The organism is Pseudarthrobacter sp. AG30 (genome assembly GCF_003116525.1).
In the GTDB taxonomy this organism is placed as follows: domain Bacteria; phylum Actinomycetota; class Actinomycetes; order Actinomycetales; family Micrococcaceae; genus Arthrobacter.
This window is the reverse complement of sequence record NZ_QEHL01000022.1, coordinates 6,196-63,866: the sequence shown is the minus strand read 5'-3', so window position 1 is coordinate 63,866 and position 57,671 is coordinate 6,196. Positions and strand designations below refer to the sequence as shown.

General features: G+C 62.9%; 35 protein-coding genes, 1 tRNA gene, 1 pseudogene and 1 riboswitch (1 of these 38 running past the window's edge). Of the genes and pseudogenes, 26 read left to right on the top strand and 11 right to left on the bottom strand.

Going from position 1 to position 57,671, the window contains the following annotated elements:
• The 6 genes from DC347_RS17985 to DC347_RS17960 form a co-directional block, all read left to right on the top strand.
• A protein-coding gene (locus DC347_RS17985) for a tyrosine-type recombinase/integrase (protein ID WP_109863917.1) crosses the window boundary here: on the top strand, nt 1-715 show its 3' portion. 527 nt of this gene lie to the left of the window's left edge; only the last 715 of its 1,242 coding nucleotides appear in the window; the start codon falls outside the window, past its left edge; it ends in the stop codon at nt 713-715.
• Between the two features lie 209 nt (nt 716-924).
• Complete coding sequence (locus DC347_RS17980) at nt 925-6,105, top strand: DEAD/DEAH box helicase (protein WP_109863916.1); 5,181 nt, start codon at nt 925-927, stop codon at nt 6,103-6,105.
• Nucleotides 6,102-8,963 carry a helicase-related protein gene (locus DC347_RS17975; RefSeq protein ID WP_109863915.1) on the top strand — a complete coding sequence of 954 codons (2,862 nt, stop codon included), beginning with the start codon at nt 6,102-6,104 and terminating at the stop codon, nt 8,961-8,963. The genes DC347_RS17980 and DC347_RS17975 overlap by 4 nt, the downstream gene beginning before the upstream one ends.
• The gene (locus tag DC347_RS17970) at nt 8,960-13,012 is read left to right on the top strand and encodes a DNA methyltransferase (RefSeq protein ID WP_109863914.1); all 4,053 of its coding nucleotides are present in this window, start codon (nt 8,960-8,962) and stop codon (nt 13,010-13,012) included. The genes DC347_RS17975 and DC347_RS17970 overlap by 4 nt, the downstream gene beginning before the upstream one ends.
• The gene (locus DC347_RS17965; RefSeq protein WP_109863913.1) at nt 13,009-16,026 is read left to right on the top strand and encodes an AAA family ATPase; all 3,018 of its coding nucleotides are present in this window, start codon (nt 13,009-13,011) and stop codon (nt 16,024-16,026) included. Before DC347_RS17970 ends, DC347_RS17965 begins: the two co-directional genes overlap by 4 nt.
• Nucleotides 16,026-17,285, top strand: coding sequence for an McrC family protein (locus tag DC347_RS17960; protein WP_109863912.1), 1,260 nt, complete (start codon nt 16,026-16,028; stop codon nt 17,283-17,285). The genes DC347_RS17965 and DC347_RS17960 overlap by 1 nt, the downstream gene beginning before the upstream one ends.
• Nucleotides 17,286-17,336: 51 nt before the next feature.
• Here DC347_RS17960 and DC347_RS17955 read toward each other — a convergent pair whose 3' ends face one another.
• Nucleotides 17,337-18,737 (bottom strand): hypothetical protein, encoded by a 1,401-nt coding sequence (locus tag DC347_RS17955; RefSeq protein WP_240617845.1) that lies wholly within the window; start codon nt 18,735-18,737, stop codon nt 17,337-17,339.
• 1,605 nt (nt 18,738-20,342) lie between these two features.
• Here DC347_RS17955 and DC347_RS17950 point away from each other — a divergent pair.
• The 3 genes from DC347_RS17950 (at nt 20,343) to DC347_RS17940 (ending at nt 24,846) form a co-directional block, all read left to right on the top strand.
• Entirely contained in the window at nt 20,343-23,342 is a 3,000-nt protein-coding gene (locus DC347_RS17950; protein ID WP_240617844.1) for a DUF3854 domain-containing protein, read from the top strand.
• Nucleotides 23,343-23,666: 324 nt separating this feature from the next.
• Nucleotides 23,667-24,122, top strand: coding sequence for a hypothetical protein (locus DC347_RS17945; protein WP_109863910.1), 456 nt, complete (start codon nt 23,667-23,669; stop codon nt 24,120-24,122).
• A gap of 148 nt (nt 24,123-24,270) precedes the next feature.
• Nucleotides 24,271-24,846, top strand: a complete 576-nt coding sequence (locus DC347_RS17940; protein ID WP_206073961.1) for a recombinase family protein — start codon at nt 24,271-24,273, stop codon at nt 24,844-24,846.
• 79 nt (nt 24,847-24,925) lie between these two features.
• Here the strand turns inward: DC347_RS17940 and DC347_RS17935 are convergent, their stop codons facing one another.
• Nucleotides 24,926-25,972: a DNA methyltransferase gene (locus DC347_RS17935; protein ID WP_240617847.1), complete on the bottom strand. Its 1,047-nt coding sequence runs from the start codon at nt 25,970-25,972 to the stop codon at nt 24,926-24,928.
• A gap of 341 nt (nt 25,973-26,313) precedes the next feature.
• Here DC347_RS17935 and DC347_RS17930 point away from each other — a divergent pair, with 341 nt between their 5' ends.
• From DC347_RS17930 to DC347_RS17915, 4 genes are all read left to right on the top strand, one after another.
• A complete protein-coding gene (locus DC347_RS17930) occupies nt 26,314-26,601 on the top strand; it encodes a hypothetical protein (RefSeq protein ID WP_109863908.1) in 288 nt (95 codons plus the stop codon).
• Nucleotides 26,598-26,858, top strand: coding sequence for a hypothetical protein (locus DC347_RS17925; protein WP_109863907.1), 261 nt, complete (start codon nt 26,598-26,600; stop codon nt 26,856-26,858). Before DC347_RS17930 ends, DC347_RS17925 begins: the two co-directional genes overlap by 4 nt.
• 612 nt (nt 26,859-27,470) lie before the next feature.
• The gene (locus tag DC347_RS17920; RefSeq protein ID WP_109863906.1) at nt 27,471-28,541 is read left to right on the top strand and encodes a hypothetical protein; all 1,071 of its coding nucleotides are present in this window, start codon (nt 27,471-27,473) and stop codon (nt 28,539-28,541) included.
• Nucleotides 28,542-29,134: 593 nt separating this feature from the next.
• The gene (locus tag DC347_RS17915) at nt 29,135-29,458 is read left to right on the top strand and encodes a hypothetical protein (protein ID WP_109863905.1); all 324 of its coding nucleotides are present in this window, start codon (nt 29,135-29,137) and stop codon (nt 29,456-29,458) included.
• Nucleotides 29,459-29,793: 335 nt separating this feature from the next.
• On the opposite strand, the gene DC347_RS17910 is transcribed toward DC347_RS17915, so the two are convergent.
• From DC347_RS17910 to DC347_RS17895, 4 genes are all read right to left on the bottom strand, one after another.
• Entirely contained in the window at nt 29,794-30,459 is a 666-nt protein-coding gene (locus DC347_RS17910; protein WP_109863904.1) for a hypothetical protein, read from the bottom strand.
• Between the two features lie 160 nt (nt 30,460-30,619).
• Nucleotides 30,620-34,177, bottom strand: coding sequence for an SIR2 family protein (locus tag DC347_RS17905; protein ID WP_133247106.1), 3,558 nt, complete (start codon nt 34,175-34,177; stop codon nt 30,620-30,622).
• Nucleotides 34,178-34,819: 642 nt separating this feature from the next.
• Nucleotides 34,820-35,287: a hypothetical protein gene (locus tag DC347_RS17900; protein WP_109863902.1), complete on the bottom strand. Its 468-nt coding sequence runs from the start codon at nt 35,285-35,287 to the stop codon at nt 34,820-34,822.
• A 685-nt stretch (nt 35,288-35,972) separates the two neighbouring features.
• Nucleotides 35,973-37,055, bottom strand: a complete 1,083-nt coding sequence (locus DC347_RS17895) for a hypothetical protein (RefSeq protein ID WP_133247105.1) — start codon at nt 37,053-37,055, stop codon at nt 35,973-35,975.
• A gap of 616 nt (nt 37,056-37,671) precedes the next feature.
• On the opposite strand from DC347_RS17895, the gene DC347_RS21725 reads away from it, so the two are divergent.
• The 4 genes from DC347_RS21725 to DC347_RS17875 all read left to right on the top strand — a co-directional run bounded on the left by DC347_RS21725 (nt 37,672) and on the right by DC347_RS17875 (nt 41,850).
• Nucleotides 37,672-37,754 (top strand) — tRNA-Ser (locus tag DC347_RS21725).
• A 118-nt stretch (nt 37,755-37,872) separates the two neighbouring features.
• Nucleotides 37,873-38,298, top strand: coding sequence for a ChaB family protein (locus DC347_RS17885; protein WP_109863924.1), 426 nt, complete (start codon nt 37,873-37,875; stop codon nt 38,296-38,298).
• 84 nt (nt 38,299-38,382) lie between these two features.
• Nucleotides 38,383-40,554, top strand: a complete 2,172-nt coding sequence (locus DC347_RS17880; protein WP_109863899.1) for an elongation factor G-like protein EF-G2 — start codon at nt 38,383-38,385, stop codon at nt 40,552-40,554.
• A gap of 42 nt (nt 40,555-40,596) precedes the next feature.
• Entirely contained in the window at nt 40,597-41,850 is a 1,254-nt protein-coding gene (locus DC347_RS17875) for an MFS transporter (RefSeq protein ID WP_109863898.1), read from the top strand.
• A gap of 114 nt (nt 41,851-41,964) precedes the next feature.
• Here DC347_RS17875 and mmsB read toward each other — a convergent pair whose 3' ends face one another.
• The 3 genes from mmsB to chvE all read right to left on the bottom strand — a co-directional run bounded on the left by mmsB (nt 41,965) and on the right by chvE (nt 46,006).
• Nucleotides 41,965-43,245 (bottom strand): multiple monosaccharide ABC transporter permease, encoded by a 1,281-nt coding sequence (gene mmsB / locus DC347_RS17870; protein ID WP_109863897.1) that lies wholly within the window; start codon nt 43,243-43,245, stop codon nt 41,965-41,967.
• A gap of 4 nt (nt 43,246-43,249) precedes the next feature.
• On the bottom strand, nt 43,250-44,779 hold the full coding sequence (gene mmsA / locus DC347_RS17865; protein ID WP_018762111.1) for a multiple monosaccharide ABC transporter ATP-binding protein: 1,530 nt from the start codon (nt 44,777-44,779) through the stop codon (nt 43,250-43,252).
• Nucleotides 44,780-44,878: 99 nt separating this feature from the next.
• Complete coding sequence (chvE, locus tag DC347_RS17860) at nt 44,879-46,006, bottom strand: multiple monosaccharide ABC transporter substrate-binding protein (protein WP_206073960.1); 1,128 nt, start codon at nt 46,004-46,006, stop codon at nt 44,879-44,881.
• A gap of 269 nt (nt 46,007-46,275) precedes the next feature.
• Here chvE and araB point away from each other — a divergent pair, with 269 nt between their 5' ends.
• The 6 genes from araB to DC347_RS17830 all read left to right on the top strand — a co-directional run bounded on the left by araB (nt 46,276) and on the right by DC347_RS17830 (nt 51,999).
• A complete protein-coding gene (gene araB / locus DC347_RS17855) occupies nt 46,276-48,024 on the top strand; it encodes a ribulokinase (protein WP_109863895.1) in 1,749 nt (582 codons plus the stop codon).
• Nucleotides 48,021-48,749, top strand: coding sequence for an L-ribulose-5-phosphate 4-epimerase (locus DC347_RS17850; RefSeq protein ID WP_109863894.1), 729 nt, complete (start codon nt 48,021-48,023; stop codon nt 48,747-48,749). The genes araB and DC347_RS17850 overlap by 4 nt, the downstream gene beginning before the upstream one ends.
• Before the next feature lie 26 nt (nt 48,750-48,775).
• Nucleotides 48,776-50,296, top strand: a complete 1,521-nt coding sequence (gene araA, locus DC347_RS17845) for an L-arabinose isomerase (protein ID WP_109863893.1) — start codon at nt 48,776-48,778, stop codon at nt 50,294-50,296.
• A 4-nt stretch (nt 50,297-50,300) separates the two neighbouring features.
• On the top strand, nt 50,301-51,320 hold the full coding sequence (locus DC347_RS17840; protein WP_240617843.1) for a LacI family DNA-binding transcriptional regulator: 1,020 nt from the start codon (nt 50,301-50,303) through the stop codon (nt 51,318-51,320).
• A 79-nt stretch (nt 51,321-51,399) separates the two neighbouring features.
• Nucleotides 51,400-51,591 carry a hypothetical protein gene (locus DC347_RS17835; RefSeq protein ID WP_109863891.1) on the top strand — a complete coding sequence of 64 codons (192 nt, stop codon included), beginning with the start codon at nt 51,400-51,402 and terminating at the stop codon, nt 51,589-51,591.
• 105 nt (nt 51,592-51,696) lie between these two features.
• Entirely contained in the window at nt 51,697-51,999 is a 303-nt protein-coding gene (locus tag DC347_RS17830) for a DUF4193 domain-containing protein (RefSeq protein ID WP_018762118.1), read from the top strand.
• 154 nt (nt 52,000-52,153) lie between these two features.
• Here the strand turns inward: DC347_RS17830 and DC347_RS17825 are convergent, their stop codons facing one another.
• A complete protein-coding gene (locus DC347_RS17825) occupies nt 52,154-53,710 on the bottom strand; it encodes an APC family permease (protein WP_018762119.1) in 1,557 nt (518 codons plus the stop codon).
• A gap of 221 nt (nt 53,711-53,931) precedes the next feature.
• On the opposite strand from DC347_RS17825, the gene DC347_RS17820 reads away from it, so the two are divergent.
• Complete coding sequence (locus DC347_RS17820) at nt 53,932-54,411, top strand: Dps family protein (protein WP_018762120.1); 480 nt, start codon at nt 53,932-53,934, stop codon at nt 54,409-54,411.
• A 75-nt stretch (nt 54,412-54,486) separates the two neighbouring features.
• On the opposite strand, the gene DC347_RS17815 is transcribed toward DC347_RS17820, so the two are convergent.
• A complete protein-coding gene (locus DC347_RS17815; protein WP_109863890.1) occupies nt 54,487-56,046 on the bottom strand; it encodes an MFS transporter in 1,560 nt (519 codons plus the stop codon).
• Nucleotides 56,047-56,129: 83 nt separating this feature from the next.
• On the opposite strand from DC347_RS17815, the gene DC347_RS17810 reads away from it, so the two are divergent.
• Nucleotides 56,130-56,666 carry a TetR/AcrR family transcriptional regulator gene (locus tag DC347_RS17810; RefSeq protein ID WP_109863889.1) on the top strand — a complete coding sequence of 179 codons (537 nt, stop codon included), beginning with the start codon at nt 56,130-56,132 and terminating at the stop codon, nt 56,664-56,666.
• Between the two features lie 109 nt (nt 56,667-56,775).
• A riboswitch (glycine riboswitch) is annotated at nt 56,776-56,872 on the top strand.
• Nucleotides 56,873-57,061: 189 nt separating this feature from the next.
• Nucleotides 57,062-57,671 (top strand): annotated as a pseudogene (locus DC347_RS21985) (glycine dehydrogenase (aminomethyl-transferring)); the annotation flags it as partial.

Here is a 57,671-nt window from a genome sequence, read left to right as displayed (position 1 = left end):
CTTGTACGTGGGTGGCAATCCGGTGCGTGAGGTCGATCGGCTGAACAGGCTCCGGAAGAAGCCCGTTAGCTTGAGCGCGGCTACCCTGCACGATGTTCGCGAAGCTGTCCGGATTTGGCGGACAGAACCCGGCCAATTCGGTCCCCGCCCCAGCAACGTACTGGCAGATGTCGTTGATGTTCTGATCGGCACCGGGGCGCGCATCGGGGAGGTCCTGGCAATCCGTTTGGAAGACATCGACCTCTCAGGCGACGTAGGAAAGATCGCACTCACCGGAACGCTGGTGGAGCCTCGTCACGGCCCCCAGTACCGCCAGAGCTTCCTCAAGAGCCGCAGCAGCGAGCGGGTCATCCCAGTGCCTCGGTTTGTCGTCGACGTACTCATCCGCCGAAGCCTCGAATCCCCGGAAAACAACAAAGCGGGGGCCCTCTTCTGGTCCAGGACCGGCACCTACGTTCAGGCGTCAAGCGTACGGAGGCAGCTGCGTTCCGCGCTGACCGCCTCCAAGATGGAGAACACGGCCGTCATCACTCCGCACGCCTTTAGGCGAACGGTTGCGTCCCTTCTCGCCAGGGAGCTGACCGACGGGGCCGCTGCCGCCATGCTGGGTCACGCCGACGTCTCCATGACCCACGCCGCCTACATCGAGAGGCTAAGGGATGTGGCGGACTACACCACAGTCCTGAACCGTCTGGCGCCGAAGCCCGGGTCATAGGCAGATCGGTGTTGCTTGTCCGCCTCATGTGAATTGAGAGACCGGCGCGGACGAGACCTGCTGTGCGCTGGAATGAGTCGCCAACCGGTTTGGCACTCATTCCGGCGTTTGCGGGCAGCTGGTTGGACCGTGGCTTCGCGAAGCGGGTGGCCGCACCCGGCTAAACTTCGCTCTAGTTATCGAAGGTCTTGTCAACAGGGGGAACACGCGTGGATGCGTTCGGAATTCGTGAAAAGCTGATCGCCGGCTACCGGTCTTTCACCGAAGGCTTCGTTGACATCCAGGACCCGCGGATCAAGGATGCCGTGGTCGAGCTCGGAGACAAGGGACGGCAGTGGCCCGACCCTTGGCTGTCCCTGAATCCCTCGTTCAGCTCCGGCGGCCGCGTAGACGAGCTCGTCCGGCGTGGGCTCCTTCACCCCGACTGCGATGCCATTTTCAGGCCCAAGAAGGACGGCGGCGATCGGGGCTCGGCGCCTATCACGCTGCACAAGCATCAGCGCGATGCCATTGAAATCGCCGCAAAGAAGGCTTCATACGTCCTAACAACGGGCACGGGCTCCGGCAAATCACTTGCGTACATAGTTCCAATTGTGGACCGCGTGCTCCGCGAAGGGACGGGTAAGGGCGTCAAGGCCATCATCGTTTACCCGATGAACGCCTTGGCCAACAGCCAGATGGAGGAGCTATCCAAGTTCCTCGACAACGGATTTGACGGCAAACCGCCGGTCACTTTCGCGCGCTATACCGGCCAAGAACGCGGAGAAACCCGCGAGAACATCCTTAAGAACCCCCCGGACATCTTGCTGACTAACTACGTCATGCTTGAGTACGTCCTGACCCGGCCGGAGGAGCGGCAGTCCCTCATCCGAGCGGCCTCCGGTCTCCAGTTCCTCGTTCTGGATGAATTGCATACGTATCGCGGCCGGCAGGGCGCCGATGTTGCCATGCTCGTACGCCGCTTGCGGGACGCTTGTAACGCTCAGAGCACCCTGCAGTGCATTGGCACGTCCGCCACGATGTCGAGCGGTGGAACAGTCGCCCAGCAGCAGAGGGACGTCGCCGAGGTCGCTTCCCGGATTTTTGGAACCGTTGTTTCGCCGGAGCACGTAGTGACCGAGACCTTGGTCCAAGCGACCACCAACCAGCACCGATCGGACCAGGATCTGAAGGCTGCTGTGAGAGAACGCGGTGACGCCGAGTACAGCAGCCCCACGCTGGACGGCGGATACACGCTGATGACCTCAGATCCGCTGGCATCTTGGATTGAGGACACGTTCGGCCTGACAACGGAGCAGGAATCCGGCAAGATCATCCGCAGACAACCACAGACCGTCACCCATGCCGCAGAGGAACTGGCTAAGCAGACCGGGGAAACAGCAAGCAGCTGCGCCACCGCTATCCGCGCGACTCTCCTTGCGGGGTCGAGGGCAAAGCACACTGAGACCAACCGTCCGCTGTTCGCCTTCCGCCTTCACCAGTTCATTTCAAAGGCCGGCTCCCTCTATGCCACGGCGGAGTCCGAGGACACGAGGCTCATCGAGACCGACTTCCAGCTGACCGTCGGGGAGGCCGAGAAGCGGCTCTACCCCCTCGCTTTTTGTCGCGAGTGCGGTCAGGAATACCTCATGGCACGGTTGACGGACACTGGCGGCGAATCACGCTTTATCGCCCGGCACGAACTGAAAATGCAGGATACCGGCGGCCCGGACAATGGCCAGGACGGGTATCTGTACATCTCCACTGAGCAGGAATGGCCGGAACAGGCCATTGAGGCGGGCCGTATCCCCGCCTCCTGGCTCAACGAGGCGGTGTCTGGGAATCGAGTCATCGAGTCCAAGCGCAAGCGGATTCCGTCGCGCTACCGCGTCCAGCCTGACGGCGCAGCGGCCCGGGATAACGAGTACACCCAGGACGATGGCCAGCTCGCCGCGTGGGTCCCGGGAAGCCTTGGTTTCTGCCTGAACTGCCAGGTCACCTATGAATCCGCCCGGAGCGGTGAATTCTCCAAGGTGGTGACTCTCGACCAAGAGGGCCGCAGCAGCGCGATGACCGTGCTCGCAACGAAGCTCGTGCAGTTATTGAAGTCAGAGGTCGGCAGCGATTTGAGTCTGCGCGCTAAGAAACTGCTGACGTTCGTGGACAACAGACAGGACGCGTCCCTCCAAGCCGGCCACTTGAACGACTTCGTCCAAGTGGCCCAGCTTCGCTCTGCCCTCTACCGCGCAGTCGCGTCGGCCGGTGATGACGGAGTCGACGCGATGGAGCTGGGTGATGCGATCATCAAGACGCTCAGCCTGGCTTGGTCCGACTACGCGCGGACCGAAGATCCGCTGGACCCTAAACCGACCAAGCGGGCCCTGAACGAGGTGGTGACCTACCGTGCGCTGCGGGATTTGCAGCGCGGGTGGCGGATCACCCTGCCCAACCTTGAACAGACAGGTCTCCTGGTAGTGGACTACCCTCTCGCCAAGAACCTGGCGGAACAAGAGCGCCGCTGGGAAAGAGCTCACTACGTGCTCCGGGACGCGGATCCCGGCAAGCGCGAGGAGATCATCCGGGTTCTGCTGGATGAGTTCCGCCGCGTTCTTGCCATCGACGCCGAGGAACTGACGGCGGACTGGCTGGACCGCGTCAAGAACCGCAGCCGGGAATTCCTGACGGGTATTTGGGCTTTGCCAGAGCAGGAATCTGCTGCCAGCGTCGGGCTCGTGACCACGGAGCCCAAGAAGATGGCTTACCGGACGACTCTCCCTGTGACCTCCTACGGAACATTTGGCCGATGGCTAGCCAAGACGGCCTCGCCCGGCAATAAGCTCAAACGCGCCGAGGTGGACGAGGTCATCGCGTCGCTCTTCCAAATTCTGCTCGAGACCGGCTTCATTGCCGAGGTCATCGAAGGCAAGGTCTCCGGCTACCGGCTCAAACTGTCCAGCATGGTTTTGAGGAAGGGCGACGGCGAGTACGGCGCCCCCGATTTGCTCCGCCGCACCTATCATGCCGACCAGAAGCCCCGCGTCATCCAGTTCTTCAAGGACCTGTACCTGGAGCAAGGACAGGAGCTGGCCGGCCTCAAGGCGGCGGAGCACACTGCCCAGGTACGTGCAGAAGACCGGGAAGCCAGGGAACAGGCGTTCCGCGAAGCAGAACTTCCTCTGCTGTTCTGTTCTCCAACTATGGAGCTGGGCGTCGACATCGCCGACCTCAATGCGGTGGCGATGCGCAACGTTCCGCCGACGCCGGCAAACTACGCGCAGCGCAGCGGGCGTGCGGGGCGCTCGGGCCAGCCGGCCCTGGTCCTGACCTACTGTGCCACAGGCAGCCCTCACGACTCCTACTACTTCGAACGCTCGAACCTCATGGTTTCCGGTCAGGTCCAGCCGCCGCGGTTGGACTTCGCCAACGAAGACCTGATCAGATCCCACGTCCACGCCATTTGGCTGGCTGAAACCCTCGCCGCAACCAGCTCGGGTCTGGGTAAGTCCATGAGCGGGCTGCTCAAGCTTGAAGACAAGAGCTACCCTCTTCAGCCCGAGATCAGATATGTTCTAGCTGATGAACAGGCCGCGAAACGCGCCAAGGCATCGGCAGAGGTCCTCCTGCGGAGCATCGAAGGGGAACTGAAGGACACGTCGTGGTGGACTGAATCATGGTCCGATGCGGTCATTGACAAGGCTCTGGCCAACTTCGATCAGGCCTGCGAGAGATGGCGACAGCTCTACCGGAGTGCCATCACCGAGCAGGACGCTGCACACCGAGCCAGCCAGGATCACTCGACCGATTCCAAGCAACGCGAGGCCGCGGCCAACCGGCACCGCGAGGCCGGGCAGCGCCTGGAAATCCTCCTCAACGACAGCGATTCCAAGGGCCAATCGGACTTCTACACCCTGCGTTACTTGGCGTCCGAAGGCTTCCTCCCGGGATACTCTTTCCCGCGGCTGCCATTGGCTGCCTTCATCCCGGGCATCCGAAGAGGCAAGGACAACAACAGCACCTGGTTGCAACGCTCGCGTTTCCTGGCGATAAGCGAGTTCGGACCGGACTCCCTGATCTACCATGAAGGCGCCCGGTACCAGGTGAAGCGTGTCAGCCTGCCACGGGACTCTGACGGCGGGGGCGTGGGAGACGTTGTCCTCGGTGAGGCCCGTGTCTGCGTTGCCTGTGGTTACTTGCATCAGCGCGAGGCCGGACTCGACATCTGCGAATCGTGCAACGAACCGCTGGCCGGCAGCTGGTCAAACCTGATGCAGTTGCAGTCCGTCATCACGCGCCGCCGCGAACGGATCAGCGCGGACGAGGAGGAACGCAACCGCCAAGGATTCCAGCTCGTCACGAACTACCGATTTGCCCCGCACGGTAAGAAGCCAGGCCGCTCCGATGCGCAGATGCTGAATGGGGAGGCAGCCATCGGTGCAGTGCACTACGGCGACGGAGCGACTGTCCGGGTGACCAACCTGGGTCGACGGAACCGGGCCAACCAGGATCGGCATGGCTTTTGGCTCGATCTCATCACGGGCGAATGGCTGTCGGAAAAGAAAGCCACCGCGGATACCGGAGACGCGGGTGAGGCCACCGACGCGGATGACATGACCGTGGAACAGTCCAAAAAGAAGCAGATGGTGACGCCTTACGTTGAGGACCGCCGCAACATCGCCGTCGTCCGCTGGGCGGAGAACGTGACGCCCGCAGAAGCAACCACCATGCAGTTCGCCATGGAACGCGGCATCGAGGCCGTGTTCCAGTTGGAGGACTCCGAGCTCTCCAGCGAGCTTTTGGCTGACAGTGAGGATCGGGGACGTCTGCTGTTCATTGAGGCCGCGGAGGGCGGCGCCGGAGTGTTGCGCCGGCTGCAAAGCGAGCCGGACGCCATGGCCAGGGTCGCCGCCAAGGCGCTGGAAATTCTGCATGTCGATGCCGCTACGGGCAACGACATGGAAAACAGCTGCGTCCGTGGTTGCTACCGGTGCCTGTTGTCCTACGGCAATCAGCGTGACCACGAAATCATCGACCGGAGGCTCGTCATAGACCGGCTGATGCAGTTGGCCGGCGCTGTCACGGTGGCCGCAGCAGCGACGCCGAAACCCAAGCACGCTATGCCTCCCGGAACTGTGGTTAGCCCGCGGGCCCAAAGCCTCTTGGACTATCTGCTGCAGAACGGGCGAAATCTGCCCGATGAAATCGGCCCCAGCATCGAGGGGAATGTGGTGGATTTCGTCTACACCGCTAAGTTGTCGGTGGGCATTGCTGTGATTGTGGAGGACGTGTCCAGACCTCCCGTCGATGACCTGGCACTGACGTACGGCAACTGGAACGTCATCAGGTGCCGTCAGGACGAAGACATTGAAGCATTTGTTAGTGGATACACGAACGTATTTGGAGTGGTGGAGTGACTAGTACGACGGAGGAGCACAGGTTTGCGGTTGGCTCGCTGGTAGCGGCCCGCGGCCGGGAATGGGTAGTTCTGCCCGAGAGCACCCTCGACTTCCTTGTCCTCCAGCCCCTGGGCGGCACCACCCACGACATCGCCGGAGTCATCCCCTCCATCGAGGAAGTGAACCCGGCGTCCTTCGGTCTGCCGCTGGCAACCGATCTGGGCGATGACCGCAGCGCCCGGCTGCTCCGCGACGCGCTCCGTATCGGGTTCCGCTCCAGCGGTGGCCCGTTCCGTTCCTTGGCAGGGTTGAATGTGAGCCCGCGCCCGTATCAGCTCGTCCCACTGCTGCTGGCGCTCCGCCAGGACGTCGTGCGCCTCCTGGTCGCCGATGATGTGGGAATTGGCAAGACCATCGAGGCTGGACTGATCGCCTCCGAACTCCTGGCTCAGGGCGACGCCAGCGGACTCGCTGTCCTATGCCCGCCGAGCCTGGCCCAGCAGTGGAAGCAGGAACTTTCTGAGAAGTTTGGTATTGACGCCGAGCTGGTCCTGCCAGGGACAGTGAAGCGGCTGCAGAGGGAGGCCGGCTACGACAAGTCCATCTTTGAGTATTTCAAACACACGATCGTTTCCACTGACTTCATCAAGTCCGAGTCCAAGCGCCACGACTTCATGCGGACCGCACCAGACCTGGTGATTGTGGACGAGGCCCACGGCGTCACTGCCGATGATTCCGGCAAGGGCGGCGTCGGCCGCACGCAGCGGTACGAACTGGTGCGGGGACTGGCCGATGACCCGGACCGTCACCTCGTGCTGGTGACGGCAACGCCGCACAGCGGCAACGACGGTGCCTTCCGCAACCTGATCGGCCTGCTGGATAAAAGCCTCAAGACCGTGGACCTCTCTACCGAGACGGGCCGCCGCAAACTCGCGGACCATATGGTCCAGCGCCGCCGCGTGGACATCCGCAGCTACCTGAAGTCGGACACCAAGTTCCCCAGCGACCGGCAGACAGTCGAGGTCGCCTATAAGCTCTCGCCGGAGCACCGGGCGTTCTTCGACGCCGTCCTGAACTACGTCCGCGGCCAGGTGCAGGACACCTCCGGCAGCAAACGCGACCAACGCATCCGCTGGTGGTCCGCGCTGTCCTTGCTGCGTGCCATGGCTTCCTCGCCTGCATCCGCGGCCGCTACCCTGAGCACCCGTGCTGTCGCTGAAGATGCTGAATCGGACGCCGCCGCCGAGAAGCGCGGCATGGCAGTGGTGATGGACCAGGTGGAGGACGACGGCGGCGAAGGCATCGACGTCGTGCCCGGCTCCCGGCCGGATGCCTTGGATGAAACTTCGTGGGAAAAACGTCAGCTCAATGCGTTCCTCAAGACAGCGGGGGATCTTCAGGCCAACCCCGGGCAGGACGCCAAGCTTCAGCTCTTGGTCAAGCGCATCCGAGCGCTCATTGCCGAGGGCTTCCAGCCCATCGTTTTTTGCCGCTTCATCCCAACCGCACACTACGTCTCGGAGTACCTGCGGGAAGTTGGGAAGAGGAAGTTCGACGTCGAGGTAGTCACCGGCGAACTGCCCTCGGAGGAACGCGCCGCTCGCATCGCCGCGCAGGCGGAACGCGCCGGCGACACTCCGAAGGTGCTGGTGGCCACAGACTGCCTGTCCGAGGGTGTGAACCTGCAGGACGGCTTCCAAGCCGTAATCCACTATGACCTCGCCTGGAATCCCACCCGCCACGAACAGCGCGAGGGGCGGGTGGACCGTTTCGGACAGTTGTCGGATACCGTCCGCGCCCTCACCATCTACGGTGATGACAACGGTATCGACGGCATCGTGCTTGATGTCCTGCTGCGCAAGCATGAGAGCATTCGCCGGGACTTGGGCATCAGCGTACCCGTCCCGCCCCGCAGTGATCAGATCCTTGCCGCGCTCCTCGAAGGCATCATGATGCGCGGCAAGAACGGCGATCAGCTGGAGCTGTTCAGCCTCACCCCGGAAGCCGAGGAACTGGACGCTGAATGGCGAAGCAGCGCGGAACAGGAGAAGCTCAGCCGCTCCCGCTTCGCGCAGAATGCCATACGCCCGGAAGAAGTTCAGAAAGTGGTGGACGCAGCCCGGCACAGCCTGGGCGACCCCGACGACGTCGCGGCCTTTGTGAAAGCAGCTCTCGAAGAAACGGGCGCGCACGTCGATACCACTCCCGATGGGCTTGTGGCCGAGCTGACAGCGGCTGTGCCGGGCATCCGCAACGCCCTGGGCTCGGATTCCAAGATCCGCTTCGTCAACGACTTCCCGGCCCCGCACCACACCTCAGTGCTGGTACGTACGGACCCCGTCGTCGCTGCAGCGGCAAACTACGTCCTGAACTCCGCCCTGGACGCGCAACTCAGGGGCAATGAACGCCCGGCCCGCCGCTGCGGATTCATCAAAACCAACGCGGTGGACAAACTTACCGTGGCCCTCCTGATGCGCTTCCGGACCAAGCTGGTGCTTCCCGCGCGGCTCGGCGACAAGACAGACATGGCAGAGGAGGCCCGCGTCCTGGCCTTCACAGGCATGCCGCACAACCCCGTCTGGCTCCCGGAAGATGCCGTCGAAGCGCTGCTCCAGGCGAAACCGGACGCGAATGCCGGCGATGTCACCAACATGATGGCCGCCATCCTCGGATCTCTGGACCAGCTGAAGGATCAGCTGGACCAGAAAGCCCGCGAGGTGGCCGACCAGATCCGTGATGCCCACCGCGAGGTCAGGATCGCCGCCCGTGGCGACCGTGCCGGCCAGCTAGGCATCCGAGGCCTCACGGTCGCACCGAATCTTCCCGCAGACATCCTGGGCGTCTACGTCTACAGCCCGGCCGGAGGCACCAAATGAGCACGGCATTCCAAGCCATCACCGTCGTGGGAGGCGTCGTTCCCCCCTCATTGCTGGGACGCATCCAGGCCGGGGAAGTCAACGACGCCAGGAGCATGTCTCCCGCCAGTTTCCACCTTGCCGGCACGGAAACGGTCCGCGACGCGGCCTCACGGACATGGATGTACCTTCAGGGTGCCTGGAGCGCCTGGCGCGAATCCGACTCTGCCAAACGCCCGGACGGGCAAGGCGCCGGCACCGGCGATGCCCGGCAGAAGTGGCTTCTGGTGCTCCTTCGCGAGCTCGGCTATGGGCAGGTTCCGGTGACACCCGGAGGCCTGACGATCGGCGGCGAGGCGTACCCCGTCTCGCACCGTTGGGAGTCCGTGCCCATACACTTGCTCGGCCCTGGCGTGGACCTGGACAAGCGCGCCCCCAAGGTTGAAGGTGCTGCCAGGCGCGCGCCCCAGGCGATGATGCAGGAATTCCTGAACCGTGAGGACACTTACCTCTGGGCCATTCTCAGCAACGGCCTCAGGCTCCGTCTCCTGCGGGACTCCACCGCGCTGGCAGGCTCCGCATACATCGAATTCGATCTCGAGACCATCTTCGAGTCGGATCTCTATTCCGAGTTCCAGCTATTCTGGCAACTCTGCCACCAGTCCCGGCTGGACAAGCGCGGTGGCTCCGAGGCGCCCCCATCTGACTGCTGGCTGGAACTCTGGCGCGGTGAATCCGTCGAGGCCGGAGCCCGGGCCCTCGACAAGCTCGGCGCCGGCGTCGAGAAGGCTCTGGGCTTCCTGGGCACGGGCTTTCTGCGCCACCCGGACAACCGCTGGCTCGTGGATGCCCTGCATTCCGGGGATCTAAGCCATCGCGACTTCCACAAGGCCCTACTTCGCGCTGCATACCGCTTGCTGTTCCTATTCGTGGTGGAAGATCGCGGCGCTCTCCTTGATCCGGCGGCAACCACCGAGGCCCGCCACCGCTATGCGATGTACTTCTCCACCCAGAGGCTGCGGAAGATGTCCCGCAGCCGCGACGGAGGCCCGCACCCGGACCTGTGGCGTACCCAGAAACTCGTGTTGGGCGCTCTGGGCGGCGATGGCCTCGGCGTGGTCGGCCTGCCGGCACTGGGCGGACTATTTGATCCCGATCCCCGCGCCGCACGTCTGGCTGGGCAACCGCATGGGGACCTCTTGCTGGGTGCAGAGTTGGCAAACCAGGACTTCCTCAAGGCCATCCGAGGCCTGGGCTGGGTGGCTGGAAAGACCGGCCGTCTGCAGCCCGTAGACTACCGACATCTCGGGGCCGAGGAACTAGGCTCCGTTTACGAATCTTTGCTGGAATTGGTGCCCCGCGTCGATACCGAGACGCGGTCCTTTGAACTTGCGCATCTGGCCGGGAACGAGCGCAAGACCACCGGCTCCTACTACACCCCGCCAAGTCTGGTGTCCGCGCTGTTGGACACCGCCCTGGACCCGCTACTGGACCAGGCCGTAAATGGTGCGACAGGACCGGATGACGCCGAGGCCCGGCTTCTTGCGTTGACCGTGTGTGACCCTGCCTCCGGCTCCGGCGGCTTTCTGGTGGCCGCCGCCCGCCGGATTGCCCGTCGCCTGGCCGAAGTGCGCGCCGGCGATAACGAGCCCACACCCGGCGAGGTGCAGAGCTCACTGCATGACGTGGTGGAAGGCTGCATCTACGGCGTCGACATGAATGACCTCGCCGCCGAACTTGCCAAGGTGTCCCTGTGGTTGGAAGCCATGCAACCCGGGAAACCGCTGGGCTTCCTGGACGCACGGATCAAGATCGGCAACAGCCTGCTGGGTACAACTCCAGCGCTGCTTGCCGGCGGCGTGCCGGAGGGGGCCTTCTCGGTCTTAGAGGGCGATGACAAGAAGTTCGCGGCGGAGGCAAAGAAGCGGAACAAAGCCGAGAACACCCGGAAGGCGGACAAGCTCTTTGGCTCACTCGGGCAGGACGCCTTCAGCTTCGGCGGCAGGCAGTCGGCTGTGGCGCAGCTGATCAGCCAGCGCCGCGAACTGGTCAAACCCGTGGCGAGCGCCGAGGAGGCCCGGTCCCGAGCCAAGGCTTACGACGCCTTCGACCATTCCACGGAGATGGAGCAGAAGAGGCTCCACGCGGATGCCTGGTGCGCAGCCTTCGTCTGGCCCCTGAAAGCTGGCGAACCCGAACCCCCCACCTCATCCATCGTCCGGCAGCTGGGCGACTCCGGCTCTTCCGCCGGGTACGCCGGGACAGTGGCAAGGATCGGGCAGCTGGCTGAGCAATACCGTTTCTTCCACTGGCACCTAGAGTTCCCGGAAGTCTTTGGCGACCCTGAGTCGGGCGAGGACGTCGGCGCCGAGGGATGGCCCGGCGGTTTCTCCTGCATGCTGGGTAACCCGCCATGGGAACGGGTGAAGCTACAGGAACAGGAGTTCTTCGCGGCGCGGAACGAGTCAATTGCCAAGGCCCCGAACGCTGCCGCACGTACGCGGCTTATCAAGCGGCTCGTAGAGGATGACCCGATCCTGCACGGCGAGTTCCTGGCCGCCAAGCGCAACGCGGAAGGTCAGAGCGCCAGCATGCGCACATCTGGGCGTTACCCGTTCAACGGCCGCGGTGACGTTAACACTTATGCCGTCTTTGCCGAGCTTTTCCGCAGTTTGACCGGCCCACACGGCCGCTCCGGCGTGATCGTCCCGACGGGCATTGCCACGGACGCCACCACTCAGTACTTCTTTAAGGACATGGTGGATAGCAGTACCATCGCGGCGCTATACGACTTCGAAAATGCTTTGCCCTTGTTTCAAGGTGTGCACAGAAGCTTCAAGTTCTGCCTGCTGACGATGGCAGGACGGCTGGCGAAGGAAGAAGTCGCGTCCTTCGCCTTCTTCCTGCACGATCCGGCTGACATCGCGGTGTCCCAATTTGAGCTTAGCCCGGACGAAATCAAGCTCATCAACCCCAATACCGGGACACTGCCAATATTCCGCACTCGTCGCGACGCAGAAATTACTCTAGGCATTTACCGCCGCGTCCCCGTGCTCATTAACGAGAACGACCCCATCAACGGCAACCCCTGGGGCGTCTCATTCAGGACAATGTTTCACATGTCTAACGACTCTCACCTTTTCCATACCCGGGAGCAGCTGGAAGGCGAGGGCTGGAGCCTCAACGGCAACATCTTCGAGCGGACGGTACATGGTCAGCACGAGAAAATGCAGCCACTGTACGAAGCCAAGATGCTCACGCATTTTGACCATCGAGCCGCTGATGTCATCCGCAGCGCAACGGCCGTGCAGCGACAAAGTCAGCCTCGATACCTCACAGATACGGATAAAGCTGACCCAAACAGATTCGCCATACCTATGTATTGGGTTGCGGCGACGGAAATGGCGGCAGTCTCTGATACGTGGTTGAGCGGGTTTGCCGACATAACGAGTGCGACAAACGAGCGGACCTTGATGTCCACTGCTTTGCCGGTCACCGCCGTAGGGAACAAGTTCCCCTTGTACTTTGTCAAGACCGGCCAGCGCGAGCTTCTGATGGCGGCGATGAATTCCTTCGTTCTGGATTACGTGGCGCGGCAAAAGCTGCCCTCCGTGACGATGAATTATTTTTACTTGAAGCAGTTCGCAGTTCTAAGCCCGTCAATATTCGAGAATCCGACAGCTTGGGGAAATGGAGAGCTCGGAGCTTGGCTTTCAGTGCGAATAAGAGAACTGGTATATACCGCATGGGATATGGAGGGCTTCCCTTGCGAGGGGGCACCGTTCGTTTGGGACTCATCGCGCCGGATGAAGCTCAGAAGTGAAATCGATGCTGCATTCTTCCACCTCTATGGACTGTCCCAATGCGACGCGGAGTACATCTTAGAAACATTTCCAATCGTCAAACGAAAAGAAGAAGCGAAGTTCGGTGAGTACCGTACCAAACGCCTCATTCTTGAGGCCTACGACGCCATGCAGGACGCCATCAAGACCGGTGTCGCCTTTGAATCGACGCTTACCCCGCCGCCCGGCCAAGGCCCCCGCCACCCCGCTAAGGAGATGTCCGCATGACACAGAACTTGAACTGGACTCAGTTCATCGAGTTTGCCGACAAGTTCATCGAAACCGTCAATCTCGCGGCGGAAGAGAACGACTACAAGCGAGTACTGGCGTCAAGGCTCGCGGTAGTTCGGGACGAACTGCTGGCAGGGGATCCTGCGTGGCACCCACACTTCATTCGGGCCCTGCGGACAACGAACCTAGTCAACTACAGAACCATCGGGGCAATGGACAAGCTGGACGATGCTTCGGCGCAGAAGCTGGAAAGTCTATTGACGCGGTTTTGGTCGGGCGAGCCCACAACAGAGAAGCTGAATGCATTGGTCACCGGGTTCAAGGAGCTGAACTCCCGGGAGCTTTCAGACGGTATCGCCACCGGCGTGGGTTCTGTCCTGCTCATGGCTGTGAATCCGACCGAGTTCCCGCCATACCGTCCCGAAGCGGTCCGACTGTTCTGGAACATAATCGGTTTTGACTACAAAGACGCCGTACGGACTCCGCAAGGACGCTATGACGCGTTCCTGGACGTCCTGGATCAGCTCCGGTCGGAGCTGGCTCTTGCGGGACTCGGTGACTTTGACCGCTTGGAAGCCCAGGGCATCATGTGGACGGTCATCAACGCCGATCCGACGGACGAATGGGCCTCCCAGGACGTTGTGAACTTCCGGAAATGGCGCGGAGACAAGGCCGCGGCTGCCGAGGTCGATCTCAGCACTCCTGCTGCCACGATAGCTCCCCAGCTCGAAGCCGCAGGACGACTGATCCTCGAGAGCGGATTTCGCAGCGCGCCTTCCGTCATCGACGGCGCAACGCCAACGTGGACAGTTGAGAACGCTCGCGAGCTGGTAAGAAGAAGCGAGCTCGACGTCGGCCCCGGAACCTTCATGGCGAAGTTCGAGCGTCAGCTGCAAGGTGCCAGCCGCGGCGTGGTCCTCTTGGCGGCGGAACTGGCTTACCTGCAGGTATTGCCCCTCTCAAACGTAGGCGCCCAAACAAAGGTCGCCAGGATCGAGAAGATTCTTTCCTGGATCGAACAGGACGAAGTGCCGCTACCTCCGGCGCTTCAGGAGGGTCTGGGCGCCGAAGGTGCGTTCCACGGTGGTGTCGGATTCAACATCCAAGTCGCAGAGCACATGAAATGGCTCTCTCGGCTCGTTGAGCATGTAGCGACACAACCAATGAGCCTGATTGAAGCCGCGCTTTCGGATCCTTGGGCGTTTCGCGACATCACCCAGTCAGTCCCCGATGACCGCCCCATGATCCGTTACAGCGTGGACTACATCGCGTGGCCGGGATACTTGCCCCCCGTTGTAAAGCGGGACCACCGGACAGAGATTTGGCACGCATTTGCAGGCGTCATTGGCGGTGCAACAGGTCGAAACGACAACGACGAGGCCGCCATTGCCAAAGACCTCCACGCCATTCGACTCGTCCAACAGGGCAACTCGAATGAATTCGTGGAATGGTACAGCGAGCCCTATTTGAGCCAGTGGCGGGCAGGCGCGGAAGACTCCGGACAACGGGCGTGGCTGGTCAGGCAGAGCCAGGCAGGGACGACCATGCTGCACCCGTGGCTTGGGGACGGGTTCGTGTCCACCCCCGCGCAACACCTTGGGTCACCCACGCCAGGATCGAACCTGAGCCAAATACAGGCGGCCGTCAATAAGGGCTACCAGCACATCGAATATTCGGAGCGCAAACTCCGTGCCATGGAATACCATCGCTTCCTCAGCATCATGAAAGTGGACGACTTCGTCCTCACGGCCTTCGAAGATGGCCTCTATTTAGGGGTCGTGACCGGGGAGGCTCACTACGTCGAGGACGCGACGTCCCGCTTGCGACGCGCTGTCGCGTGGCAGAAGACGCCGATCAGCAATGAAGACATGCCAGCACCCCTGCCGCGGCTGCTGGCCGAGCAAGGGTCAGTCGTGGACCTTACCGAAGCACTTTCCATCATCACAGCCTGGTTCGGTGTGGAAGCTGACCCCGACAACGAGACAGAAGTTGTGGCGCCCGTGGCGCAAATCGCCGTCGTACCCCACCTGAAGAAAGCCACGCCAGAGCTGGCAGGAAAGCTGCACGTGGACCTGGAGCACCTGCAGGAGGTGATCCGGCTCCTCCAGACCCGGCAGCAGATCGTCTTCTACGGCCCTCCTGGAACGGGAAAGACCTTTCTGGGAACGGCAATCGCCAAGTTCTTGGCGGGGGAGGAGCACTCCGACCACGTCAAGACGGTCCAGTTCCACCCTTCGTACGCCTACGAAGACTTTTTCGAGGGCTACCGGCCGGCGAAAAGCCAGGACGGGAACGTGGCATTCAGCCTCGAAGCGGGGCCGCTGCGGCGTATCGCCGACGAAGCGGCATCTGAAGGCAACCGCGACAAGCCGTATTTTCTGATCATCGATGAGATGAACCGCGGCAACCTCGCCAAGATCTTTGGCGAGCTGTACTACCTGCTGGAGTACCGCAACGAGGGAATCAACCTCCAGTACAACCCGGACAAGGTCTTCGCGCTGCCGCCCAACCTGTTCATCATCGGCACGATGAACACCTCCGATAGGTCCATCGCGATGGTGGACGCCGCCATCAGGCGCCGCTTCGCATTCGTCGAGCTTCACCCCCAGGACGGCATGATTTCGGGGCTGCTCGAACGCTTCCTCAGAGCGAACGGCAAACCCTCACTGCGGGCCGATCTCCTCAACGCTTTAAACAACGAGATTGAGGATACGAACCGCGACCTGATGATTGGGCCGTCGTACTTCATGAAGCCCCATGCTGAGACCGATGAGGGGCTCGAGGAAATCTGGAAGTACGAGCTGCTGCCGCTGCTGGAGGAACAGTACTTTGGGCGGCTGAAACGGGACCAAGTCCGGGAGAAGTTCGGGCTGGCGGCGATGAGGCGAAAGGCGGCGCGCGCGGTTGGGCCGGTGGATCTTACTTTGCTGTCTGTCGAGCAGGTGCTGGATGGTGAGGGCGCTGAGGAGCTCGAGCAGTTGTTGACGGATTCGGAAGACACGTCCTCCTGATGCTCAGGTCCATTGTCCTCGACGAGTTGCAAAGTTCGGCGGATGCAGTTGAGCTGGATCCGGAAGTCGCCGCGACGCTCCGGGACACCGGGCTGGTGACGGTACTTCCTGCTCACGGCGGATTGTGGACGGTGCTCCCCGCGGGAACTGTGGGGGCTGTCCAGGTGGGGAACCTTCTAGTCGAGGTCACGCCAAAACAGAAGGTCGGTCTCAGCCGGCTGCTGTTCCTGCTCGGCTACGCCACGAACCCGGGCTTCCGTCCGGAAGACGTTGCGGGCATCGAAGACACCGACCTGTTCGCCGCCCTTGGCGAATCTCTGGCCCGCCAGGGGTTGCGGGCGCTGGAACGCGGTGCGCTTAGTGGGTACGTCCACGTTGAGGATGCCCTCCGGACAGTCCGAGGGCGGATCCGTGTGGGCGACCAGATGACCCGCCGCCCCGGGATGCTCCTGCCGTTGGAGGTCGCCTACGACGACTTCACCGTTGACATCGCCGAGAATCGCATCCTGCGGGCCGCCATACGCTTGATGATGCAGGTCCCCAGGCTTTCCCATGACGTGGGTTGGAAGCTCGCCCACTTGGATTCGAAGCTGGACGGAGTCTCGGAGCTACCGTTCGGAGCCACGCTACCTCCCTGGACAGAATCGCGTCTCAACGAGCACTATGTTCCGGCCCTCCGCTTGGCGGAGATCATACTTCGGAATATGTCGGCCGAGGCCGGCCTAGGACGCCATTCCGTCGCTTCTTTCGTTGTGAACATGGCCAAGGTGTTCGAGGACTTCGTTACGACTTCGCTTCGCGAGGCGCTTGACGGCTATCCCGGCGATACCAGCGGGCAATACGAGACATTCCTGGATGAGGCTGAAGTTGGCCAGATGGGGAATCGTGTCCGCATGGCAGTGGACATCGTTCATTCGGTACGCGGCGCACCCGCGATGGTGTTCGATGCGAAGTACAAAGCAGCGTCTGCGGCCGACGGGTATCCCAATGCTGACTACTATCAAATGCTCGCGTATTGCACGGCGTTGACCGTGCCGACGGCATGGCTGATTTACGCGGGGCCCGGCCAGGCTCGGACGCGGCGGGTCACTAACAGTTCGGTGTCCATTGTCGAGTTCCCGCTTGATATTTCCCAGGCACCCGCCGCCCTGTTGGCGCGGGTGAAGACGCTCGCTGAAGCGGCCTATCAGGAATGGGTGGACCGTGGCAGCACGGAGCGAGCCTACGAGTCCTCAGCTGCCGGGAGTAACGCCAGCTAGATCCTTGGTCCGGCGTCGCGGCCGGTTTCCCCAGAGCAACATGCCTGCTCGTCATCCGATGATCCGGAGCCTGCGAGGGAGTTGCGTATCCTTCGCAGAGCCTACTCCGGCCCCGAGTTGCCGTCCTTTCGCCGTTTTTGGATTGGCGGGTGTCGGATGAGGTACTGGCTCACCGGAGCGATCCATGGGGCTGCCGATAAGCTTTGTGTAATCCTTCCCGGATTCGCGGAGCCAGTACGGCGTCGCACCAAGTAGCGGCGCGTTCTCGATGACGGCCGTCGCGTCGAAGGTCTTCCACGGCTCGAACTTTTGTTCGTCGAGGAGCCCGCGCGGTGCCCACTTCGCGGCGCCTTTTCCGTCACCGATGGCGAAATCCGCTTCGAGCCGGAAGAAGAGCTCGCTCAATTCGTGGCGGGCAGGGAACCAGTCGGCCCAGGACGCGACGCCGATGCGTGCGGCGGGGGAGTCTGTTCCCGTCCCGGGGAAGTCACGAAGGACGTCGCTAACGGCATTGCGGATGGCTGTGAGAGGGTTCTTTCCGTCTTTTCTGTCGGGGTGCGGGGCTGCGATGAAAACTATAACCAGCCCCGACGTTTCGAGCGGGTGTGCCGCCAGAGCTTGTGCCCACCGACGGACCTTGTTCTCTAGGCCTCGTGACGCGGTTGCCGTGATCTCGTATGCAATCCGCAGACCGTCCAAGCGGACGATCACGCCGTCGGCGCGGCGGTTGTCCGGTTTTTTAACCGTCTTGCCGAGTCCGCTGCCCAAGAGCAGGTCCACTGAGGCGAACGATTCGCCCATGACTGTCCCCATGGGCAACACCTCGGCAGCTCTGAGGGCCAGTTCGGCTCCTAGGACGTTGTGCCTGTCGTATTGTCCGCCGGAGGACCAGGGCTGGCCGCCGGTTACGGTCAGTAGTTCGGGGTCGGTCAGGGTCGGTGCAATCAGGCGTTTGAAGACGTCCGTGGCTGCTGGCCGGTACAAGATGTTCCTGCCGGGGTGGATGCCGGCCAATCGTCGCGGAACCGGGAACCAGCCGAAATCGGTAAGGTCGCTGGCGAAGGAAGCGGCCAGGGGTGCGCTCCGGTAATCAAGAAACGTCCGGCACCCGGTGAACGCGGCGAGTTGTTCTGCTGTGACAGTGCGGTAGGCGTGCATGACGGACCAAGCGTTCTGGCGGTTTACCCGGCCTCGGTTAGTGGTCAGCAGGGGCAGGTATTCGTCATGTTCCATGAGGAGGCGCGGCGGGACGCCCGGTGCGGCTCCATGGTCACGGCGATAGCGTTCGGCGTACGCGGTAGTCCAGTTGGCGTGCGACCCCGGAACCCAAAGTTCGTCCCAATATGGGTCGACGCGCTGGGCGGTGCTGACGGCATCCAGGGAGCACGCAGACGGCAGCATCGAGGCGTGGATGCTTTCGGGCGTCTTTCGCCGGGGGTGCTGCGCGCTCACTCGGAACACCTGCCGGTCGTGCTGCCGAAGGCCGCGGACGGAGAGTCGTGCTGGACACCCCTTCTCGAGCTCTCGGCACGGGGTCCGGTAGAGGGAGATGCGGGAATGTCCTGGACGTGCGATCCTCGGCACCTTCGGGAGGATCTCTTCGATGATGACGGCGTCTGCCGCAATAGGTTGCTCATACAAAGGAACATGCGTAGACGCCGGGACAAAGGCTGCCCGCCGAGAAACATCACCGATTTGCAGCTCTTAGCCTGCCAGAAGCGCGGATGCAAATTGCCGCAAATTGCCCAACTCGGACCTGGAACGGGGCTGCCGTTTCCCTTACTTCCGGTTGCTGTAGTGCAGGACGGCCGCAGTAGAGCGGTTGTTTCGCTACTAACCGATGACGCGGAATGAGATCGCTGGGGTAAGAGGGGGCGGCTTGCGGTGGTCGGCGCGCCGGGCGACAGCGTTGTGAGGCGCCTGAACGGACAGCCGCCCGGTGACGGAGGTCTCGAAGCGGGCGAGCCAGCGAGAATCCGCTGGTACTTCTGGGACGGCAGCGGCAGCGCTGTCCGGCACGGCGCTGGTTAGTAGGAATGTCAGGAGACTGGGATCCGGGGGAGGGGGCAGTTGGGTTGGTTGTCGATCTGGAAGCGGACAGAGATCACAGGCGAGACTCGTCAGAGTCGAGCCTCTTTCTATATCGCACGCACTTGACAGCCGTCCTGAGTCTGCGCTTGTCGGCTATCGCCGCCCGCAGGGGCCGACGATTATCGGCTACCGCTGTGCGATGTGCTGATGGTAGTGGGATCCTGACGACGCCAATGCCGCCGCCATGTCGACGCACGACCGTCCGGCTGGTCGTGGCCGAGGGGTCGACGCGGTTGATCCCGCCGCCGTGCGGGCTGACAAGCCGCGGGTTGAACATCACGCGTGTGTTTCCCATGTTCTCAGCGTGAAGAAGGCAGCGGAGGCTCCCGCACCAGTTTCGACTTGGGGCGGCTTTGCTGTCGGTGCCTTGGACCTCTCAGTCGAAACCGACATCGCAGTGCAGGCGCGGTCCAGAGCCCCGTTCGGGGCGGGATCGCTTCTGTTTTAGACCGTTAGACCGTTTTCTTGGAGAGCAGTAGGGCTGGAGGTTGTTCTTTCTCGGTTTTGGGCCGGATGTGAGAAAGCGTCAGCGGCCTATTCTCTACTTCTTTAACTGGTCTAAAGGTCTAAAGAGGTAGAGGGGAGGCTCTTTTTCCCTCTGCATCTGCGGGTTCCAGTCTTAGACACGTTGGTCCAACCCGGGTCGGAAAGGTTAAAGGGGCGGTGTAGGAAGGCGGCTGTCCGGCCAGACGAGCCAGTGCTGATAGTTGCGGCGTAAGTGAGGACCGGATTGCTGGACGCCGCGGCCGGCAGCTCCCCGTCGTTGGCCCGGTCGGCGGTTTGTGACCCGTCATAGGACGGCTTTGTTGGCCGTCAGCGAAGTTGACGCATAGGGAAGCCGTGGAGCAAATAAAAATACTCATTGACCAGGGTCCCTTCGGTACGGAGCAGGCGGTAGCGGCCATGCCTGAATCCGTCGCCGTGGAGGATCGCAGAAGAACGAGCAGAACGGAAGACACCACTCAGATGGAGGCAGGCCTCCCGCAGTGGAGGCCGGCTGACTACGCCGCCAGCATTACCGGCTCCGGCGCCCACAAGCTGGCCGACTCCGGCGTCGCGCCGCTGATCGCTGCCGCACGCGGCTACGCCCGGATCGACAAAACCAACTACGACCAGATGGCCCGCGCCATGCAGGTGGTCGGCAATTCCAGCCAGGGTAAGCGTTTCAAACGGTCCCTCTCGGCCCCGGGCAAGGACGGCATGCTCATGCCGTGGTACTCGCTGGCCGGAAGCGCGAAAGCGGCCCGTGAGGGGCAAGAACCGGTCCCGCACACCTACCAGGTCCGCCCCGAATTCCCTGAAAACAACGACGCCGGCAAACCGCTGAAGTACGAATTCGTCGCCAACATCGGCACACCCCTGGACGTGCACCCGGCCATCCCGACCGACTGGATCGATACCACGCCGGTAGTCATGTTCGCCGAAGGGATGCTCAAGGGCGATTCCGCACTTTCTGCATACCTGGTTCACAACGGCATCAGCTACTCCGAACTCCGCTCTGAAGGGGTCGAGAACCCGGTAGCCAAGCTTCGTGAACTGCTTGAGAGGATCCCCCAGAACGACCGGGTCCTGATCGTCTCAATTGGGGGTGTCTACAACGCCTCCGGCAACGCCGTCGACTGGCGCGAAATCACCCTCAAGGACCGCACCGGCTGGATCGCTTTCGACGCCGACATCGCCGTCAACCCTGCCGTGCACGCTGCCGCGAACAAGCTCTCAACCCAGCTGCTGGACAAGTCCAAGATGTCCGAGGTCCTGTACCTGAATCCGGAGGTCACCGCCGAAGACAACGGGGCGATGGCGAAGGCCGGCGTGGACGACTTCTTGGCCAAGCACGGCAACTGGGCTGCCCTGACTAACCAGCTCGACGACGTCATGCCCGACGCCCCGGCAAGGAACGTCGAGGACAAGCCCGGCAATTGGCGGGTCGGATCAACCGGCCAGTTCGTGGAAGAGTGTGTTGCCGTTAAAAGCGGCGCCGGCACCATCCGCGAGTACCGGTGGGAGAAGCGCACCAATATCGGTGGCCGCGTCGTGGCGCTGACAGCCTGTCGCCAGCCGACCGACCAGGAGTTGAAGACCGGCATCTTCAACCCGAACGTCAAGAACGAGGACATCGATGACGCGCAGGTCGAGATCGAGGTCTCCTGGCACCTCAACGGTCGTGACCATACCGCCACCATCACCGGCCCCGAATCCATCCTGGGCTACAAGCCCGAAGAATGGGACCGGAAGAAAGCCTCGATCCCGCCACCGCTGCTGCTCCACCCGGAATGGCCTCCCTCGGGCCCTGAAGGCAAGAACTGGCTCTCGGCCATCAAGTCGAACCGGCCTGAAGAGATTGCGTTGAAGACACGCTGGATGCAGATGGGCTGGGTCCCAGTTCAGGACGGTGACCCCGTATTCGTCGTCGGGGACCAAATCGTCGGCGGCGCGGAAGCCACCTCCAACGTGCTGCCTGGTGTCAGCGCCCGCGAGATCGAGGTTGTCCAGAAGTACGGTGTCGGCGAGAACGAGACTGGTGACTTCGACGACGACGAATTCCGTGAGGAGACCCGGAGGAATTTCCGGACCATCATGAACGCCTACGTCCACTCCGGGGCCTGGACCGATCTGTCCACTGCCACTCTCGCCGTGGTCGTCCCCTTGCGGCCCACCATCCCCCTCCGCCCAAAGGCTACCGTCTATATCTATGGGCCCAAAGGCAAGGGCAAAGGATTTCTGGCTGAAAACATGATGCACTTCTGGGCCCGCCACCGCGGCGACTGGCACGAGGAGTTGCCCGGTTCGGCCAAGGACACGGTGGCGGCCATGGAGAACGCCGTTGCTCGCACCCCTATCTGGGTGATCGATGACCTGGCTCCGTCACCTGTGCGCCGCCAGGCGGAACAGGAGGACGCCAAGCTCGGCGACATCACCCGCGCCATCTTCAACAACGCCACGAAGCTGCGCATGAACTCGGACATGACGGCAAAGAAATCGAACAAGCCGATGACGCAGCTGATCATGACGGGTGAGAACGAACTGAGCACTCCCTCTGTCAGGGAGCGGATCATCCCGATCTACATGGGCAAAGGCAAACTGCACCCGGACAGTGCACCTACCGACGCCCTGAACGATCTCGCACTCGAACGCGGCACGCCCGCCCGGTTCACCTTCCAGCTGATCAAGTACATCCGCTACGCCGCCACGACATGCCCCGGGGGCTGGGCCTACTACGCCAAAAACTTGGAACGCGCCCGAACACAGCTGAAGGGCCAGATCAAGGACCTGATGACGGAGATGGGGGCTGCCTCGGGAAATAAGGAACGGATCTCGACTCTGGCCGCCGACGTTCTGCTGACGTTCTTTATCCTCGAAAACCTTGCACGGGAGCTGGACATGGACGATGACTTCGTCGAACAGTTCGCCGTGGACGGGGACATGTCCATGTCGGTCATCCAGCTGGTTACCAACGCCCACGCCGAGAACCAGCAGTCAGCGCCAGGCATTTCTCTTGTCAGGGCACTGGCCCAGCTCCTCGCGTCCGGTGAAGCCCACGTTATCTCGGGCGAAGACCCATCCCGGCCTCCGATCGAGGGGACGGGGGAGTCCGAAGCAATGGTCAACAGCAGGCTCGGCTGGGCGGCCGGAGGTCACGACGGAGCCCTCCGTGCTTCCGGGAAGAACATCGGCACCGTCGTGACCCTCATGGACAAAAACCGCCAACCGCACAAAGTCGTCCTCTTCGCGGTGGACACTGCCTTCAACGCCGCGCAGAAAGCCCACAAGGACCTTGTCCCCTTCGGCCAGAAGCCGACTGTCGGATGGCGGGCAGCGTGGGAAGAAAAACTCACGCCGCAATTCATCACGAGGAACGGTGAGTCGGGCGGCAAGCCCAAGTCCACACACCGACACAACAAGATCTCCGGTGTCCCCATCGAGGTGGCCGTCCTCCTCAACGATGGCCAGCGTCCAGAAGAGTGAGATCGATGACGTCCAGGAACGACAAGTAACACGCTTCACGCTTGGGGCCCGCAACCGCGGGCCCCAAGCAGCACGATGCGCATTCGCTCTTGTTCGCAGGATGACCGCCCCCGACTCTCGGCAATCGACCGCACCTCAGCCGTCCTGCCGCGGTGCGGCCGCTGTTACAGGGCGCAATCTTCCCCACACTCCCAGGGGTGTTTCCAGACGGCGCACCGCCACCTGTGTTTCGTTTGGGTCATTCCAGTTGCCGGGAGTGGTGAGACTTCTTCCGCGCTCCGCACACATGAGGGGTACACAATCAGCCGCTCAGAGGAGAAGTACATGTACGAGCACTACCGCTATCATCCGGGGGCCATCCAAAGGGCCAGCGACGGGATCAGTAGCTCGCCTTACGGCGTCATCGAAGACATGCTCGAGGACGTGCTGTTCCTCGGTGCCGTAGCCCTCCACCTCAAGGACGCTGTTCCATACTCAGCCGGCTGGGTCGCAGACCACCAGGACACCATTCTGGCGGACCGCGACAATGGTTACGCATTCGCGGAAGTCGTCCCCCGAGTCCAAACGTTGGCAGCAGCGAAGGAATGGATGTCCCAGTTCTGCGCGGCGGTCTATCCGGAGGAGGACAACCCCAAGGACAGGCTGCTCGAGTTCGGGGAGGCCCTGGAGGAGCTCTCCTTCTCCGGGGAGTTTGAAGTCGATTTTGTCGCCCATGCATTCCTCCTGACCGAACCCGCGTGGAGGGCACAGATGTTGATCAACCTCGCCGCAGTGGAGTGAGAGGGGTCGCCCCTGTCAGGTCCACCACCAGGTGTCCGTTAGGGGATCGGCTACCGGTACACACAGGAAAACACGCAAGGTCCCCACTAAGTGCGTCCGTAAGACCCGTCCGGTGAACTGTCCGGAGAACGGGGGCTAAACGAACACGATGGAGAAGAAGATGAAAATCGGATACGCCAGATGCAGTACGGCACAGCAGGACCTCGCCGCCCAACGCCAACAGTTGCGCGAGCTTGGCGCCACGCGCATATATTTTGACCACGGGCTGACCGGAACCAACCGGGACCGCCCAGGTCTTCGTGAGGCTATGGCCGCAGTCCGCGAATCTGACGTACTTGTCGTGGCGAAATTGGACAGGCTGGCGCGATCCTTGCCCGACGCCCGCGACATCGTCGAGGAGTTAACAAGCATGGGCGTGAGTCTCCAGCTGGGAACCTCGGTCCACGACCCAAAGGATCCCACGGCCCGCCTGCTCTACAACGCCCTTGCCATGGTCGCCGAGTTCGAGTCTGATTTGATCCGGTCCCGGACGCGACAGGGCATGCAGTTAGCCAAAGCTAGGGGAAGGCTCCGCGGCAAGCAACCGAAGCTCAACCCTAAGCAGGAGGAGCATCTAGTGGCTCTGCACATTGTCGGCGACCACACCGTTAGCGAACTCGCGGATCTGTTTTCCGTTTCTCGTGGGACTGTCTACCGGGCCCTCGAACGCGCGTCAGCACGGTAGGACTAGAGCTGGGGGTTTCACCGAGGTCAGCCGGTGCGGCCACTTGCGGAGCGTCGGCAAGCGAGAGAGGGGCAACCGGCTACGCCGTCTGCGGCTGGCTGTCCGGCAGCAGGCCGGCGATCTTCGGTTCTGCCGTCTCTCCCAACCGGGGTACGACAGCATGAGCCAACCGTGGCTTGAGATAGTCATTCGCCGTTTGCAGTTGCTCTTCGACCGCGATCCACCTTCGTCCAAGTTTGTCCGCGACCGCGGCGGTCGTGCCCGACCCGGCGAAACAATCCAGGACGAGGTCGCCAGGCTTGGAGGCCACCGACACGATGCGCCCGATTAACCCTTCAGGCTTGGCCGATTTGAAGGGGCGGGTCGGATTCAGAAGGCCCTGCTGTCTGGCAGCATCCTCGTTGGTCTCGACCGGTTCCAATTGCCAGGACCATAGATTGCTGATCATCTTCGGCTTCCCGCCGGCCGCGATGAGGCTGGGACGAAATGGCACTTTCGGTATGAGGAAATCTGACCCCTCAGCAATCAGCCGGGCGAGCTTGGCTGCCGAATACCGTGAGGGCAGGCTCATCCGAAGCCAGGTCTCATTGCGGCCACCACCTGTGGTGACGTCTTCCAGCAGTCGGGCGTCAATGCCGGGAGAGGAATGGTCCCCCGCAAGATATGTTTTGTCCGCACAGTTAAATCTCACTGTGCCTGGTGGAAAGACCAGCTGAGCGACCGGGTTTCCTCTGTGCGCAAGGGGGATCCTCTTGCCTGGCTCGGTGACACCCTCGGTGAACGGAGCCAGTCTCCTTCGGTCCTTTCCGAAGACAACGATGTAGTCCGTGACTGACGAGATTTGTCCGTGAAGGAACGCCGGTCGCCGTGTCTTTTCCCAGGTGATGATTGTGACCGAATTCCGGGCGCCGAAAACCGCCTCGCAGATCTGGAGTCCGCTGCTCAGCTCATTGGCGTCCAGGTGAAGCCATACCGACCCGTCGTCGCGCAGCAGGGTTCGTACGCTGTGCATGACCTCGCGCATCATTTCTGTCCAGGCGCCGGAGGTCCTGTGGTCCCGATAGTGGCCCCTTGTTGCCGTAGCTCCGCCTGTGTTGAACGGGGGATCCAGATAGCACAGCTTCACGGAGTTCCCGTGCCCGTCGGCGATGAGTTCGGGCAAAACGCTCCGGGCGTCCCCTATATGGATTGAATTGGTCCCCGCGTGGCTCACTGCTTAATTCTGGCCCATGTGGAGAGAGTTTGCCGACAGTCCGCACACATAGCAGGTAGTTCGGGAATTCTGAGCCGGTTGCGGAGCAACCGGTGAGGTTTTGACAGGACGCCGCACACATGAAGGACATCCCCGGAAGGGCCGTCCAACCGGGGATGCGGTCTCCGGCCCTCAACCAGCCCCATCGGTCTAAAAAACCGCTGCGGATGGTTTGTGCCGAACCAGCAAATTCACAACACGTAGAAAGTTTGATCATGACAGCAAAAACGTACTCACCGGACGAGATCCTGGAAGCCCGTGGAAAACTGACGCACCTCGAAGCCGCCGACATCGACGATGTCACCTGGCTCGCCCGGATCGCCACACTCCTCGATTCGCCCGTCAGTGACGGCAACGCCATCGTCGCGCGCGAACAGACAACAATCCTCAAGTACAGGGCAATGGGATGGGAGCCCGGAGACGTGTCCGAGCTTGCCAACATCGCTGCCGAGCCAAAGACGCAACAGCACAACGTCCCGACCGACGAACGGAAGAGCCGATGAACACCGCGAAAGACAAGGACATGGATGTCGCGCTCAACCTCTCGAAGCTCTTGGTGAACGAGAGCGTCGCAAATGACGTGATTGAAATCGTCGGCCGGTACGCCACTTCGGCGGAGTTCAACTCCCGGGCGAACACGGGGACAAAGCGGTGGGACCTGACATGGCCGGGGGAGACTCGCGAAGCTCAGAAAGAAGCCGTTCAGTCGGCCGCCGCCGAGCTCACCGATCACGGCTACCGTATCCTTCCGAGGCCCTGAATAGTCGGACAGCGGCCCGAAAGCGCTAGGGCATCCCCGAACTCAGCTGGGAAGTCCCCCAGCCGTCGTCGCGAAGAACTAAAACTCCCGACGGACGAACGAAGAGCCGATATAAGGCCTGGAGCCTGCCAAGGTCGGGCAATTTCGAAGATTGGTTCGGCTCCCCGAGCGCCGAATCCGTCTCCATGAACCATAAGTCTCCGGCAAGCTGGGCTGGGTCCGGCCACGTCGCGCACCGATTTCCGCGGGCACGTCCGAAGCCGCGGCGCTGGCCCAGTTTCCGGAGACTCAAATGCAGTTGCATAATTTGTCGACTCGACCTCGTGAGGGCGGCAAAGGCTGCATCCCGTGCTGAACCACGACCAGGAACGTGATGGGCGGACAGCGCCAGCCCCTTCGACACTACTCACCTGAAGCTCCTTTCGTGCTTGCGGAGGCGGAATGGTTATCCAAAGTGGACGGGCGTCTTTCCCATCCGTGGGAATCCCAACCTGACGAGCGGGAAAGGGCCCACGGGAGTCCATACGTCACACGCAAGAAAAGACGAGCGTTCAACTACGCGCAGCGACGCAGGCATCGCAAAATTCGAAAAGAAAAGGATGAAGGATCGAAATGCTTGACCTTGAAGACCTTGGTATAACCACTCCTGGTGCGTACCGTAAACCGGCCCCATATGTTGATGACATGGTGGCATATCGCTTCGAAATTGAACGGGCCTTCTATGGCTCGTGGCAGACGACGAGGGCGAAAATGTGGGAGCTGGCGGAGCAGGAAAGCGGGGATGCAGAGGTGCCGCTACCGATTGTCATGATGCTGGGGCCTGCGGAAGTGGAGACAGAGAAGTCTGCTGAAGGGCGGATGACGTCTTTTCGGTACCTTTCCAACTACGTGCGGCGATTCAGAAAGAATGTGCGCTCCTTCGCCTATTCCACCTCAACCTCAAGCGAAGTCCTCCTCCTGATGTCGCGAGACCCTTACCGTGACCCGGACCGTGGACTTTACAGCTCGAACAGCGGGGATGTCGACGTTATCGGCGCCGCACTCGATCACCCCAATATGCCTGTTCAACGTCTGGTCCAGATGTGCATGGACATTGGCTCAGTCCCGAGCGGCCGGGTCCGCTGGCTGTTCTCTAACCCCCGCCTGCCAGTGTCAGTCCTCGAGGAGCTGGTAGGCGGGAAGACCCGGATCATTCGCGGCGCCCTTGGCAGAGAGGCGCTCATGGGGGTGGCCGATAACGAGTCGACCCCGGAGGACCTCCTTCGCCGGCTCTATCAGCAACGACCACCTGCTTCCGTTCGACGACACGTCGCGGCTAACCCCAGTACGCCCGCAGACGTTCTTGACCAGCTCTTGGCAGACACGGATGCAGAGACTCGTTACGCCTCCGGCCGGAACCCGAACCTCAGCGCGAGGAGTATCCGCGAGACAGCAGTCCACAAGAACTGGCGGATGCGAGAGGCCGTTGCACAGAACGATTCCAGCTCTGGGGCCGTCCTGAAACACCTCCATTTGGACACCAGCAAGCGCGTGAAATCCGCTGCAAAGGGAACGTTGGGGTGCAGACTTCTCGCGTGCAGGACGGGGTTGTTGCGGATACTTCCCGGCCGGCCCTTGTGGGAGGACCACAGCGCGCAGCATCGGTCTGGGATCCTCCACGGATACGAGATTGACTGGGGGTAGGTGGCTGGGCCCGGCTGCCGCGTAAGACTGGAACCTTGTCTCGACGCTCGATGGGACCGCCCGCGGGCCTCTGGTCTTCGACCAACGGGCCAGTCGTAGCACGACTTCGTGCGCCTGCCTGGGCTCAGTGGGCATCTGAATGCCGTCATCATCGCCCGGCAGTTGGGACTCCGTCGGCAACCACGGCGCTTTTTGCGTTGTGCAGGGCTGCATACAGCTGGTCTCGAGGCGCGCGGTGGGACATCTATAGGACCGTTCTTCCGCAGTCCAAAGAGTCGTCGGCCAGTCTTCTGGAGATGCCCGCCATGGGCTGCGTAGGACGGGGCCTTGTCTGCTTGACCGTTCTCATGAGTAACTCCGCCGTTAACTTCGGGAGAGCGGATCAAATTGCAGCTCGCTCAGAGATTGAATGGCAAGAATGTTCCGTTCGTCCAAATGAAAACCACACTGCCGAGCCATATTGTCAACCCATCTTAATCATCACTACGGTTGGCGTCCGCCGGGAAGGAAGAAATCCGACGCCGCACACATACTGGTAGCAAAACCCGTCCTAGACGCTCGTCTGGACGGCCCTTTACTAACGGAAGGTCATTATGCCCCGCCTCCTTAAGCTTGACGGCAGTTACATTGACACTGCCCTTATCGGTCGGATCGAGGTCCACGAAGTGAGTACCCTCGCCCAGTTGGGAGAGGCCAACGGCAGTCTCTTCGCTGTCGGTGACCCGGCCACGCATGTCGTTCTCATCGAACTTGCCCAAACTGGTGAGCGGGAAATCGCAGTTCACACGGAATCCTACGAGTCAGCCGAGAAAGTCGCAGACATCCTGGCCCAGGAGCTCACGCGTGCTGGCGCTGTCCAAGGTGTCCTCTCAATGGAAGATCTCGCGAACACTGCGCTGAGCTACGTCAGCGTCTAACCCTCAATGTGGAGCGCACCACCCACGGGATGTGCGCTCCGCCGCGGCGTCGACAAGAATTCTTGCCCAACTGGCTGTAAGTCGCTGGCATTCCTCCGGCCGGGAGTTCGTTTGGTTATCGTATAGAAGCTGGACGGCCAACAGGGGCCAAACCAACACGGCCGAATTCCTCGAACCTGAACTTCGCCAGGAATGACAAAGGTCCCGAACCTGACCTTTCCCGTCGGGCGGACGGGAAGCTCGATAACCGGGCCGCTCGGAGCTACCAAGCCTGCCGCCCCCGAGTCTTCGGTGCACCCGGTTCCAGGCGATCATAGGTACCGGACCGGCGGGAGCTAGTTAGCGCCTTTAGGAAGATCGCGCTGGTACATCCAGATCGCATGGTCGAACTTCTGAAGCTCTACATCGGGGCGCTCCGCAGCATGCACGGCCGCGACGATCCTTCTGGCAGTTTCCGCCTTCACTGGCGCCAGATGCTGTTCTTCCAGTGCAGCATCGACAAAGCCGCGGATCATTCGGTCTGCTTTAATCCCTGGCTGACCGAGCAGCATGGTGAGGTACTCGTATGTAACGTCCCCGAGGCCCTTTACTTCTGTGTAGGCCCTTTTATGGTCCGGATCGAGTGCACGCAGGTGCGCTGCGGTGCGAACAGGGGGAGTGAGGGAAAGGAAGTTGCAGGCCGCTTCGATGATGCATTCGCTCTTGTAGCGTCCGACGGTCTTGCCGTTCCCCATGACCTTCCTTATTCGCATCTCGCCGAGGCTGAGCAAGCACTCAAGGTCGTTAGCGGCGTCGGGGTAGGCGTCTAGGAACGAGTTAGCCCTGCCGAGGACGCCTTTGACTGGGTCCTTCGTCTTGTAGACAGCCCGGATGGAGAACACTGCATCGACAAGAGCCATCCCGATTTGGTCAGGCCACCCGCCGGGCCATGCGGTGAAATTCTCTTCGGGAATGCGGTCCAATGCTTTCGCCACGGCCACTACTGCTTGCTGCTCGTCCATCTGCCCTCACCTCGTCGATTGATGGTCAGACTATCCGACCCCTTTGGCGAGGCCGGGCGCCGCTGGGCCGGCGGGCGGGTCCCCGTGAACAGGTACGACACCGTCGCCGGTATGCCACTTTGGCTTTGGGCTTCGTAGCAGTATGCGGTGATCACGGGTATCAGTAAGGGGGGCTGCCGCCAAGGAATCCCCTAACCGTCGCCGCGTGCACTAACGGCTGCACACCTGTGTCCCCGAGGGCGCTGCGTAACGCACTGATCAGCTCTTTCACCTGATGGACGATGGAGTAGTTGCTGGGTGACGAGTTGAGAACGCGTTCCGCGAAGTGTGACACCAGAGTAGGGCCATGAGCGGAGAGCGCCTTTTCAGGGATGTCCGGATGGAAGAATCGATCGCCCAGACCTATGCTGTGGTTGCCAAGCAGTTCGGTCGCCTCCGGAATAGCATCGCCGAGGTGTGGGACTGCGTCTGCCCAGCAGGTTAGTTCTTCGACGTCAGGGGTTCGTGGCAAGCCGTCAAGTCTTGCCGTGAGATGGTCGCGAAGCCATTGCTTCCACACTTCTGCGCCGTCGATGCCGTCCGCGCCGAGGAAGCGCACTACCGCGTGAGCGAAGTCCGCTGCGTGCGCGCCGTTGTCGGCGAGCACGCTTTGATCGCGCAAGGCTCGGCGTGACTCTGGAGAGATACCGGCGAAGGACACGATTGAGGCGACTAGTCCGAAGAATTGGCTCTGCAGGTGGGATCCGAGATCCCCGAGCCGGTCCCACTCCGCGATCGTGCTGTCTAGGAGGCCGGCCTCGAGCAGTTTGTCGTTGTAGCGCGGGTGATGAAGGTAAGGACTCCAAACCAACCCCGCAGTAGCGTCGTCGCGGAATAGCGGAAGCACGTGCTCGCTGGTGAAGGTCGCGTCGGCGGCGAATAAGAAGAACAAGTGGCTTGCCACCGCTGGCCGGGTGGCATCGAGGGTGTGCGGCGGCCCGTCGAGTAGTTGGGTCAGCGCGTTTTGCTCGTCATCGCTGAGGCCCGACCAATCGTCGCGATGATTCCGCCAGCGTCGGTCAACTTCGGCCATCCAGTATTGGGCGAGGTCTCCTGGCCAGGAGTTGAGGTAGAGCGGAGCGAACGAATTCGGGTCCACATTCTCCGCGTGTGTGAATGACTTTCTGTGTTCTCCCCAGAGCCGGTAGGCGATTCGTCGCATCGCTGCGAGTGCGTGCGTCTCGTCGCTCTCGATCTGCGTGCGAACCTGCTCTAGCAGGAATCGGCTGACTGACCGCGCGGATTGGGAATTTGCGACTTGTGCTGCAACTCGTTCGACGACAGTATCGGCGGCGCCACCCAGGTTCGCCTTTGTCCAGCCCTCGACCGTAGCTAGTCGAAGATCGTTTGCCTGAGAATCAGCGTCGTGCCGCTCATCGATGAGTGTCCAGAGTTGTTCGCCGAGTTCTGGGCGGGACTCAGCCAACCCGCTCACGAGAGAAAGTGCGCCGCGCCAATCCGGTTCGTCAAAATCTCGTTCGGAGTAGTCCCGTGCGAGAAGGTCATCGACGGCGGCGGTGGGGTCCCCTTCGAATGATCTGATGAAGTCTTCCAGTTCCATCGGCAGTTTTTCACCCCAGGTGCCGCTCGACATCCAGCTGTCGAAATCGGGATGCTCACGCGGGGCGAAGTCAGGGTTTGTTTCCCGCGCTGCTTCCAGCGCTGATCCAGCTTCTGACCATCCGGGCGCGACCTGGGTTAGCCATACAAGCAAGTTGTAGATGGCGTAGGCCGCGTGCCGTTCCGGCTCCGGCATGTCTTCGGACTGGATTGGCCCGGCTTGTGCGGCCGCAAGAAGGTGCGTGCGGGCTTCCTTCGACGCCTTACCAGCCGACGCTTTGAGGACACGGTAGGTTTCGTGCTTGAGGTCGGTTTCGAAAAGAACTGATCGTTCGAGTAGCCACGAGATCTTCTCGTCGTGCGACCGTGAGGCATCGCCTGCGAGCAGATGCAGCGCAAGACGGCGGAACAGAGCACGATCGAGCGACCACCACTTTTCGGGCAGGTCGGGGCGTGCGACCAGGGCTTTCTCGCCGTACGCTCTTAGCCCGTCTAAGACTGCGTCAACAGGATCGCAAAATTGGTCCTGCCCATGCGGTTCGATTGCCGATCGACCATAGCTCAACGGATCCCACGATCGAGGACCGTGGTAGGCGTCAAGGAGGTCGTAAGCCGCGCTTAACGAGTCCTCCAGTATCGTTCCCAGCCTCGGATCTCCTTGAGGTGTCGATTCGACGACCTTCAAGACGTGTCCCCTGAGGCTGTCCGGCTCGGTCTTCCACTTCACTTCAGCGTCCGGCATAGTCGTCAGGTCCCCGGAGTCATTCAGGAACCATCGTCGCTTGAGCGCGAGGTAGGGTCTGAGCGCGGCCCGGACAACCGTCAAATCCTCCGCCTGGTCAGCAGGGAAATATGAGAGGAGCGTCTCTGTGGCGACGGGCCCAGAGCGTCCGTGGATCGAGGTGGCGAGGAAGGCTTTCCATCGCCGCCCAGCTTCAGAATCCGCTTTGCTCAGATCGTCTGCTGCCCAACCTGCAGCACGGAAGAGCCCGTTGCCCAGCGTTTGGCCCAACCGTTGCAGGGTCTGCAATGCAGCTCCGTGAAGTTCGGGGGACGCCAAGAAGTCCTGACAAAACCAGTTTGCAAGGGTGGTGGTCGCGGCGTCTCCGTCCTGACCATTGAAGATTGCTTTGAACTCCGGTAGATCCTCCGCCCAGTGGAGCCACGCAAGCTGGAGAGTCGGTTCAACAGCTCCGGCAGCGTTGACGAACTCGCTGGCACCGCTTGCGGTCTTGAGCTGTCCGACGAGGTAGTCGTAGTCGACAGGGGTGAGGGGAGCGGGCCCACCGTTGACAACTTCGACGGTCCGAGCGCGGTGCTCGGTCTGCCCCATTCGAGCACGGAGATCCCACGCCTCCAGCGCAGCTACAAGTGCAGCGTGGTTATGACCCTTGACCGGGTATCCGATCGTCTCAACCCCGAGCCTCGTCCACTTCACATCGTCGACTTCGTCGGCATTCACGAAGGCGTATCGCGGAGTCCCCGACGGAAGGCCAAGGGCGAGGTACCTCATGATCGGGTCTTCATGGCTGTAACCGATAAACAGCACTGTAGAAGTCTGGAACATCGGCAGCAGGAATCGAGTCGCCCAGGCATTGGTGAGGTAGGCCCGCCCAAAATCGCCATCGGTGAGAACGAGCTCTCGAGGTTCGCGAAGCACCGAACCATGGAGATGTACGATGCCGGCGAAATCTTCCCCGAGCGGTAGGGCGGGACCGACCCACATGTCGGACACCTCAATTCCACCGTCAGCCGCTGCGGTCGAAAGGTGGTTATCGAAGTTGGTCGTGACGACCCTCAGCTGTCCGACCGAAGAAGCGACTCGAACGACTGCTGCGTGAGTGGTGTTTGGTGCGGAGCCTTCGCGGGCGACGATATTCCGGGTGTGGCGATGCGTTTCGAAACTCTCCGGCATCGACCCCAGGAAGAAGTCGAGTGCGACGTTCTTGTTGAACGGTACCCTTGCCATTTCTGCCAGATCACGAGCCAATTCGCCGAAAAGTGGAAGCCCTGACGGCTCATCGACGGAAGCGCCTGCGCCAACAAAAAATACTAAGCGTCCGTCAGATTGTGCGTCGAGAATGGCTTGCGGCAAATTAACGTCGCTCGTTATCCACATTTGATGCCCCCCAATAGCGCTGATTGCAGACTCGGGCTGCAATCGGTCCGTTCGCTTCGACGATCGGACACGTGACAATAACACGATCGTAACGAGGTGGCAGGTCTAAGCGAATGTTGGCCCGGTTCCCACGAGAGTCGGTAGCGGCGATTTCGCGACCCGACGTGATTCGACTCGATTCGATCAAACGCGTGAACGGACTGTCGATTGGAGGCAAAACGAGATCCTGAAGGCCGGCATCCAACTGAGTCCGGGCTTGACGACAAGACGGCTGGCTTCCCAAGGCGGGGCACCGGTCTAAGTAGTTACAGCTTGTGGCGTGCCGTCCGTCCAGAAATCCTGCTGTGGCCTAAGTGATGTGAGTGCTGACGATGAGTCCGCGGGCGGACACAACCGCAAGGTCACGGAAAGCATGCGTACGAGGAGGTCGAATCGACGACCGGACACCCCGCGTGTCTATCCTCCTGCTGCGGCTGAAGGTGGTGAATTGAATCCCCTTCCGTCAGGACACATGATTGGTGACTCACCACTGGCCAGGGCTGCAACCAATCATCGTAGACCCGGCGCCGAGAGATTCTGGCCAGTGGGGCGTGCACTGTGCTCAGAGTGCACGGTCAAACTGTCATCGGGCACCGCTGGGGCCTAGCCGCTGCGGCCAATAGGTCCGGGCGTTCCGCTGCCCATGTCGTCGGGCTCGCCGTCGTCTTCTCCCACAATGTCACCATCGATGGCCAAGTCATTTTCGAGGTCGTTAAGAGCTCCCTTGGTAACCCTGATGACATGCCAGGCGAAGGTGGTGTTGGTAAGCCAGCCGAATGCGCTTCCAACTTCGCGTTCTACAACCTTCTCAATCACGATGCCGCCTTGGCCCTGCTCGGTGACGAACTCGGGGCCCATGACGTCGTTGATGCGGCCGATGCGCCTGGTTGCTGGCTCCGGAAGCCAGGCCACGAATTTCCCGGCCCAATGCGGGGCTGTCTTGGACGCCAGAAGGTTGACGAGCCAGTCTGCTTTCTTAGCGAGGAGAACAGCGCGCACCACTCCCTCCCGGTAGTCGAGTTCTGACAGCGGGATCTCGTACGCTTCGGTGGCAGCTAAGACATAGAACACGGCGGCCTCCAGCGTATCTTTTCTCGTCCCCGAGATCGCTGACGCTGTCCCTGACGACACAGCCGCTCCGGCTGCCCGGCCACTTCGCCTGGTAGCCCGATAGAACCTATATTCAAGTGCTTTGAGGAGGTCATCCCGAGACAGGTTCGGATCGGCTCGCCGCAGTCTTTTTACGTGGCCAACAGCGCGGCTGGCCTGGGAAACTAGGGCAGCCTCGACCGTTTTCTCCGTGAATATATCGACCGCCGCAGATGCTTGGCCAGTGGGCCTTCCCCCTGGCCTCCGGCCCTGTCTTTGCTCTGCCAATCCGTGCTCCTCATGCAAGGCCAGCTGTCTCCGGTCTCGCGCTGGCGGTGAGGCTTCGGGTGATGCTGGCACTGAAAGTATGCCCCATGGGAGATCCACTAACCTGAAGCAAGACTGGTTGACGGTGAAGTTGTACACGCAACGCGTTTCGGCTTAAGTCAGCGCCACTGAAAATGGAGTCTTAAGGGCTCAATGGGAAATCACTTTACGTCGCTGGAGGCGACCGTCCCAGTGGCGCCTTCCGGGCCAGGCACAAGTTTGGCCTGAGCCGGGGTCCTGGCAGGTCTTGTTCACTGCAAGGTCATCTGCCGTTGCCCATCGACGCTCAGGCGGCCGGTTTCCTGCTTAATCCGGAAACCTGTGCTCCGCGGATGAGGACCTATGCGGTAACTGCTCGCCAAGGTCGCGCGGAAAGAAGTTTCTGTACCTCGTCCGGGCGGGTGAGGAGGGCGGCCAGGCCTATGAACTTGGAGAGCCAGGCAAGATCCACCTCGCCACCATCCGCAGGCTCCGGCCGATGCAGGGCGTGCAGGAAGTCGTCCCTGATAACGGGCGATACACCGTCCAGATATTGGTCGGCCACAAAATCCGCCATGTCCCTCAGGACCTTGTACGCCTCGTTGGGCTCCAGAAGCGGCGGTCCACCGGGCCGCTCATAAGCCCGCTGACGCAACCTGTCCAGCGGGGTCGGCGATTTAAGGGAGTCTGCGGCGCCGATGGCGTGTTTGGAACGGATGGAGCGGACATCGGCCCTGAAGGTCTGTATCTGCTCAGTGGTGAGGTTGCTGGGTTTGGTGACGAGCCCCGGAAGGGGAAGAGCGATCATTTGGGTTGACTCGATGGCTCCGCGAACAACGGCCAGAGAAATGCTGCCCATTGACTCGTAGGCGTTCACATAGCGGATTACGTCTACGCCCTCGTCGGCCAGGGTTGTAGAGGTGATTTTCGCTGCCGGCACCTTGTTCTCGTCCCGGTATCCGGGCTCGATCTGTAGACCATGGCCGAGGCGTACCCTGTGCAGATAAAAGGCCGATTGCCGGTCGTCCTGTTCCGTCATGCGCCGCAACATCGATTCGAGGGCCGCCTCGTAGGTGCCGATGTGGAGGGCCTGGTTCTCGTCGACCTGGCGGCGCCTCTCGAACTCCTCCGGTGGCAAACCTGCACGATAGTGACGTATCTCTTGGTCGGAGAGGGGCTTGGACGCTGGAGGCCATTCGGGATGGGTGGTGGTGTGGTACCAAGCCAGCTGGGGCAACACGCTGTCCCCGAGCGCTGCGTCGTCGGGGTCTCTCAGTTCGATGACCCGCCGCCCGAATTGGAAGTCCTCCTTGCACTCTGAGCACACCATCATGGCATCCGGACTTCCGGCATACTCATCCGCGGACAGCCAGTTGCCGGCACCGCAGTTCTCGCACCGCATTCGGTACCCGTGAGTGAAGTCGACCCGTCGTTCAATTAGCATTGGCTAATTATCGCGGCAGCGTAGTGAAGCCATTCACACTCGAAGCCAGGTCAGGTGACCTGGCCTGATTTCTTCAGTCCGGACCGATGCCCGAGATGGGAAGGGTAAGGCTGTCCGGCTCGGTAACGAGGGCCTGACGCTGGACCTCGGAGGGTGAAAAGCGCGCGGCCCCTGATCCTCTCGGCCCCGGGACACGGTTGAGTAGGAAGTCGGGCGGGAACGTAGTGACCGGGCGGCGTTCCAGATCCCAGCCCCGCATGGTCTTGGCCGCGAAAACGCCTGGTTCTTCCCTGTCGTCCGCGGAAAGCGGTTGGAGCACATCATCGGAGGCTGGCCTTCCGGTGATTTCTCCGCAACAGGCATTGTTGGCCTAAGGGCTACCGGTACACGTCATGGCTGCACACCAGCGAGGGCGCGTAGCTGGTGTATACCGGCTGGCAGCCACCGGCGCCGGGTCCCAGGCCGCGGCGCACGCCTCCCGCTGGTGCTGGTCAGGTTTCGCTCCCGGAGAGCGATCACACGGAAACGACACGTTTACGACACGCTTTGAACGGGAACTGTAGGGAGGGCCCGGGTACGATTTTAACATCAACAGTTGCGAAATCGCTGGTCAGGGGCCAGTTCAGGGCACCCCCGGGTTCATTCGGGATACCCCGCCGCGATAAGCGGGGGTCGTCGGTTCGAATCCGACAGGGGGCTCCGGTGCGACGGCCCCGGTTCGAGGTTCCAGGAGCTTCGGCCGGGGCCTTGTCTTTCCCGGGGATTATGCTGGACCCATCCCAATAATCAGCCTGCTGACTAAAGGAGGATGGGTGCCATGCCCACGACCGGAAAGAATGACCACGCCCGCAAGGAAGAACTCCCTTCGACCCTGCAGCGGTCCGGGCGAAAAGCCCAGGACACGTTCGCCAAGACCTACGATTCGGCCCTCGAGTCCTACGACCATGACGAGGAACGGGCGGCCCGCACGGCGTACGCGGCAGTGAAACACAGTTACGAAAAGGTGGGCGACCACTGGGAGCCCAAGGAAAAACGCGGTCCGTCGGACAAGCACGCCGAGGAGGGCGTGCGCTCAACCGAACCCACAGCCGGAGGCGTTGATGCCAACGCGTCCAAGGAACACCTCTACAAACTGGCAAGGGAACTGAACGTCAAGGGCCGCTCGACGATGGACAAGGCCCAACTGGTGGAGGCACTCCAAAAGGCGAGCACCAAGGCAACCCGCAAAGCCCGCAGCAAATAGCCTCTGCTCTTGCCGTCCCGCCGCCCAAGGTGTCGAATCAGAGGATACGTCCAGTCCGGCCGGCAATGATGCCAGGAGGTTCCCATGTCGGTGAAGAGCACCAAGGAGTCAGTGCGGGCGGCCGGCGGCAAAAGCGGCCCCGATGCACGCCGGGCAGATCAAAACGCCGGCATTGCCGCCTCGGACCCCGGCCGGATCCGCAACGTGGCCCTGGTGGGGCACTCCGGCGCCGGAAAGACGATGCTGATCGAGGCCTTGCTCGCCGCAAACGGCATGATCACCCGCAAGGGCTCCATCGTGGACGGAACAACCGTCAGCGACTCCGACCCGGCGGCTGTGCACCAGCAGCGCTCGGTCACGCTGTCCTTGGTGCCGCTGATGGTGGAGGACGTCAAAGTGAACCTGATGGATACCCCGGGCTACCCGGATTTCATCGGGGAGCTGCGGGCCGGGCTGCGTGCCTCCGATGCTGCCCTGTTCGTGGTCTCCGCGGTGGATGGTATCGACGCCACCACCACCGCGCTGTGGGGCGAGTGCGAACACGTGAGGCTCCCGCGCGCCGTCGTGATCACCCGGATGGACCATCCGCGCGCAGACTACGGGCGGACCCTGGCAGCCTGCCAACAAGCCTTCGGCGACGCCGTTTTGCCACTGTGCGTGCCAGTGCAGGGGGAGGGGGCGGACGCCTCTTTGCTGGGCCTGCTGTCCCGCGAGGTCACCGATTACTCGTCGGGTGACCCATCGCCAGCCACCCGCCCGGCTGACCCTGCCGAGCTCGAGGCAGCAGGGCCGGCCCGCGGAACCCTGATCGAGGGAATCATCGCCGAAAGCGAAGACGAGACGCTCATGGACCGCTACCTGGACGGTGAGGACGTCGACCCGGCAGCGCTCGCAAGCGACCTGGAAACCGCCGTCGCCCGCGGCTCGTTCTTCCCGGTGCTGCCCACATCCGCCGTCACCGGCCTCGGTACCGCCGAGCTCCTGGAACTGCTGGTCAGTGCTTTCCCGCCGCCGGGGGAGCGGAGCCTGCCGGACCTGACCGACCTCGCGGGAGAGCCTGCCGGAACCCTGTCCTGCGATCCGTCCGGTCCGCTTGCCGCGGAGGTGGTGCGGACATCCAATGATCCCTTCCTGGGCCGCATCTGCCTGGTGCGGGTCTTCTCCGGAACCCTGCGTGAGGATTCGCCCGTGCACGTGGGCGGCCACGGCCTGGCCGACCGGGGCCACCAGGACCACGACACCGACGAACGCGTGACCCATATCTACTCGCCACTGGGGGCCAGCCTGCGTCCCGTGCCTTACTGCGTGGCGGGGGACCTCTGCGCCCTGGCCAAGCTGGGGAGCGCCGAAACAGGAGACACCATTTCCGCACGGGACATGCCGCTGCTGCTCGCCACCTGGGAAATGCCGGAGCCGCTGCTGCCGGTCGCCGTGGAATCGGACTCCCGCAGTGACGAGGATGCGCTGGCCCGCAGCCTGGGCAGAATTGCGGCGGGCGATCCCACCCTGCGGGTGGACCGGAATGCCGAAACGCACCAGTTGGTGCTGTGGTGCATGGGTGAGGCGCATGCGGAGGTAGTGCTCGACAGGTTGCGCGAACAAGGCGTGAAACTCCACACCGTTGACGTGGTGACGCCGCTGCGGGAGACCTTCGCCGCGCCCGCCGCAGGCCATGGCCGCCATGTCAAACAATCCGGCGGTCACGGCCAGTACGCCGTATGCGACATCGAAGTGGAACCCCTGGAACGCGGTGCGGGGTTCGAATTCGTGGATAAAACCGTGGGTGGCGTCATTCCGGGAACGTTCATCCCGTCGATCGAGAAGGGCGTCCGGGCACAGATGGAGCGGGGCGTCTCCGCAGGCTTCCCTGTGGTGGACCTGCGCGTGACCGTCGTGGGCGGCAAGGCCCACAGCGTGGATTCATCCGACGCCGCATTCCAGTCGGCGGGGGCCCTGGCGCTCCGCGAGGCTGCGGCCGCGGGAAAGATCCAGCTCCTCGAACCCGTGTCCGCGGTGGCCATCACTGTGTCGGACGAGCACGTGGGGACGGTCATGAGCGACTTGTCCGGCCGGCGCGGGCGCCTGACCGGCACCAATTCCTCCGGCCAGGGCCTCACCGAGATCAGTGCCGAAGTTCCGGACCAGGAACTCCTGAGGTACGCGGTGGAACTGCGCGCCTTGACCGCCGGCACCGGCAGGTTCCGCCGGCACTACCTGCGCCATGAACCGGTGCCATCGAATTTCAGCCCCTCCTGATCCCGCCCGGGCAGGAGCTTCGCCAAGGAACGCCGGCCTCCCGTGAACGCCGCTACACGAAAAATCCAAAACATCTACCTGACGTTGACGCTGGGCAACACCCTCGCGGCGTCCTTTATCTGGGGCATCAATACACTGTTCCTGCTCGATGCGGGCTTGAACAACTTTGAGGCTTTCGCCGCGAACGCCTTCTTTACGGCAGGCATGGTGCTCTTCGAAGTACCCACCGGGGTGGTCGCGGACAGTTGGGGGCGGCGGGTGTCGTTCCTGCTGGGCACTGTCACCCTGGCCGGGTCCACCTTCCTTTACTACTTGCTCTGGCAGTTGCACGCGCCGTTCTGGTGGTGGGCGGCCGTTTCGGCGCTGCTGGGGCTCGGTTTTACCTTCTTCTCCGGCGCGGTGGAGGCCTGGCTGGTGGATGCCCTGCACTTCACCGGCTACGAGGGCACCCTCGAAGCGGTCCTGGGCCGCGGCCAGATGGTTTCCGGCATCGCCATGCTGGGCGGTTCGGTGGCAGGCGGGGTGATTGCGCAGGCCACCAACCTGGGGGTGCCGTTCCTGCTGCGCGTCGCGGTCCTGGTGGCCATGTTTGCCGTTGCATTCCTTCTCATGCACGACGTCGGCTTCACGCCCGAGCGCTCGGCCCACCCGTTGCAAGCCACCCGGGCAGTCCTCCGGGCTTCGCTCGACGGCGGGCTGAGGAATCCGCCCGTGAGGTACATGATGCTGGCCGCGCCCTTTACCGAAGGCGTGGGCTTTTACGTCTTCTATGCCCTCCAGCCCTACCTGCTGCAACTGTTCGGCGATCCGAGGGCCTACGCCATTGCGGGCCTGGCCGCAGCCATTGTGGCCGGGGCCGACATCGTGGGCGGCTGGCTGGCGCCGCAGGTCCGGAAGCTGGTGCACCGGCGCACCACCGTGCTGATCGGCTCCAACATCATCAGCTCGGTGGTTTTGGTGGTGCTGCTGGCAACCAACGTCTTTTGGCTGGCGCTGGTGTTTCTGGCCCTCTGGGCAGTGGTGGCTTCCGCCGGCACCCCGGTCCGCCAGGCCTACCTCAATGACATGATCGCCTCCCAGCAGCGGGCCACCGTCCTCAGCTTCGCATCGCTCATGGGCTCAAGTGGCGGGGTGGTGGTGCAACCGCTGCTTGGCAGGGCGGCGGACCTTTACGGCTACCCTGCCTCCTTGGCCATGAGCGGGGTCGTGCAGTTGCTGGCGGCACCATTCATCCTGCTGAGCCGGCGGCGGCGCTCGCCGGCCGATGCCGGGGCGGGCCTGCCGGCCGCGCCCTGACCAGGTTGGGAAGCACACACCGGACGACATGCAGCGAAGGCCCCTGGCCACGGACGGTATGCGTCCGGGGCCAGGGGCCTTCGAAGAACTGCCTGCCGGTGGCAGAAGCCGGTATTACTTGACGCCGGCCTCCACCGGTTCGCTGGCCACCGGCGTCAGTTTCTCCGCGGTGGGCGGAGGAGTGGTCTTCAGCCTGAACCGTCTTCCAAGGTCGCTGCCGCCGCCGCTGCGGTTCTTGTTGAAGATGTCGAACCCGACGGCGATCAAGAGCACCAGGCCCTTGATCAGCTGCTGGTAGTCCGTGCCCAGGCCCAGGATGGACATGCCGTTATTGAGCACACCCATGATGAGTCCGCCGATCATGGCCCCGGCAACGGTGCCGATGCCGCCGGTGACGGCCGCACCGCCAATGAACGCCGCCGCGATCGAATCGAGTTCGAATCCGGTTCCGCCTGCCGGTTGGGCCGAGTTGAGCCGGGCCGTGAAGACCAGGCCCGCCAAAGCTGCGAGGACGCCCATGTTCACGAAGAGGCGGAACGTCACGGCCTTGGTCTTGATCCCGGACAGCTCAGCTGCATGCAGGTTGCCGCCGATTGCATAGGTGTGCCGGCCAAACACGCTGTTGTTCATTAGTGCCGTGTACGCGATCACCAGGACAGCCAGGACCACCAGGACGATCGGCGTGCCCCGGTAGGACGCCAGCAGGAAGGTGATGATGAGCATCAGCAACGCGGTGAAAGCGGTTTTGATGACGAACCAGACCAGAGGCTCGCTTTCGAGATCGAACTTCTTGCGGATGCGGCGTTCCTTTAGGGCCTGGATCAGGAGTGCCACGGTGGCGCCCACGCCAAGGATGACCGTGAGCCATTCCAGTACTGACGTGCCGCCGGAGATGTCCGGGAGAAAGCCTCCGCCCAGGGCACGCAGCTCCGCAGGGAACGGCGTGATCTGCTGGTTCTTCAGGGTGATGAGCGTCAGGCCGCGGAAGATCAGCATGCCTGCGAGCGTGACGATGAAGGCCGGGATTCCCACGTATGCGATCCAGTACCCTTGCCAGGCCCCGACGAGCGCGCCGACCAGCAGGCACGCAGGGATTGCGGCCCACCATGGCCAGCCCCAGTGCACGATCATGACGCCGGCGACGGCACCGATGAATCCCGCCACGGAGCCGACGGACAGGTCGATGTGGCCTGCGATGATCACCATCACCATGCCGATGGCCAGGATGAGGATGTAACTGTTTTGGACCACCAGGTTGGTGACATTCTGCGGCTCGAGCAGGATCCCGCCGGTCAGTCCTTGGAACAGGAGGACGATCAGGATCAGGGCGACGAAGATGCCAACTTGGCGGAGGCGGCTTGTGAGGAATCCGAGCGACTCTCTTAGGGCTGACATTTCGCTATTCCTTCTCTTTGGTCATGTAATGCATCAGTGATTCCTGGGTGGCCTCGGCGATGGGCACTTCACCGGTGACATGGCCGGCGGCGAGGGTGTAGATGCGGTCGCAGATACCCAGAAGCTCGGGAAGTTCCGAGGAAATGACGATGACGGCCTTTCCTTCGGCCGCGAGCCTGGCAATGATCGTGTAGATCTCATACTTGGCGCCGACGTCGATCCCTCGGGTGGGTTCATCAAGGATGAGGACGTCCGGGTCGGAGAACATCCACTTGCTCAGGACCACCTTCTGCTGGTTGCCGCCGGAGAGCTTCCCGGTGATGGCGGCGACGGAGGGTGCCTTGATGTTCATGCTGGTGCGGTAGCCGTTAGCTACCACGGTCTCCTGGTTTTTGTCGACGAATCCGCGCTTCGCGAGCTTGCGCAGCGATGCCAGCGAGATATTGCGCTTGATGTCCTCGATCAGGTTCAGGCCGTAGTGCTTGCGGTCCTCCGTGGCGTAGGCAATGCCGTGCCTGATCGCGTCCGAGACGGTGGACGTATTGATCTCCTCGCCGTACTTGTAAACCTTGCCTGAGGTGGCCGTGCCGTAAGTGCGGCCAAACACGCTCATGGCCAGTTCCGTCCGGCCGGCGCCCATGAGCCCGGCAAGGCCCACGACTTCGCCCTTCCTGACATGCAGGTTGGCGTTGCTGACTACCATGCGGGCGTGGTCCTGCGGGTGGCGGACGGACCAGTCTTCGATCCGGAGGACTTCCGCGCCGATGTTCGGCTCGCGTTCCGGGTAGAGGCTCTCAAGGTCGCGGCCCACCATGCCACGGATGATCCGCTCCTGGGTGATCTGGCCTTCATCGAGCCGAAGGGTCTCAATGGTCTTGCCATCGCGGATGATGGTGACAGCGTCTGCCACCTTGCGGATCTCGTTGAGCTTATGGCTGATGATGATGCTGGTGACGCCTTGGCCCTTCAAGTGGAGGATCAGGTCCAGCAGGTGGCCGGAGTCCTCATCGTTGAGGGCGGCCGTGGGCTCGTCCAGGATGAGCAGCTTCACTTCCTTGGACAGCGCTTTGGCGATTTCCACGAGTTGCTGCTTGCCCACGCTGATGTGCTGTACCGGGGTGACGGGGTTTTCATCGAGTCCCACGCGGGCCAGCAGTTTTGCTGCCTCCAGGTTGGTCTTCCGCCAGTCCACCCATCCCTTGGTGGCCTGTTCGTTGCCGAGGTAGATGTTCTCGGCGATGGAAAGGTACGGGCTCAGCGCGAGTTCCTGGTGGATGATCACGATGCCCCGCTTCTCGCTGTCCGAGATGCTGGCGAAATTGCAGGGTTCGTTTTCGAACAGGATTTCCCCGTCGAACGTGTTGTGCGCGTATACGCCGGACAACACCTTCATGAGCGTTGATTTGCCGGCGCCGTTCTCACCGCAGATGGCATGGACTTCTCCACGGTTCACATCAAGGGTGACATCCTGCAGCGCCTTCACGCCCGGGAACGTCTTGGTGATTCCTCGCATTTGAAGAATGGGTGTGTTCATCGTCAATTCCCACTGACTGGTCGAATCTTGGCCTTCCTGCTGCTGCAGGAGGTTGCGGGAGGGGCTGCGGCCGGACGGCCGGCCGCAGCCCCCGGCTGTCTACTTGACGTCGGCGTCGGTGTAGTAACCCGAGTCGATCAGTTCCTTCTTGTAGTTGTCCTTGGTGATGATCACGGACTTCAGCAGGTAAGCCGGGACGACCTTGACCTTGTTGTTGTAGGTCTTGGTGTCATTGGTTTCCGGTTCCTGGCCCTTGAGGACGGCGTCCACCATCTTGACCGCCTGGGCGCCGAGCTGCCGGGTGTCCTTGAAGATGGTGGAGTACTGCTCGCCGGCAACGATGGACTTCACGGAGCCCTTCTCGGCATCCTGGCCCGTGACGACCGGCAGGCTTCCCTTGGCGTAGCCGCCGGTGCTGGTGAGGGCCGAGATGATGCCGATGGACAGTCCGTCATAGGGGGACAGGACGCCGTTCAGCTTGGTACCTGAGCTGTAGGCGGACGTGAGGATATCCTCCATGCGCTTCTGCGCCACGGGTGCTTGCCAGCGGAGGATCGCGGCCTGTTCAAACTTGGTCTGGCCGCTGGGGACCTTCAAGGTGCCGGCATCCATGTACGGCTTGAGGGTGTCCATGGCGCCGGTCCAGAAGAAGTTGGCGTTGTTGTCGTCAGGGCTTCCGGCGAAGAGTTCGACGTTGAACGGACCCTTGCCGTCCACTTTCTTGCCACTGGCGTCAAGGAGTCCCAAGCCGGTCAGCAGCGAGGTGGCCTGCTGGACGCCGACCGTGTAGTTGTCGAACGTGGTGTAGTAGTCCACGTTCGGGGTGCCGTTGATGAGGCGGTCGTACGCGATCACTTTGACGTTCTGCTCCTTGGCCTTGGCCAGGACATCGGTCAGGGTGGTGCCGTCAATGGCGGCGATGATCAGCGCCTTGGCGCCCTTGGTCAGCATGTTTTCGATCTGCGAGACCTGGGTTGGGATGTCGTCATTGGCGAACTGGAGGTCTGTCTTGTAGCCAAGGTCCTTGAGCGACTTCTCGACGTTGGCGCCATCGGCAATCCAACGCTCGGATGTCTGCGTGGGCATCGAGATCCCAACCAGCGAGTCGGCGGGCTTCGCCGCGCCGCTGGATTCGGTTGCCGCGCCACGTGAGCCGCAACCGGTGGCGCCCACCGTCAGCGCGAGGACAAGGGCCACCGCGCCCACGATTTTTTTGATTCTCACCATTTTCTCCTTCCGCGGCAGCACTGCCGCGAAGTGTTATTGGACGAGGCAGCAGCGATGCTCCCTGGTCCTGGCCACATTGTTGATGTGTCGGTTCAATATAGACTGATTTGTGAACGCTAACAAGAGGCGGCTATCAAGTGCATGAACCTGCTTGAATTTCATTGACTTCTGCTTTGTTAGCGTTCACACTTGCTGCAGCGCTTAGCTCGACCGTGACCCCTAGACAACCCCGGCAATGAGGCCCCTGCCTCCCGGGCGGAGGCAACCGAATGCCAGATACATCCTTCAGTTCCAACCCTGACCACTGCGTCGTCGGCGTGGATTACGGAACACTTTCCGGCCGTGCCGTGGTGGTGCGTGTCCGCGACGGGAAGGAGCTCGGCAGCGCGGTCCATGCGTATCCGCACGCCGTGGTCACCGACGTCCTGCCACGTGACACAGCGGGCGACGACGGGGCCCGGCTTCCCGGGGAATGGGCGCTCCAGGTGCCCAACGACTACCGGGAGGTGCTTCGCACTGCCGTCCCGGCAGCCGTGGCTGACGCCGGGATCGACCCGGCGGCCGTCGTCGGTATTGCCACGGACTTCACCGCCTGCACCATGGTGCCTGTCATGGCCGACGGCACCCCGCTGAACGAACTGCCGGGCTATGCCAACCGGCCGCACGCGTACGTGAAGTTGTGGCGCCACCACGCCGCCCAGGGGCAGGCCGACCGGATCAACCGGCTCGCCGCCGAACGTGGCGAGGACTGGCTTCCCAGGTATGGGGGGCTGATTTCCTCGGAGTGGGAATTCGCCAAGGGGCTGCAGCTGCTGGAAGAGGACCCCGAAGCCTACGCCGCAATGGACCGCTGGGTGGAGGCGGCGGACTGGATCGTCTGGCAGCTGTGCGGCAGGTATGTCCGCAATGCCTGCACGGCCGGCTACAAGGGCATCTACCAGGACGGGCGCTACCCCTCGGAGGATTTCCTCGCCGCCCTGAACCCGGAGTTCAAGGACTTCGTCAGCACCAAACTCGAGCACACCATCGGTCGGCTGGGTGACGCCGCCGGCACACTGACCGCGGAGGCCGCAGCCTGGACCGGGCTGCCGGAGGGCATCGCCGTGGCGGTGGGAAACGTTGACGCCCATGTGACGGCCCCGGCAGCGAAGGCGGTGGAACCGGGCCAGCTGGTGGCCATCATGGGCACCTCCACCTGCCACGTCATGAACGGCACGGAACTGCGTGAAGTACTGGGAATGTGCGGGGCCGTTGACGGCGGCATCGTTCCCGGCCTGTGGGGCTACGAGGCGGGCCAGTCGGGCGTGGGAGACATCTTCGGCTGGTTCACGAAATACGGAGTCCCGCCCGAATACCACCAGGCGGCCGAAGCTGCCGGTCTGGGGATCCACGAATACCTCACCGAACTGGCCTCGCGGCAGGCCATCGGGGAGCACGGGCTGATAGCCCTGGACTGGCATTCCGGCAACCGCTCGGTCCTGGTGGACCACGAGCTCTCCGGCATCGTGGTGGGCCAGACGCTCGCCACCAGGCCCGAGGACACCTACCGGGCGCTTCTGGAAGCCACAGCCTTTGGAACCCGCACCATCGTGGACGCCTTCCGCGACGCCGGGGTTCCGGTCAAGGAATTCATCGTGGCCGGCGGCCTGCTCAAGAACAGGCTCCTGATGCAGATCTACGCAGATGCCACCGGCCTGCAGCTTTCCACTATCGGCTCGGAACAGGGCCCGGCCCTGGGGTCGGCGATCCACGCCGCCGTCGCGGCCGGCCACTATGCGGATATCCGCCAGGCCGCAGCGGCCATGGGCGCCGAACCCGGGGAGGTCTACACTCCAATCCCGGAAAACGTGGCCGCATACGAGGAACTCTTCCAGGAGTACAAAACCCTCCATGATTACTTTGGCCGGGGCAGCAACGACGTGATGCACCGGCTTAAGGCCATCCAGCGACGGGCCGCCAGTACGGTGCTGCCCGGTACCGGGTCCGCCGTCCACTCTGTCGTGGAGGTGTCCGCATGAGCGTCCGGCAGGGAACCGAAGCCGCAATCCTGGAAACCATCGCCCGGATCCGGGAAGACGTATGCGCCCTGCACGCTGAGTTGACGCGGTACGAACTGGTGGTGTGGACTGCGGGCAACGTCTCGGCCCGGGTGCCCGGCACCGACCTGATGGTCATCAAGCCGTCCGGCGTCAGCTACCAGGACCTGACCCCGGAGCAAATGGTCGTGACCGACCTGCACGGCACGCCGGTGAGGGGCACCAATGTTGGTGGCGGCGGCACGGTCGATTGGGGCAACCCGCCGCTCTCGCCGTCGTCCGACACCGCCGCGCACGCCTATGTGTACCGGCACATGCCCGAGGTGGGCGGGGTGGTGCACACGCACTCGACGTATGCCACCGCGTGGGCTGCGCGGGGTGAGGCCATCCCCTGTGTGCTCACCATGATGGGGGATGAGTTCGGCGGTTCCATCCCGGTGGGCCCGTTCGCGCTGATCGGCGACGATTCGATCGGCCACGGCATTGTGGAGACGCTGAAAAACTCGAACTCACCGGCGGTCCTGATGCAGAACCACGGCCCCTTCACCATCGGCAAGGACGCCCGTTCCGCCGTGAAGGCCGCCGTGATGTGCGAGGAAGTGGCCCGCACTGTCCATATCTCGCGGCAGCTCGGTGAACCCCTCCCGATCGACGCAGGCCATATCGACTCGCTCTACGCCCGCTACCAGAACGTCTACGGGCAGTAATCCCCAAACCTTTAACAGGAGTACGCATGAACACCGCAGCAAACACCAGCCTGGACGGCTACGAGGTCTGGTTCCTCACCGGCAGCCAGCACCTGTACGGGGAGGAAGTCCTCAAACAGGTGGCCGCCCAGTCCCAGGAGATCGCGAACCAGCTGAACGCCAGTTCCGCGGTCCCGGTGCGGATCGTCTGGAAGCCGGTCCTGACCGATTCGGATGCCATCCGCCGGACCGCGCTGGAAGCGAACGCCGATGACTCAGTCATCGGCGTGACGGCTTGGATGCACACCTTCAGCCCTGCCAAGATGTGGATCTCCGGCCTGGACCTGCTGCGCAAGCCACTGCTGCACCTGCACACCCAGGCCAACCGCGACCTGCCCTGGGCGGACATCGACTTCGACTTCATGAACCTGAACCAAGCCGCGCACGGGGACCGGGAGTTCGGGTACATCCAGTCCCGCCTCGGCATCGCCCGGAAGACCGTCGTCGGGCACGTCTCCAACCCCGAGGTCGCCCGCCAAGTGGGTTCCTGGCAGCGCGCGGCGGCCGGCTGGGCCGCCGTCCGGACCCTGAAGCTCACCCGCTTCGGCGACAACATGCGCAACGTCGCCGTCACCGAAGGTGACAAGACCGAGGCCGAGCTGCGCTTCGGCGTCGCGGTGAACACGTGGTCCGTCAATGAGCTCGCGGACGCCGTGCACGGCGCGGCGGAGGCCGACGTCGACGCCCTGGTGGCCGAGTACGAGGACCTGTACGACGTGGTGCCGGAGCTCCGCGCAGGCGCGGCCAGGCATGAATCGCTGCGGTACGGCGCCCGGATCGAACTGGGCCTGCGCAGCTTCCTCGAAGCCAATGGCTCCGCCGCGTTCACCACCTCCTTCGAAGACCTGGGGGCCCTCCGCCAGCTGCCCGGCCTCGCCGTGCAGCGGCTCATGGCCGCCGGGTACGGCTTTGGCGCCGAAGGCGACTGGAAGACCGCCATCCTGGTGCGCGCCGCGAAGGTGATGGGTGCCGGCCTGCCCGGCGGCGCCTCCCTGATGGAGGACTACACGTACCACCTGGAACCGGGCGCGGAGAAGATCCTGGGCGCCCACATGCTGGAGGTCTGCCCCTCGCTCACGGCATCGAAGCCGCGCCTGGAAATCCACCCGCTGGGCATCGGCGGCAAAGAGGACCCGGTCCGGCTGGTGTTCGACGCCGATGCCTCCCCGGGCGTCGTCGTCGCCCTGTCCGACATGCGCGACCGCTTCCGCCTGGTGGCCAACGCCGTCGACGTCGTTCCCCTGGACCAGCCGCTGCCCAACCTCCCCGTGGCCCGCGCGCTCTGGCAGCCGAAGCCGGACTTCGCCACGTCCGCCGCCGCCTGGCTCACGGCCGGCGCCGCCCACCACACCGTGCTCTCCACCCAGGTCGGCATGGACGTGTTCGAGGACTTCGCCGAAATCGCCAAGACCGAACTCCTGACCATCGACGAGGGCACCACCATCCGCCAGTTCAAGAAGGACCTGAACTGGAACGCCGCCTACTACAAACTCGCCGGCGGGATCTGATTCCGTGGCGCAGCCCGGCTACCGGCCCCGGCGGCTGCCAAGGCTTGAGGACGTGGCGGGGCTGGCCGGGGTCTCGCACCAAACCGTCTCGCGGGTGGTCAACAAGCACCCCAACGTCAGCAAAGAGACCCGGCACAAGGTGGAAGCGGCGATTGCCGAACTCGGCTACCGCCGCAATACAGCAGCACGCAGCCTGGTCACCCGGCGCTCGCAGACCATCGGCGTCCTGGGCAGCGAGTTGTCGCAGTACGGCCCGGCCAACACCTTGCTGGGAGTTGAACGGGCCGCGCGGGACGCGGGATATTTTGTCAGCGTCGCTGCGCTGCGGGAAGTCACCAGGGACACCATCCTGGACGCGGTCAGGCACTTCCTGGACCAAGCGGTGGACGGGATAGTCGTGATTGTTCCGCACCTGGCCACGTTGGCGGCCTTGGCGGAACTCGCTATCGGAGTGCCGGTAGTGGCCGTGGGGTCCGACGGGAATGACGCCGTTGGCGGTGTCCGGGTGGACCAGCGCAAGGGAGCCGAACTGGCCGTCCGGCACCTCATAGCGCAGGGCCACCGCCGGATCGGGCATGTCGCCGGGCCACAGGACTGGATTGACGCCGTGGCGCGGTCCGACGGCTGGCGTTCCGCCCTGGAAGCCGCCGGGCTCGAGGCGGATCTCCTGGTCGAGGGAGACTGGAGTGCGGGCAGCGGCTACGCCATTGGCCGTCGGCTGGCTGCTGACCGGCGCGCCACGGCCCTCTTCGTGGGCAACGACCAGATGGCATTGGGGATCCTGCGCGCCCTGAACGAAGCAGGCTTGGAGGTGCCGACGGACGTTTCCCTGGTGGGCTTCGACGACCAGCCCGAATCGGCATATTTCAGCCCTCCGCTGACCGTGGTCCGGCAGGACTTCGAAGAACTGGGCCGGCGCTGCATGGACATGATGCTCGGGGTACTCGGCGGTGCGGAAGGGCCCAGGACGCTGGTGGTGGAACCTGAGCTCATCCTGCGCAGCAGCACGGCCCCGCCCTGCTGAAGCAGCAGGAAGGCTGGAATTAATCCGGGGGAGACCGCCGCGAAACGTGGCCACAACAATTGCTGCGTAGGTTTCAGGCATGACGGCTACCTTGCTCACCCGGCTCCGCGACTGGGCCATTGCTACCTTTACCTGCGAATCAGAGTCCGAGGCCGCCGGCGCCATGGCCGATGCCACCCGGTGGGGGTGGCTTCCCGCCTTGAGTGGAGTCTCCGTCGGCGCCGACCATGCCCGCTCCGAACACCTGGGAAGGGTGTCCGGCGGCAACTGAATGTCTGCTTGGCCACACTATTGCGCCGGGGCCCGGATGATGCCCTAAACTGCTTCACTGAGGTGCCTGAAATGGCGCTGTGCAGCAACGAAAGTGAACATGCTAATGGCTACCGATTACGATGCTCCACGCAAGCAGGAAGAGGAGTCTCCCGCTGACTCCCTGGAGGCCCTCCAGGCGTCCCGGAGCGGCAACGCGCAGACCGCAGTCATCGATGTCGACGAGAATGACACCGCTGAAGGCATCGACCTCCCCGGCGCCGATCTGTCCAACGAGGAACTCACCGTCATTGTGGTTCCCGAGCAGTCCGACGAGTTCACCTGCTCGTCCTGCTTCCTGGTCCGCCACCGGTCACAGGTGGCCCGCGAAAAGGACGGCCTGAAGTACTGCCGCGACTGCGAAGGCTGAGCCCCACCCGTTCTTCCCGGCGCCGGTTGCCCCTCCGGGGCGGCCGGCGCTGCTGTGTCTCCGGCCGCCGTCGTTACCAAAATACCCCTCCGTGACAACGGAAAAGGTGCCGTGCCCGGTTGGGGGCACGGCACCTTTTCGTGAACGCTTCGCCCTATTCCGGGACTACCAGGGCGGGCGTATCCTTCTTGAGCGTTTCGCCGCGGAAGAAGCCCGGGTGCGTGCGGGACATGACCAGCATGACGACGGCGCCCAGGGCCAGGATGCCTACGCCCAGGATGAACACCAGGCCCACGCCGAAGACCTCGGAACCGCTGCCGAACTCGGGCGCCAGGCTGTCCACGGCGGTCTGGACGAAGACCACGAACAACCCCACGCCGCCCACCACCGGGCAGACCAGCCTGAACACGAAGTGGCGCACGCTGTTGAACAGGCTGTGCCGGAAATACCAGGTGCAGGCCAGTGCGGTGAGGCCGTAGTAGAAGCAGATCATCAGGCCCAGCGCCAGGATGGTGTCGTTCAGGACGTTGTCGCTGACCACATGCATCACCGCGTAGAACCCGGCGGAGACGACGCCGGCAGCAATGGTGGCGAAGCCCGGCGTTGCGAACTTCCGGCTGATCCGGCTGAAGGGTTCCGGCAGGGCGCCGTAGTGGGCCATCGCCAGCAGGCTGCGGGACGGTGACATGAACGTGGACTGCAGGGAAGCGGCCGAGCTGGAGAGCACCGCCAGGGACATCAGGATGGCGAACGGGCCCATGATGGGGGAGGCCAGCGCCGTGAAGATGTTCTCGTGGTTCTCGGCGTTGTTCAAGCCGTTGCCGGTATCTCCCACGCCGGCGAACATCATGGTGGCGATGCTGACCAGGAGGTAGATGGCCAGGACGATGACCGCGGTGAGGGTGCCTGCCACGCCGGCGGTCTTTTTGCCGTTGGCGGTTTCCTCATTGACCGTGAGGCAGACGTCCCAGCCCCAGTACACGAAGATCGACAGGGAGATGCCGGCGGCAACCTGGCCGAAGGTCTCGATTTTGGTGACGTCGAACCAGTCCCAGCTGAACGGGATGGCGGTCTCCGAGGTGGACCAGTTGGCGAATGCCATGGCGACGAAGAGGCCCAGCACCAGCAGCTGGAATCCCACCAGGCTGTACTGCACCATTTTGGTGGTGTGCATGCCGCGGTAGCTGACCCAGACGGCCAGTGCCACGAACACGAAGCACGTGACGACGTTGAGCGCCTTGTTGTCCGCCAGGTCTGCCAGCTCGGCGGAGCCTGTGACCTGGGACAGGAAGAGATAGAAGAAGTCGACGGCGACGCCGGCCAGGTTGGACAGCACGATGATGTTGGCGGCCAGCAGGCCCCAGCCACCCATCCAGCCGATCCAGGGGCCGAACGCTTTGGTGACCCAGGTAAAGGTGGTGCCGCTGTCCGGGGAATCGGCGTTGAGTTCCCGGTAGGCGAGCGAGACCAGGATCATGGGGATGAAACCGATCAGGAAGATGACTGGCAGTTGGAGCCCGGCTTCGTTGACGGTGGGTCCAAGCGCGCTGGTAAGCGTGTAGGCGGGGGCAATGGTTGAGATGCCCAGGACGACGACGGCCAGCAGGCCGAGCTGCCCGCCCTTGAGTCCCTTGGCGCTGACGCCGCCCGTGGACGGTGCGTGGGCGTGGGGGCCGGATTTGGAGGTACTGGTGCGGATTGTCTCTGTCATGGCACCACTTTCTGAAAGGCTGTGAGACGGAGGTCACTATATGAATGGCGTTCATTTAGTATGGGGCTGCCGGCCCTGTGATGCAAGACGCAATATGAACCACATTCGTTTATGACTGATTTCCACAATTAGTAAGCTCACTGAGAAATTTCCGGATTGCCGGCCGCGGGGCAGCCCACGGCTGGTAGCGTCAGCCATATTGGACCACTTGAGGAGGATGCATGAAAGCTTCACCGACACTGACCAACAACCTGCAGGCAGTCCTGGCCGACCTGATCGAACTCCACATCCAGGGCAAGCAGGCGCACTGGAACATCGTGGGCACCAACTTCCGCGACCTGCACCTCCAGCTCGATGAGATTGTTGACGCTGCCCGCCAGTTCGCCGACGATACTGCCGAGCGGATGCGCGCCCTGCACGCCCTCCCGGACGGCCGCAGCTCCACCGTTGCCGAAACCACCAGCCTGGCCCAGTTCCCTGACGGGCTGATCAGCACTGCGGACGCCATTGAGCGGATCGTTGCCGCCATGGAAGCCGCCGTGGGCACCATGCGCAAGGTCCACGACGAGGTGGATGAGGAAGATCCCACCTCCGCGGACCTTTTGCACGAGTTCATCGCCCGGCTCGAGCAGTTTGCCTGGATGGTGCAGGCTGAAAACATGAAGCCAACCGCCAAGGTGACCACTGCCGACTCCAAGTAGGCCGAGCGTCCCGCACGAGGGCGCCCGGTATCGGAACTCATCCGGCACCGGGCGCCCTTTGCGGTCCCCGTGCGGTCAGGTGGCCTTGGGTACCTTCCGCAGCACGACGGCGGCGAGGACTGCCGCTGTCGCCATCAGTACCAGCCCAATTGCCGCCGTGATGTGCACGCCGGAATCGAACGCCGCCGCCGCAGCGTCCCGGACCGCGTCCGCCAGCGGGCCGGGCAGGACGGCGGCCGCTTCCATGGCGCCGGCCAGCGTTTCCCCGGCGTTGTGCAGCGAGGCGCCCGGGAGCATGCCATCCAATCCGGCCGGGAGGCGCAGATTGTGCTGGTAGGAGGCCGTCAGGATGGAGCCAAGGACGGCCGTCCCCAGCAGTGAGCCCACCTCGTAGCCGGTTTCGGAGATCGCCGCGGCGGCCCCTGACTTTTCCGGCGGCGCGGAGCCCAGGATGAGGTCATTCGAAATGGTTTCTGCCGTGCCCACGCCCAGCGCCAGGACCAGGAGCGCTGCCAGCAGCAGCGCTGGTCCGCCGTCGTGGTTTCCAAACGCCACCAGGGTGTATCCCGTGGCGCTGAACGCCAGCCCCGCCGCCACCACGTAGCCAGGGCGGACCTTGCGAACCAGCGGCACCACCACCAAGCCGGCCACCACCGTGGCTGCCAGCGCCGGAATCATCGCCACGCCCGCCGCTGACGGGCTCAGGCCCTCAAGGAGCTGGAGGTGCTGGGCAAGGAACAGGATGAAGCCGTTGAAGGAAAACAGGGCCAGGATGTTGGCGCTGATGGCAATGCTGAACACCCGGTTCCGGAACAGCGACATATCCAGCAGGGGGTGTTCCAGGCGGTGCTGGCGCCGCACGAACACCACGCCCATCGCCAGGCCGAACGCCATGCTGCCAAGGCCCGCCAGGCCCGGACCTTCGATGGCAACATCCTTGATGCCGTAGACCATGGGGACCATCACCAGCATGGACAACAGGATGCTCGGGACGTCCACTCTTCCCGGCGACGGGTCCTTGGATTCCGGGATCAAAGTTCGGCCCAGTGCCAGCAGGGGAACCATCAGGGGCACCGCCACCAGGAACACGGCGCCCCACCAGAAATGCTCCACCAGCCAGCCGCCGAAGATCGGCCCCAAGGCTGCGCCGCCGGAGAATCCGGCAGCCCAGATGGCGACGGCCATCCGCCGGCGGTTGGGCTCCGGGAAGATGTTGCGGATCAGCGACAAGGTGGAGGGCATCAGCATCGCCCCGAAGAACCCCAGTGCGGCCCGTCCGGCGATCAGCCACTCCGCGGAGGGCGCAAAAGCCGTTGCGGCGGACAATCCGGCGAAGCCCGTGCTGCCGATAATGAGCAACCGGCGCCGCCCAATCCTGTCGCCAAGGCTTCCCATCGATACCAGGAGACCGGCCAATACCAGTGGATAAGCGTCAATAATCCACAACACGTGCACGCCGGAGGGTTCCAGGGCGCGGGTGATGGCGGGCAGGGCGAATGTCAGGGCGGTATTGTCCACGGCGACGAGCAGTACCGGGAACATCAGCAGCCCCAGTGCGAGCCAGTCGCGCCGCGGGGACCGCCCGGCCGCTCCGCCGCTGCGTGCAGGCGCCGAGGTCGAAGGGGAAGTCGTCATAAAATAACTATACCGTCCAGACGGTACAGTTTAAAACCTTGCCGTTTCCCTTTTCGACGCCGGCGGAGGGCATGATGGGAAGCATGCCCCGAAAGCCTGTAGCCCGTGATGCGGTCCTTGACGCCTTCGAAACCCTCTTGATCGACGTGGGGGAGCGGGCGGCCACGCTCGACGCGGTGGCCAAAAAGGCAGGCGTGTCCAAGGGGGGACTGCTGTACCACTTCCCCAACAAGGAAGCGCTCATCGAAGTGCTGCTGGACCGCCTGGACGGGCTGGCCAAAGAGGACGCCGACGCCATGGCCGCGGCCGCCGAGGGGGCGGCGGCCTACTTCATCCGCTCCTCCGTCTGGGCGGACACTCCGCTGGACCGGGCCATCGTCGCCGCCACCAGGCTGGCGGAAGTGGCGCACCAGGAAACGCGGCGCCGTTTCGCGGCCATCCAGCAGCGGTGGCTGGACGAGATCGCGGCCGACGTGGGGCCGGGGCTGGCCAAAGCGGTCTTGTATATGGGGGACGGGCTGTATTTCAACGCCATGTTGTCCGTGGGCCCGGCGCCGCAAGGGGGAGCGGCGGCTGACGTGGAGGAACTCCTGGCGGCCCTTGAGCGGCTTCGCAGGTAGCCTCCGCCATTTGCCGGGAAGGGTTGCGGCATAGGACAATGGAATGTTGTGAGGGCTGTCACCGGCCCGCATGATCCAGCACATGGCTGGTTTACAAGTGAATAGCCTTTGATCTGCGGCGGGAGAGTTCTGCCGGTGTACAGGCAGGCGCCGTAGGAGCAAATCCTCCCCAGGAATCTCGCAGGCCCCCGTACCGCCGCGGCGAGGCGCCTCTGGAAAGCAGCAGGCGGTTCCCATGACCCCCAATCGGGGATTCGGAGCCGGTGTGCTCACCGACGGTGCAAGCGGGTCCTGCCAGGCAGGCACCGCGGAAACTCTCAGGTCCAATACAGAGCGGGGAGGAACCCGAATCGCTGTGGCGTACCCTGCGCCGCCTGAGTAAATGGAGTTCCTTCGTGCCGGTTAGCCCAGCCTCCACCACTTTCGTCGACCGCCATATCGGTGCGCGCCGCCAGGCCGACGTCGATACCATGCTCAAAGCCGTTGGCTACGACACTGTCGACTCACTGGTTGACACCGCCGTCCCCAAGGTCATCCGTCAGGAATCTGCCCTTCGCCTGCAGGACGCCCTCAGCGAGGTTGAAGTCCTCACGGAACTGCGGAAGCTTGCCGCCAAGAACAAGACGGCAGTCCAGATGATCGGCCAGGGCTACTACGACACCGTGACGCCGCCGGTGATCCGCCGCAACATCCTGGAATCCCCGGCCTGGTACACCGCCTACACCCCGTACCAGCCGGAAATCTCGCAGGGCCGGCTCGAGGCACTGCTGAACTTCCAGACCATGGTGCAGGACCTGGTGGGACTGCCCATCGCCAACGCCTCGCTGCTGGATGAAGCCACCGCCGTGGCCGAGGCCGTGCTCCTGATGCGCCGCGCCAACAAGTCCGCGGCAGCGAAGGACGGCAAGACGGTCCTGGACATCGACGTTCTTCCGCAGACCATCGCTATTGTCAGGGGCCGGGCGGAGGCGCTGGGCTTCGAGGTGGAGGTCGCGGACCTGTCCA

Coding starts and splice junctions, on each gene's coding strand:
- DC347_RS17970 (WP_109863914.1), top strand. CDS start 8,960: ATGAGCACGGCATTCCAAGCCATCACCGTCGTGGGAGGCGTCGTTCCC.
- DC347_RS17965 (WP_109863913.1), top strand. CDS start 13,009: ATGACACAGAACTTGAACTGGACTCAGTTCATCGAGTTTGCCGACAAG.
- DC347_RS17960 (WP_109863912.1), top strand. CDS start 16,026: ATGCTCAGGTCCATTGTCCTCGACGAGTTGCAAAGTTCGGCGGATGCA.
- DC347_RS17950 (WP_240617844.1), top strand. CDS start 20,343: ATGGAGGCAGGCCTCCCGCAGTGGAGGCCGGCTGACTACGCCGCCAGC.
- DC347_RS17945 (WP_109863910.1), top strand. CDS start 23,667: ATGTACGAGCACTACCGCTATCATCCGGGGGCCATCCAAAGGGCCAGC.
- DC347_RS17940 (WP_206073961.1), top strand. CDS start 24,271: ATGGAGAAGAAGATGAAAATCGGATACGCCAGATGCAGTACGGCACAG.
- DC347_RS17930 (WP_109863908.1), top strand. CDS start 26,314: ATGACAGCAAAAACGTACTCACCGGACGAGATCCTGGAAGCCCGTGGA.
- DC347_RS17925 (WP_109863907.1), top strand. CDS start 26,598: ATGAACACCGCGAAAGACAAGGACATGGATGTCGCGCTCAACCTCTCG.
- DC347_RS17920 (WP_109863906.1), top strand. CDS start 27,471: ATGCTTGACCTTGAAGACCTTGGTATAACCACTCCTGGTGCGTACCGT.
- DC347_RS17915 (WP_109863905.1), top strand. CDS start 29,135: ATGCCCCGCCTCCTTAAGCTTGACGGCAGTTACATTGACACTGCCCTT.
- DC347_RS17910 (WP_109863904.1), bottom strand. CDS start 30,459: ATGGACGAGCAGCAAGCAGTAGTGGCCGTGGCGAAAGCATTGGACCGC.
- DC347_RS17905 (WP_133247106.1), bottom strand. CDS start 34,177: ATGTGGATAACGAGCGACGTTAATTTGCCGCAAGCCATTCTCGACGCA.
- DC347_RS17895 (WP_133247105.1), bottom strand. CDS start 37,055: ATGCTAATTGAACGACGGGTCGACTTCACTCACGGGTACCGAATGCGG.
- DC347_RS17885 (WP_109863924.1), top strand. CDS start 37,873: ATGCCCACGACCGGAAAGAATGACCACGCCCGCAAGGAAGAACTCCCT.
- DC347_RS17880 (WP_109863899.1), top strand. CDS start 38,383: ATGTCGGTGAAGAGCACCAAGGAGTCAGTGCGGGCGGCCGGCGGCAAA.
- mmsB (WP_109863897.1), bottom strand. CDS start 43,245: ATGTCAGCCCTAAGAGAGTCGCTCGGATTCCTCACAAGCCGCCTCCGC.
- mmsA (WP_018762111.1), bottom strand. CDS start 44,779: ATGAACACACCCATTCTTCAAATGCGAGGAATCACCAAGACGTTCCCG.
- chvE (WP_206073960.1), bottom strand. CDS start 46,006: ATGGTGAGAATCAAAAAAATCGTGGGCGCGGTGGCCCTTGTCCTCGCG.
- araB (WP_109863895.1), top strand. CDS start 46,276: ATGCCAGATACATCCTTCAGTTCCAACCCTGACCACTGCGTCGTCGGC.
- DC347_RS17850 (WP_109863894.1), top strand. CDS start 48,021: ATGAGCGTCCGGCAGGGAACCGAAGCCGCAATCCTGGAAACCATCGCC.
- araA (WP_109863893.1), top strand. CDS start 48,776: ATGAACACCGCAGCAAACACCAGCCTGGACGGCTACGAGGTCTGGTTC.
- DC347_RS17835 (WP_109863891.1), top strand. CDS start 51,400: ATGACGGCTACCTTGCTCACCCGGCTCCGCGACTGGGCCATTGCTACC.
- DC347_RS17830 (WP_018762118.1), top strand. CDS start 51,697: ATGGCTACCGATTACGATGCTCCACGCAAGCAGGAAGAGGAGTCTCCC.
- DC347_RS17825 (WP_018762119.1), bottom strand. CDS start 53,710: ATGACAGAGACAATCCGCACCAGTACCTCCAAATCCGGCCCCCACGCC.
- DC347_RS17820 (WP_018762120.1), top strand. CDS start 53,932: ATGAAAGCTTCACCGACACTGACCAACAACCTGCAGGCAGTCCTGGCC.
- DC347_RS17815 (WP_109863890.1), bottom strand. CDS start 56,046: ATGACGACTTCCCCTTCGACCTCGGCGCCTGCACGCAGCGGCGGAGCG.
- DC347_RS17810 (WP_109863889.1), top strand. CDS start 56,130: ATGCCCCGAAAGCCTGTAGCCCGTGATGCGGTCCTTGACGCCTTCGAA.